Annotated in this window: 62 protein-coding genes and 1 tRNA gene (1 of these 63 running past the window's edge); 16 read left to right on the top strand and 47 right to left on the bottom strand. The window is 67.5% G+C overall.

The window, feature by feature from the left end; translation table 11 throughout:
• A protein-coding gene (locus A5780_RS01655; RefSeq protein ID WP_064907540.1) for a cation-translocating P-type ATPase crosses the window boundary here: on the bottom strand, positions 1-11 show its 5' portion. It extends 2,323 nt beyond the left edge of the window; 11 of the gene's 2,334 nt are visible here — the first part of the coding sequence; it begins with the start codon at positions 9-11; its stop codon lies beyond the left edge, outside the window.
• A gap of 187 nt (positions 12-198) precedes the next feature.
• Between A5780_RS01655 and A5780_RS01650 the strand changes: the two genes are divergently transcribed.
• Entirely contained in the window at positions 199-1,281 is a 1,083-nt protein-coding gene (locus A5780_RS01650) for a substrate-binding domain-containing protein (protein WP_231982789.1), read from the top strand.
• Here the strand turns inward: A5780_RS01650 and A5780_RS01645 are convergent.
• From A5780_RS01645 to A5780_RS01570, 17 genes are all read right to left on the bottom strand, one after another.
• Positions 1,221-2,663 (bottom strand): hypothetical protein, encoded by a 1,443-nt coding sequence (locus A5780_RS01645; RefSeq protein WP_146098651.1) that lies wholly within the window; start codon positions 2,661-2,663, stop codon positions 1,221-1,223. The genes A5780_RS01650 and A5780_RS01645 overlap by 61 nt on opposite strands.
• A gap of 316 nt (positions 2,664-2,979) precedes the next feature.
• Positions 2,980-3,135: a hypothetical protein gene (locus A5780_RS39705; protein ID WP_156055636.1), complete on the bottom strand. Its 156-nt coding sequence runs from the start codon at positions 3,133-3,135 to the stop codon at positions 2,980-2,982.
• 210 nt (positions 3,136-3,345) lie between these two features.
• Positions 3,346-3,723 carry a DUF5313 family protein gene (locus A5780_RS01640; RefSeq protein ID WP_063017571.1) on the bottom strand — a complete coding sequence of 126 codons (378 nt, stop codon included), beginning with the start codon at positions 3,721-3,723 and terminating at the stop codon, positions 3,346-3,348.
• Entirely contained in the window at positions 3,716-4,192 is a 477-nt protein-coding gene (locus tag A5780_RS01635) for a MarR family winged helix-turn-helix transcriptional regulator (protein WP_030515606.1), read from the bottom strand. The genes A5780_RS01640 and A5780_RS01635 overlap by 8 nt, the downstream gene beginning before the upstream one ends.
• 328 nt (positions 4,193-4,520) lie before the next feature.
• Positions 4,521-5,528: an oxygenase MpaB family protein gene (locus A5780_RS01630; RefSeq protein ID WP_082976226.1), complete on the bottom strand. Its 1,008-nt coding sequence runs from the start codon at positions 5,526-5,528 to the stop codon at positions 4,521-4,523.
• A gap of 355 nt (positions 5,529-5,883) precedes the next feature.
• Positions 5,884-7,140 (bottom strand): TetR/AcrR family transcriptional regulator, encoded by a 1,257-nt coding sequence (locus A5780_RS01625; RefSeq protein WP_064907552.1) that lies wholly within the window; start codon positions 7,138-7,140, stop codon positions 5,884-5,886.
• A gap of 32 nt (positions 7,141-7,172) precedes the next feature.
• Entirely contained in the window at positions 7,173-7,883 is a 711-nt protein-coding gene (locus tag A5780_RS01620; RefSeq protein WP_064907538.1) for a hypothetical protein, read from the bottom strand.
• A 12-nt stretch (positions 7,884-7,895) separates the two neighbouring features.
• Complete coding sequence (locus A5780_RS01615) at positions 7,896-9,089, bottom strand: MCE family protein (protein WP_064907537.1); 1,194 nt, start codon at positions 9,087-9,089, stop codon at positions 7,896-7,898.
• Positions 9,086-10,264: an MCE family protein gene (locus tag A5780_RS01610; RefSeq protein ID WP_082976225.1), complete on the bottom strand. Its 1,179-nt coding sequence runs from the start codon at positions 10,262-10,264 to the stop codon at positions 9,086-9,088. Before A5780_RS01610 ends, A5780_RS01615 begins: the two co-directional genes overlap by 4 nt.
• Complete coding sequence (locus A5780_RS01605; protein ID WP_064907536.1) at positions 10,261-11,364, bottom strand: MCE family protein; 1,104 nt, start codon at positions 11,362-11,364, stop codon at positions 10,261-10,263. The genes A5780_RS01610 and A5780_RS01605 overlap by 4 nt, the downstream gene beginning before the upstream one ends.
• Positions 11,364-12,398 (bottom strand): MCE family protein, encoded by a 1,035-nt coding sequence (locus tag A5780_RS01600; RefSeq protein WP_030515599.1) that lies wholly within the window; start codon positions 12,396-12,398, stop codon positions 11,364-11,366. The genes A5780_RS01605 and A5780_RS01600 overlap by 1 nt, the downstream gene beginning before the upstream one ends.
• Entirely contained in the window at positions 12,395-13,417 is a 1,023-nt protein-coding gene (locus tag A5780_RS01595; RefSeq protein WP_030515598.1) for an MlaD family protein, read from the bottom strand. Before A5780_RS01595 ends, A5780_RS01600 begins: the two co-directional genes overlap by 4 nt.
• Positions 13,414-14,865: an MlaD family protein gene (locus tag A5780_RS01590; protein WP_064907550.1), complete on the bottom strand. Its 1,452-nt coding sequence runs from the start codon at positions 14,863-14,865 to the stop codon at positions 13,414-13,416. The genes A5780_RS01595 and A5780_RS01590 overlap by 4 nt, the downstream gene beginning before the upstream one ends.
• A gap of 9 nt (positions 14,866-14,874) precedes the next feature.
• Entirely contained in the window at positions 14,875-15,738 is an 864-nt protein-coding gene (locus A5780_RS01585) for an ABC transporter permease (protein WP_030515596.1), read from the bottom strand.
• Position 15,739: 1 nt separating this feature from the next.
• Positions 15,740-16,558 (bottom strand): ABC transporter permease, encoded by an 819-nt coding sequence (locus A5780_RS01580; RefSeq protein WP_036524691.1) that lies wholly within the window; start codon positions 16,556-16,558, stop codon positions 15,740-15,742.
• A 303-nt stretch (positions 16,559-16,861) separates the two neighbouring features.
• Entirely contained in the window at positions 16,862-17,053 is a 192-nt protein-coding gene (locus A5780_RS01575; RefSeq protein ID WP_063017565.1) for a hypothetical protein, read from the bottom strand.
• A gap of 2 nt (positions 17,054-17,055) precedes the next feature.
• Positions 17,056-17,280 carry a hypothetical protein gene (locus tag A5780_RS01570; RefSeq protein ID WP_030515593.1) on the bottom strand — a complete coding sequence of 75 codons (225 nt, stop codon included), beginning with the start codon at positions 17,278-17,280 and terminating at the stop codon, positions 17,056-17,058.
• A gap of 470 nt (positions 17,281-17,750) precedes the next feature.
• On the opposite strand from A5780_RS01570, the gene A5780_RS01565 reads away from it, so the two are divergent.
• Positions 17,751-17,999 (top strand): hypothetical protein, encoded by a 249-nt coding sequence (locus A5780_RS01565; protein WP_030515592.1) that lies wholly within the window; start codon positions 17,751-17,753, stop codon positions 17,997-17,999.
• Positions 18,000-18,034: 35 nt separating this feature from the next.
• Here A5780_RS01565 and A5780_RS01560 read toward each other — a convergent pair whose 3' ends face one another.
• The 6 genes from A5780_RS01560 to A5780_RS01535 are packed head-to-tail and all read right to left on the bottom strand — an operon-like array spanning position 18,035 to position 22,475.
• The gene (locus tag A5780_RS01560; protein WP_063017561.1) at positions 18,035-18,274 is read right to left on the bottom strand and encodes a ferredoxin; all 240 of its coding nucleotides are present in this window, start codon (positions 18,272-18,274) and stop codon (positions 18,035-18,037) included.
• Between the two features lie 3 nt (positions 18,275-18,277).
• A complete protein-coding gene (locus A5780_RS01555; RefSeq protein WP_064907535.1) occupies positions 18,278-19,360 on the bottom strand; it encodes an NADH-ubiquinone oxidoreductase-F iron-sulfur binding region domain-containing protein in 1,083 nt (360 codons plus the stop codon).
• Entirely contained in the window at positions 19,357-19,923 is a 567-nt protein-coding gene (locus A5780_RS01550) for a ferric reductase-like transmembrane domain-containing protein (RefSeq protein ID WP_064907534.1), read from the bottom strand. The genes A5780_RS01555 and A5780_RS01550 overlap by 4 nt, the downstream gene beginning before the upstream one ends.
• Positions 19,920-20,900 (bottom strand): FAD:protein FMN transferase, encoded by a 981-nt coding sequence (locus A5780_RS01545; RefSeq protein WP_064907533.1) that lies wholly within the window; start codon positions 20,898-20,900, stop codon positions 19,920-19,922. Before A5780_RS01545 ends, A5780_RS01550 begins: the two co-directional genes overlap by 4 nt.
• On the bottom strand, positions 20,897-21,199 hold the full coding sequence (locus A5780_RS01540) for a hypothetical protein (RefSeq protein WP_063017555.1): 303 nt from the start codon (positions 21,197-21,199) through the stop codon (positions 20,897-20,899). Before A5780_RS01540 ends, A5780_RS01545 begins: the two co-directional genes overlap by 4 nt.
• 52 nt (positions 21,200-21,251) lie before the next feature.
• Positions 21,252-22,475, bottom strand: a complete 1,224-nt coding sequence (locus A5780_RS01535) for an oxygenase MpaB family protein (RefSeq protein ID WP_064907532.1) — start codon at positions 22,473-22,475, stop codon at positions 21,252-21,254.
• 141 nt (positions 22,476-22,616) lie between these two features.
• Here A5780_RS01535 and A5780_RS01530 point away from each other — a divergent pair, with 141 nt between their 5' ends.
• On the top strand, positions 22,617-23,315 hold the full coding sequence (locus A5780_RS01530; RefSeq protein WP_197521641.1) for a TetR/AcrR family transcriptional regulator: 699 nt from the start codon (positions 22,617-22,619) through the stop codon (positions 23,313-23,315).
• A gap of 465 nt (positions 23,316-23,780) precedes the next feature.
• On the opposite strand, the gene A5780_RS01525 is transcribed toward A5780_RS01530, so the two are convergent.
• Positions 23,781-23,853 (bottom strand) — tRNA-Ala (locus tag A5780_RS01525).
• Positions 23,854-23,978: 125 nt separating this feature from the next.
• Here A5780_RS01525 and A5780_RS01520 point away from each other — a divergent pair.
• Positions 23,979-25,412, top strand: a complete 1,434-nt coding sequence (locus A5780_RS01520; RefSeq protein ID WP_082976224.1) for a DUF222 domain-containing protein — start codon at positions 23,979-23,981, stop codon at positions 25,410-25,412.
• A 58-nt stretch (positions 25,413-25,470) separates the two neighbouring features.
• Entirely contained in the window at positions 25,471-25,704 is a 234-nt protein-coding gene (locus A5780_RS01515; protein WP_063017548.1) for a hypothetical protein, read from the top strand.
• A gap of 88 nt (positions 25,705-25,792) precedes the next feature.
• On the opposite strand, the gene A5780_RS01510 is transcribed toward A5780_RS01515, so the two are convergent.
• Both A5780_RS01510 and A5780_RS01505 read right to left on the bottom strand, forming a co-directional pair.
• Positions 25,793-26,530, bottom strand: a complete 738-nt coding sequence (locus A5780_RS01510; RefSeq protein WP_307617971.1) for a thioredoxin domain-containing protein — start codon at positions 26,528-26,530, stop codon at positions 25,793-25,795.
• 75 nt (positions 26,531-26,605) lie between these two features.
• Positions 26,606-27,202, bottom strand: a complete 597-nt coding sequence (locus tag A5780_RS01505; protein WP_063017546.1) for a TetR/AcrR family transcriptional regulator — start codon at positions 27,200-27,202, stop codon at positions 26,606-26,608.
• Positions 27,203-27,296: 94 nt separating this feature from the next.
• Here A5780_RS01505 and A5780_RS01500 point away from each other — a divergent pair, with 94 nt between their 5' ends.
• Both A5780_RS01500 and A5780_RS01495 read left to right on the top strand, forming a co-directional pair.
• Entirely contained in the window at positions 27,297-28,124 is an 828-nt protein-coding gene (locus A5780_RS01500; protein WP_231982787.1) for an SDR family oxidoreductase, read from the top strand.
• 80 nt (positions 28,125-28,204) lie between these two features.
• A complete protein-coding gene (locus tag A5780_RS01495; RefSeq protein WP_064907548.1) occupies positions 28,205-29,230 on the top strand; it encodes a hypothetical protein in 1,026 nt (341 codons plus the stop codon).
• A gap of 107 nt (positions 29,231-29,337) precedes the next feature.
• On the opposite strand, the gene A5780_RS01490 is transcribed toward A5780_RS01495, so the two are convergent.
• The 6 genes from A5780_RS01490 to A5780_RS01465 all read right to left on the bottom strand — a co-directional run bounded on the left by A5780_RS01490 (position 29,338) and on the right by A5780_RS01465 (position 37,394).
• Entirely contained in the window at positions 29,338-30,039 is a 702-nt protein-coding gene (locus tag A5780_RS01490; protein ID WP_064907529.1) for a hypothetical protein, read from the bottom strand.
• A gap of 168 nt (positions 30,040-30,207) precedes the next feature.
• Positions 30,208-31,389: a S9 family peptidase gene (locus tag A5780_RS01485; RefSeq protein WP_064907528.1), complete on the bottom strand. Its 1,182-nt coding sequence runs from the start codon at positions 31,387-31,389 to the stop codon at positions 30,208-30,210.
• A 124-nt stretch (positions 31,390-31,513) separates the two neighbouring features.
• Complete coding sequence (locus tag A5780_RS01480) at positions 31,514-32,728, bottom strand: MFS transporter (protein WP_174555038.1); 1,215 nt, start codon at positions 32,726-32,728, stop codon at positions 31,514-31,516.
• Positions 32,729-32,742: 14 nt separating this feature from the next.
• Positions 32,743-34,398: a phosphoglucomutase (alpha-D-glucose-1,6-bisphosphate-dependent) gene (pgm, locus tag A5780_RS01475; RefSeq protein ID WP_064904428.1), complete on the bottom strand. Its 1,656-nt coding sequence runs from the start codon at positions 34,396-34,398 to the stop codon at positions 32,743-32,745.
• A gap of 47 nt (positions 34,399-34,445) precedes the next feature.
• On the bottom strand, positions 34,446-34,847 hold the full coding sequence (locus A5780_RS01470) for a DUF190 domain-containing protein (RefSeq protein ID WP_081879496.1): 402 nt from the start codon (positions 34,845-34,847) through the stop codon (positions 34,446-34,448).
• A gap of 1,029 nt (positions 34,848-35,876) precedes the next feature.
• Positions 35,877-37,394 carry an MFS transporter gene (locus tag A5780_RS01465; protein WP_030515554.1) on the bottom strand — a complete coding sequence of 506 codons (1,518 nt, stop codon included), beginning with the start codon at positions 37,392-37,394 and terminating at the stop codon, positions 35,877-35,879.
• 128 nt (positions 37,395-37,522) lie between these two features.
• On the opposite strand from A5780_RS01465, the gene A5780_RS01460 reads away from it, so the two are divergent.
• Entirely contained in the window at positions 37,523-38,197 is a 675-nt protein-coding gene (locus A5780_RS01460) for a TetR/AcrR family transcriptional regulator (protein ID WP_064907527.1), read from the top strand.
• Positions 38,198-38,347: 150 nt separating this feature from the next.
• Positions 38,348-39,646, top strand: coding sequence for a D-arabinono-1,4-lactone oxidase (locus A5780_RS01455; RefSeq protein WP_064907526.1), 1,299 nt, complete (start codon positions 38,348-38,350; stop codon positions 39,644-39,646).
• A gap of 7 nt (positions 39,647-39,653) precedes the next feature.
• Here the strand turns inward: A5780_RS01455 and A5780_RS01450 are convergent, their stop codons facing one another.
• The 10 genes from A5780_RS01450 to A5780_RS01405 form a co-directional block, all read right to left on the bottom strand.
• Positions 39,654-40,235 (bottom strand): hypothetical protein, encoded by a 582-nt coding sequence (locus A5780_RS01450; RefSeq protein ID WP_063018334.1) that lies wholly within the window; start codon positions 40,233-40,235, stop codon positions 39,654-39,656.
• A gap of 138 nt (positions 40,236-40,373) precedes the next feature.
• Entirely contained in the window at positions 40,374-40,946 is a 573-nt protein-coding gene (locus A5780_RS01445) for a DUF6286 domain-containing protein (protein WP_063018300.1), read from the bottom strand.
• Complete coding sequence (locus A5780_RS01440; RefSeq protein ID WP_064904413.1) at positions 40,943-41,293, bottom strand: hypothetical protein; 351 nt, start codon at positions 41,291-41,293, stop codon at positions 40,943-40,945. Before A5780_RS01440 ends, A5780_RS01445 begins: the two co-directional genes overlap by 4 nt.
• A complete protein-coding gene (locus tag A5780_RS01435; RefSeq protein ID WP_030515548.1) occupies positions 41,290-41,478 on the bottom strand; it encodes a hypothetical protein in 189 nt (62 codons plus the stop codon). Before A5780_RS01435 ends, A5780_RS01440 begins: the two co-directional genes overlap by 4 nt.
• Before the next feature lies 1 nt (position 41,479).
• Entirely contained in the window at positions 41,480-41,995 is a 516-nt protein-coding gene (locus A5780_RS01430; RefSeq protein ID WP_063018336.1) for an Asp23/Gls24 family envelope stress response protein, read from the bottom strand.
• Between the two features lie 98 nt (positions 41,996-42,093).
• Complete coding sequence (locus tag A5780_RS01425; RefSeq protein ID WP_231982784.1) at positions 42,094-42,414, bottom strand: hypothetical protein; 321 nt, start codon at positions 42,412-42,414, stop codon at positions 42,094-42,096.
• On the bottom strand, positions 42,411-42,791 hold the full coding sequence (locus A5780_RS01420; RefSeq protein ID WP_063018306.1) for an Asp23/Gls24 family envelope stress response protein: 381 nt from the start codon (positions 42,789-42,791) through the stop codon (positions 42,411-42,413). The genes A5780_RS01425 and A5780_RS01420 overlap by 4 nt, the downstream gene beginning before the upstream one ends.
• A complete protein-coding gene (locus A5780_RS01415) occupies positions 42,788-43,372 on the bottom strand; it encodes an anti-sigma factor (protein WP_064907525.1) in 585 nt (194 codons plus the stop codon). Before A5780_RS01415 ends, A5780_RS01420 begins: the two co-directional genes overlap by 4 nt.
• On the bottom strand, positions 43,363-43,929 hold the full coding sequence (locus A5780_RS01410; RefSeq protein WP_082857409.1) for an RNA polymerase sigma factor: 567 nt from the start codon (positions 43,927-43,929) through the stop codon (positions 43,363-43,365). The genes A5780_RS01415 and A5780_RS01410 overlap by 10 nt, the downstream gene beginning before the upstream one ends.
• A gap of 160 nt (positions 43,930-44,089) precedes the next feature.
• Positions 44,090-44,911 carry a helix-turn-helix domain-containing protein gene (locus A5780_RS01405; RefSeq protein WP_064907546.1) on the bottom strand — a complete coding sequence of 274 codons (822 nt, stop codon included), beginning with the start codon at positions 44,909-44,911 and terminating at the stop codon, positions 44,090-44,092.
• A gap of 102 nt (positions 44,912-45,013) precedes the next feature.
• Here A5780_RS01405 and A5780_RS01400 point away from each other — a divergent pair, with 102 nt between their 5' ends.
• Entirely contained in the window at positions 45,014-45,553 is a 540-nt protein-coding gene (locus A5780_RS01400) for a YceI family protein (protein ID WP_063030099.1), read from the top strand.
• A 112-nt stretch (positions 45,554-45,665) separates the two neighbouring features.
• Here A5780_RS01400 and A5780_RS01395 read toward each other — a convergent pair whose 3' ends face one another.
• Positions 45,666-46,544, bottom strand: coding sequence for a LuxR C-terminal-related transcriptional regulator (locus A5780_RS01395; RefSeq protein ID WP_064904411.1), 879 nt, complete (start codon positions 46,542-46,544; stop codon positions 45,666-45,668).
• A gap of 70 nt (positions 46,545-46,614) precedes the next feature.
• On the opposite strand from A5780_RS01395, the gene A5780_RS01390 reads away from it, so the two are divergent.
• From A5780_RS01390 to A5780_RS01380, 3 genes are all read left to right on the top strand, one after another.
• Positions 46,615-48,276: an AMP-binding protein gene (locus A5780_RS01390; RefSeq protein WP_064907524.1), complete on the top strand. Its 1,662-nt coding sequence runs from the start codon at positions 46,615-46,617 to the stop codon at positions 48,274-48,276.
• Positions 48,276-49,979: an AMP-binding protein gene (locus tag A5780_RS01385; RefSeq protein ID WP_064907523.1), complete on the top strand. Its 1,704-nt coding sequence runs from the start codon at positions 48,276-48,278 to the stop codon at positions 49,977-49,979. Before A5780_RS01390 ends, A5780_RS01385 begins: the two co-directional genes overlap by 1 nt.
• Positions 49,980-50,241: 262 nt before the next feature.
• Complete coding sequence (locus A5780_RS01380) at positions 50,242-50,433, top strand: hypothetical protein (protein WP_030515537.1); 192 nt, start codon at positions 50,242-50,244, stop codon at positions 50,431-50,433.
• 146 nt (positions 50,434-50,579) lie between these two features.
• On the opposite strand, the gene A5780_RS01375 is transcribed toward A5780_RS01380, so the two are convergent.
• Positions 50,580-51,587: an AraC family transcriptional regulator ligand-binding domain-containing protein gene (locus A5780_RS01375; RefSeq protein ID WP_030515536.1), complete on the bottom strand. Its 1,008-nt coding sequence runs from the start codon at positions 51,585-51,587 to the stop codon at positions 50,580-50,582.
• A gap of 220 nt (positions 51,588-51,807) precedes the next feature.
• Here A5780_RS01375 and A5780_RS01370 point away from each other — a divergent pair, with 220 nt between their 5' ends.
• Positions 51,808-52,200: a VOC family protein gene (locus tag A5780_RS01370; protein ID WP_082976228.1), complete on the top strand. Its 393-nt coding sequence runs from the start codon at positions 51,808-51,810 to the stop codon at positions 52,198-52,200.
• On the opposite strand, the gene A5780_RS01365 is transcribed toward A5780_RS01370, so the two are convergent.
• The gene (locus A5780_RS01365; protein ID WP_064907545.1) at positions 52,182-52,922 is read right to left on the bottom strand and encodes a helix-turn-helix domain-containing protein; all 741 of its coding nucleotides are present in this window, start codon (positions 52,920-52,922) and stop codon (positions 52,182-52,184) included. The genes A5780_RS01370 and A5780_RS01365 overlap by 19 nt on opposite strands.
• A 145-nt stretch (positions 52,923-53,067) precedes the next feature.
• Here A5780_RS01365 and mscL point away from each other — a divergent pair, with 145 nt between their 5' ends.
• Positions 53,068-53,529, top strand: a complete 462-nt coding sequence (gene mscL / locus A5780_RS01360; RefSeq protein ID WP_063018320.1) for a large conductance mechanosensitive channel protein MscL — start codon at positions 53,068-53,070, stop codon at positions 53,527-53,529.
• Between the two features lie 20 nt (positions 53,530-53,549).
• Here mscL and A5780_RS01355 read toward each other — a convergent pair whose 3' ends face one another.
• Positions 53,550-54,122 carry a TetR/AcrR family transcriptional regulator gene (locus tag A5780_RS01355; RefSeq protein ID WP_064907521.1) on the bottom strand — a complete coding sequence of 191 codons (573 nt, stop codon included), beginning with the start codon at positions 54,120-54,122 and terminating at the stop codon, positions 53,550-53,552.
• Between the two features lie 129 nt (positions 54,123-54,251).
• On the opposite strand from A5780_RS01355, the gene A5780_RS01350 reads away from it, so the two are divergent.
• A complete protein-coding gene (locus tag A5780_RS01350; RefSeq protein WP_064907520.1) occupies positions 54,252-55,268 on the top strand; it encodes a hypothetical protein in 1,017 nt (338 codons plus the stop codon).
• Positions 55,269-55,493: the final 225 nt, after the last annotated feature.

Below are 55,493 nucleotides of genomic sequence, written 5' to 3'. Positions count from 1 at the left end.
TTGCCGTCCATGTGCACGACTCCTCTCGACAGGCCGAGCGATTACCACGACCATATACCCACAGGGGGTATATGCCAAACGAGGCCCCTTCACCAGCCCTGGAAGGTCGCCGCTCGCCACCCACACGGGCCGTCGTTAACATGGTCGGCTCGGGGGGCGACTATTCGGCGATGGATGTTTCGGGCGGCGGAGGTTCCGGTGAGGATTTCGAACTCCCGCGGCGGGCGCGACACCGTCGATATCGCGCTGGTGGTGCCCGGTAGCGGACCGGCGGGCCTGTTCGGCCCCTCCTGTGAGGCGTGCGCCGCGCTGGCGGTGGAGGACATCAATCGCGCGGGCGGAATTCTCGAGCGGCCGGTGCGATTGCACACGGTCGATTCGGGCGCACCGCTGCCACTGCTGGCCGAACGAATCGATCGCATGATCGGCACCGGCGCCGTCGACGGCGTGGTGGGCTGGCACCTGTCCAATGCCCGCCGGGTGCTGACGCCCCGCACGGCGGGGCGGGTCCCGTACGTCTACACCACGTTCTACGAGGGCGGCGAGAATTCCGACGGCGTGTACATGGTGGGCGAGACGCCCGATCATCAGCTCTTTCCCGCGCTGCGCTGGCTGCGCGCGGAGCAGGGCATCCGCCGCTGGTGCATCGTCGGCAACGATTACGTGTGGCCGCGCGAAACCGCCCGGGTCACCCGCGAGGCGGCGGCATTCGGCGACATCGACATCGTCGGCGAGGCATTCGTCCCGCTCGGCAGCCGCGCCTTCGGTCCGGCCCTCGACCTGATTCGCCACTCCTCGGCGCAGGGGGTGCTGCTGTTGCTGGTCGGCGCCGACTGTGCGGCGTTCAATCGGGCCTTCGCCCGCGCGGGTCTCGACGAGCACCGGTTGCGGCTGAGCATGATGATCGGCGAGGACGTCCTGTTCGCGGGTGGCCCGGACAGCACCCGCGGATTATTCACCGCCTCAGGCTATTTCGAGAGTGTGGTCTCGCCCGAGGCGATGGATTTCGGCAGCCGCTACACGGCTCGGTACGGCACCTTCGCACCCGCGCTGAACAATATCGGCGAATCCTGTTACGAGGGCCTGCTGCTGTTCGCCTCGCTGGCGGAGGCGGCGCGCAGCCTCGACGTGCGCGCCATCGAACGCCATGCCGCCCGGGTTCGCTACGGCGGCCCGCGCGGTGAGGTGAAGGTGCGCGGCGCGCACACCACCCAGCCGGTCTACCTCGCCGATGCCGACGGCGTCGACTTCGCGGTGGTGAGCGAATTGCGCCGCGCCTGAGCCGGATTCGGCTTCTCCGCGCTGTCGGCGGCGTGCCGGCCGAAGGGATCGCCCGGCCGCAGCCGCCCGATGAGCAGCGCGATGGCGGCGCACCCGATGCCGATTCCGGCCGCGACGAGTCCCGGCACCGCGGTGACCGCGGCCTCCGCACTGCGGAACCAGGTATGCGAATATTCGATCCGGCCGAGGTCGCGACCCTGCAGAGCCACCCCCGCGGACGGCACGAACAGGATGACGATGCCGACGACCGCACTGGTCGCTCGCGGGCCGATGGCACATCCCAGCGCATATCCGGCGACCACCGCCAGTGCGATACAGCTCGGCACTGTTACCGCCGCGGTCGGGACGTCCACCAGCGACGAGCTCACCGCAGCGGCGATGGACAGCGCGACGGATCCGGCGACAGCCTGCAACGGCAGGCGAATGCGCCATCCGGCGTAGAGGCCGGCGCCCGCGGCCGCGACCACCAGCACGGTCGACCAGGCCGGCCGCGGAACGGTGAGCAGGGCCGACCCCGCGGAAGCGAAGGCCACCATCACCACCACCAGCATTCCGTCGCGTCCGGGAAGCAGCAGCGCCGCCACCGCGGTCGCGAGCAGCAGGAGCGCCCCGCCCACCAGAATCGATACCAGCGCGCCGCCGCGGGCCATCCAGACGGAGGTCCCCAGCGTCGCCGAGACGATCACGACCGCCGACACCACCGGTTTCAGCGGTACCACCGCACTGTCGTCGGGTTCCGGTCGCTGTTCTTGGCGAAAGAGCAGGGCCGTGCCGAGCATCAGGACGAGTGCGACGACAATCATCCAGACCGGAGGCGCCCCGCGCATGATGCCCTCCCCCGCGACGGTGGAGGCGAAATCCGGCGCCTGGGTGAGGTCGGCGAACAGAATCGAAGCCAGCGCACCGAACAGATACCCCCCGGCAGGGGCTCGCCGATGCCACACCGCCGCGGCCAGACAGCCCAGGATCACTCCGGCGAGCATGGAGTCGACGTAGTTGAGCGTCGACAGGGTCCGGGTCTCCAGCTTCACCAGCAGGGTGTGGTTCACCAGCATCGCCGAGGTCGCACAGAAGACCGCGCACCAGGCCAGGCGGCTGCTGCCGATCGCCGCCGACACCGAGACCGCGATGACGGCGATCAGCGCGCCGGCGGTGAGGGCCAGCGGCATATTGAAGATCAGCAGGTCGACCTGCAGCGCCGATCCCGGCGACAGCCAGGATTGGCTGATCGGCATCATCATGGCCAGCCCGGCGATCGCGGCGCTGACGCATGCGGCCGAGGTTTCCACGGCCACTCGCAGCCATTGCGCGTCGGTGATTCCGGCCGACAACCGATGTACGTGCCCCCGGATATCCGGGGAACCGAAAGTCACAGCACTCATGCCGGACTCCGTCCCCAGCAGGTAGCGCCTGGTTGTGACTTCCCCGCCGATTCGTTAGCCGAATGATTGCGGGACCGACATTACCGGAGCACGAAAGCCCTCTTTCGGCATCTGATCACCGTCCAAGAGCGAAAATCGGCAATTCGATGATGATTTGCTAACGGTTCGGTAGCGGCGGATATAGGTTTCGTATCAATTCCCGCCGCGACCGCGTGTCCGCGCCCGTTCACCGCGATCGCCGCCGGTACGCACGGGCGCGCCCGTTGCCGGATCGTGTCCGTGATCCCGGACTGATCGACTACGGGCGCCGTGTGGATTACCGGGCTATATCGTCGGCGGGCGCCTCCCCGCCCTCGGGTCCGGCCGAGGAACTCGCACTGCGAAACAGCGGACGATGCGCCACCCCGCCGGCAGGTGCCGGCGTCTCGATGGGTACCGGACTGTGGCTGAACAGATTCGGCTGCTCACTCATATCGGATGTCCTTCAGACTCTCACCATCGACGGCCCGTCCGGCCAGCGAATCGGCCGCACCGCTCGCGCGCACAGCGCACTGTGCGATTACCGACAGGACTTACAGTACACCCCCGATAACCGACCGCGGGCGCGACGAGCCGAGACCGGTCGTTCGCGTCGTGGCACGGAATCGGTTCGGCGGGCACACATTCCGCGACCGCGTGGGCGTCAGCCGCGGCCGTGCCGCAGTTCGTACTGCTCGCGTTCGGCCGCCGCACGCTCCCGTTCGGCGATGTCGGCCAGTTCGGGATCGAGCCCGTGCTTGAGCAGGCGGTGCCGCCGATACACGTACATCAGCGCGATGGTGAAGTAGACCAGCGGGACGTACAGCAGCGCCGCCATCGACAATCCGATCCACAGCGGGCCCGGGACCAGCAGGAACAGGCACAGTACGGGGATGATCGGCACCAGGAATCGCAGCAGGTAGCGGCGGGCGGCGCCCGGGCCGGTCAGATCGCGAAGGACCCACTGCTGCATCGAGGGCGGCAGGGTGGCGCCGCAGATATAGCGCACGCGCTGAACCGGATTCGGCTTCTGCTCACTCATGGGTAGCTCCCTGGATATCGGCGAGCGCGGCTCGCCGGGCGGCCTCGTTGACGCGGGTCAGTACCTCGCGCAGTTCCTCCAGATCGGCCAGGCTCACGCCCAGCCGCCGCACGACCGCCGGGGGGATCAACTCGGCCTGGCGGCGCAGCGCCCACCCGGCTTCGGTCAGATCGATCAGCAGTGTGCGTTCGTCGCGCGGATCACGATGGCGGGTGATGAGGCCTGCCGACTCGAGCCTCTTGAGCAGCGGAGACAGCGTGGCGGAATCGAGTTGGATCGCCTCGGCGATGGCCTTCACCGACATCGGAGCCTCGCCCCACAGCGCCAGCATCACCAGATACTGCGGATGGGTGAGCCCCAAGGGCTCCAGCAGCGGGCGATACACCGTCAGCACCGATCGGTTCGCGACGGCCAGGGCGAAACATACCTGCCGGTCCAGCCGCAGCGGATCGTCGACGTCGGTCGTCATGCCCACCTCCTCGTGTCGAGGCCAGATTAGCGTGCTAATAGTTAGTGCACAAACTATTAGTGCGCCATCACACACTCGGCGACGCGAGCGAGACGCCTAACTCACGTGAGGTGATGTACTGTTCGCGACGATCGGCCGAGCTCGTGGTGCCCGTGGGTGTGATCGACCGGTCCGTCCATCCGGGCTCGTTCCGTCGTGGTCCCCAGTTCCCGTCCGCATGGAGCGAGCCCGGATTTTCACAAGCGGAGGCGGAGAGGGCGGAGCCGAGTGGCCGGTCCGCCGCACCCGTCACGGTCGGCAATCACCGTGCCGCACCGGTGGATTCAGATCAGACGAGGACCTTCTGTTTGCGGATCCGACGCTGCACATCTCGCATCATCATCTTCGTCCCGGAGAACCGAATGAACTTGGGGATGAAGCGGTTCACAAATCCCACGAACAGGAACAGATGCTCGAATCGGCGCTGGTCGGCCGCGCTCCACTCCACGCCCATCTGTTCGCGGAAATGCGGAGGCAGGAAGCCGGCGGTCAGGAAGCGCAGCAGCCCGCCGAAGAGCAGTCGCATGTACCAGTGGATCATCCGAAGATGCAGCAGGTCACCGATATACGCTCGGAAGGCGTCGTCGACGATCACCTGACGGCAGGCCTCGACCCAGTACTCGTCGAATTCGGCGCGCGTCTTCGGCCACATGTCGGGATGCACCTGCAGCGTGGTGCCGAAGGTGTCCGCGCCCTGATAGAACGCCTCGAGCTCCTCCGGTGACATCTTGCCGTTGATCAGCTGATGGGAGTCCTCGAAGCCGATGTAGATGCAGGCCGCGACATACAGCTGCAGATTGCGGTCGAAGGCGTTGTACTTCACCTTCGAGCCGGGTTTCGACCGCACCTGCCGGTGCGCGACATTCACCGCCTCACGGAACTCCTCCTTCTCCTCGGGCGTGCCGAGAATCGCCACCGCCAGATACGAGGCCGTGGTGCGCAGTCGCTTCCACGGATGCACCATGAGCGCACCGGATTCCACGGTGCTCTCCATGACACCGGCCGCCACCGCGGGATGCGCGAACTGCATCGCGACGTTGGCCGCGGCGCCCGCGAACACCCAGAAATCCAGGGCGTCGGGCAGTTGCGCGGGGCGCTTGCGCGGTGAGCGATAGAAGTCCGGGATGTGAATGCGCGTCTGCTCCAGGGTCAGCGGCGGCGTCTGCGCGACGTCGGGCCGCACAGCTCGCTCGTCCTCCGCCCGGCCTCGCCCGACCGGCACGGATTCCTCCGGAACGTAGGAATCACTGTGCGGGTCGGTGTAATTCGGCTCCCAAGGCTGCGTTGCCGTTGTCATGCGAGTCCTCTCTCGGAACGTTTCGCCGGCGCGACCGGAGATGCGCCGGGCCCCGCGCTGCGGGGCGCGGGCGGTGCCGCCGGGATCGGCGGCACCATGCGACACGGGAGACCGAGGGGCCCGCCCGGCAGACCGGCTCGCCTCGGAGCCGACGCGACAACCACCGATGCGCGGTTACCGGCGCTCTCGCGGATTTCTCCCTCTGCCCCGGCGACACCCCCTCGTACACTCCTCAGGGTCGGCCCGGCCTCCACTATGTTACCCGTAATTCTCTCTCGATCAACGGGCCCATAACGAAATATCCCGTACTTGAAGCCGCATTCCGTCATCTAAGTTGTCACATATTCAAGAACCGCTACGCCTGTCGCGCAAGCCGTCCGAACAACGTCATCTCCATCAATCCGATCACCTGGGCTCGAGGGCAGATCTGCTGGTCGTTGCCGAACAGCCGCCCCAGACCGACGACGAGGCCGAATCCGGCATGGACCAGGATGCGGGCCTGCGCCCGCGCCAGCTCGGGCCGCGCATCGACCAGCAGTTCCACCCATTCGGCGACCACCAGCCGCTGGATATTGCGCAGCACCGTGCGCTCGTAGGCGCCGACATTGCCGAATTCGGCGTAGTAGACGAACGTCAGCTCGCGCTCGGCGAACGATCCCTCGACATAGAGGTCGATCAACCTCGCCAGCGCCTCCTCGGAGGTCTGTGACGCCTCCACCGCGGGTGCGATCGCGGCGGCCATCCGGTCGGCCACCCGCCGGAATGCCGCCGCCAGCAAGGCATCCTTACTGCGGTAGTACCGGTACACCGCCGAGGCCGCCGACAGTTCGGCCGCCGCCGCGATCTCCTCCACGCTCACATTCGGATAGCCGCGCTCGTGGAACAGCTCGACCGCCTTGTCGAGCAGCACCCGATGTTTGAACGATTGCGGAATCTCGTTCGCTCGCATAGGTTCCGGTGCGTCGGCGGCCACCGGCAGGTCGGCGCGGATCAACGACCACGCGGCCTCGCTCAGCAGCACCGCGAGCGATTTCGCCGGCAGATGCGCGTGGTGGTCGCCGATACTGCTCACCACACTGAAGATCGCGACGGCACGCACCAGGCCCGCGCGGCGGGACAACTCCGGGCGCAGTTCGCCGATCAGCGCCCGCAGCGCGGAGATCGCGGTCTCGAACCGTTCGTCGAAGGTCCGGCGATCGTCGCGATCGAGGTAGCGCGCCTCCCACCGGGCCAGCGCGGCCGTGGGGCGATTGGCGATGGTATCGGCCACGATGGCATCGATGACGAGTCCGAGTCGCGTTTCGGCGCTGTGGCTCTGCGCCTCCGCGGGCAGCGTCACCGCGGTCACCGCGGCTGTGGACAAGCGCAGCAGCTCCTCGCGGAACAGCGCGTACTTACTCGGATAGTGCCGGTACAGCGCGGCCGAGGAAATCCCCAGCCGGGCGGCGATGTCCTCCATGCTCACGCCGTGATAACCCAGCGATCCGAAGGCCGCCGCCGAGGCGGAGGCGATCTGCGCCCGGCGGTTCTTGGGCCGGCGGCGGATCACACGCTCGGGGTTGTGCGTGGCCGGCGCCGTCGCCTTCGCACGCCCGTCCTGTGCGCGACTCACATTGTCCGCCAATTCTTTTCGCCGGGGAACCGCTACGACTGCGGCGGTAGCGGAGTCAGCGGCGTACTGATCTTGTCGACCAGCCAGCGATCGCCCTGCTTCTGCAGTCGCATGACCGTCGACAACTGGCCCGGTTCCGGTTTGCCCTGGGTGCCCAGGCTGGTGATGGTCTGGCCGATCACCACGATCGCCTCCGCGGAATTCTTGTCCCCGGAACGGATGGCGCACTGCACATCCGTCGACTTGGCGACGACCTCACCCTTGGCCAGGACGTCGCTGAGGTCCTTGCTGTTGGACTCGAACTGCTTCTTCCATTCACCGGAGGCGCCGGCCAGCACATCGCGGACGTACTGGTCGAGGTGCTTGGAATCGTAGGTCGAGACCACCGGGCCGTAGGCGCAGGCGGCCTGGCGGGCCTGCACCTGCGCCTCCAGCACCTCCTCGTGATCCTTGTTCTGCAGGTAGAAGTAGATACTGCTGCCGATCGCGGCGCCCAGGACCAGCGCCGCCGCCCGCAGGCCGATCCGCACACCGCGTCCCCCGGCGGCCGGACGCAGTCGCGACAGCGGCGAAATCTCGGCTGCGGCCTTCGTTTCGGTGGGGCTCGACTCGGTGGTATCGGATGTCCCCGCCGCATCCGATCCGGCCGTATCGGACTCCGAGGCCGCCGCGGTCTCCGGTTCGTCGACGGTGTCGATCGTGGGTTCGCGCTCCTCGGCGCCTCCGCTTTCCTTGTCGCTCATCGCGTTCGCTTCCTAGTTGTCGGGTATGGGGCCGGGCGGGACGGGCCGCGACAGTTCGTTGCCGGTGACGCCCGGCGGCGGCCCGGACCCGTTGTCGGGGATGTTCGGCCGCGGCCCGTTGGCCGAACCACGCACCTGCAGTGCGGGATCGGCGGTGAGGCAGTAGTTGTACAACCGCACCCGGGTGTCGGTCATGACCTTGGCCGGGGACACCGGAATCGTGTCGTAGTCGCAGGTGGGACGCGGCCAGAAGTCGGCGAGCGTGTGATAGGCGCCGTCGTGGGCGGGCACCCCGAGCGCTTGAATACCTTGGCGCAGTGCGGGAAACAGCGCCTCGATCGCCGGCTGCCGCAGCTTCGCCGCCTTGGTGATGGCGACGAAATTGGTGACCAGATCGGTCAGCGGATCCTGATTCTTCGCCACCACGTCGCCGAGTGTCGCGAGCTCGCCGGGCCCCTGGTCGAGGAATTTCCGGATCTCGTTGTCGGCGGCGGTGGCCTGCTGGAACAGTGCGCTGCCCGCCGCGGTCAGCGTGCTCAGATCGGGCTGCGCGTGCGAGGTGGTCTCCGCGATCACCTGCAGGTTCTCGAGCAGCTGCTGGGTCTGCGGCAGCAGATCGGACAGCCCCGCCATCGCACGACTGATCCCGGAGATCATGTTGCGCAATCGATCCGGGCCGCCGCCCAGCGCCTTGTCCAGCTCGTCGACGACCACGGTGAGCCGGTCCGGATTCATCCCGCCGATGAATCCGCTGAGATCGGTGAGCAGATTCTGCACCGGAATCGGCACGCTGGTGCGTGCGCGCTCCACGACGGCGCCGTCGGACAGATACGGCCCGGTGTCGGCGTCGGGCCGGAAGTCCAGATACTGCTCACCCGCCGCGGACAATCGGCCGACGTGCACCGCGCCCCCGACGGGAATCTTCGCGCTGTCGTCGATTTCGGCGATCGCGTCGATTCCGTCGCCGGAAACCCGCACATCGGCGACCTTGCCGACCCGGGTGCCGCGGAAGGTCACGTCGTTGCCCGGAAGAATGCCACCCGAGGTGGCGAGTTGCACGGTGACGGTGAAGGTATGCGGAAAAGGATTGAACCGCAGCACATATCGGGCCAGATATCCGGAGCCGATCACCAGCACCACGATCAGGCTGAGGTTGGCCAGGGCGATGCGCCGGCGCACCACCCAATTCCACAGCGGCGTATTCATCGCTCACCACCCTGCTGGGAAGGTTCGGCCGGCGTGCCGGGCGCTTCCGGCGGCGCCGCACCCGGCACCGGTTGCGGCGGACTGATGACCCGGCCGAACACTTTCTCGAATACCTGCGCCAAACTGCCGGCGAACGCCGGAACGTCACCGATTTCGGGCCACCGGCTGCCGTGCGGATCGCTGAGCGCACCGATGCTCAGATACGAAACCACCGGCATGACGGCCAATCCCGAACCCCGCAGGCTGGCCATGAGCGGCGGATAGATGTCGTTGAGCCCGTCGAGCGCCTCGGTGAGATTGCCGCCCATTTCCGTGAAGCCCGACATCAATTTCTGGACGCTGTCGAACAGGCTCAGGAACTGCGGGCTGGTGGTGTCGGTGAAATCGCCCAGCGCCGCCATGGTGGTCGATACCTTGGTGGTGAGATCCACGATGCGCTGATTGTTCTCGTTCACCAGTCCGAGCAGTTGCGGGAAGGTATCGGCGGCCGCGCCGAGTTCCTTTTTGCGCCTGGCCAATTCCCCGGACAGCGTATTCAATCCCTGCAGGGTGGCGTCGATATCGCCGGTGCGCTGGTTGAGCGCGGCGATCACGCTGGTCATCTCGCTCAGCAGATGCGCCAATTGCGGTCCCCGCCCGGCGAACATCGAATTCATCTGCGTGGTGATCTGTGCGGCCTGGTTGATACCGCCGCCGTTGACCAGCATGGCCACCGACATCATCAACTGCTCGACGGAGGCCGCGGTGCCGGTGTGGTCGGTGCCGATGGTGTCTCCGTCGCGCAGCGGCGGGCCCGCCTCCTGCGCGGCCGGCAGGGTCATGGCAACCGACATGTCGCCGAGCGGCGTGGCCTGACGCAATTCCACCGTGGTCCCGCGTGGCAGCACGATGTCGGAGCGGATCTGCATCCGCACGTCGGCGATGAAATTCGTGGTCTCGATACCGGTGACGGTGCCGATATCGGTGCCGCCGATCCGCACGTGGGCGTGATCGGGCAGATTCAGCACATCGGTGAACGCGGCATGAACGGTATAGCCCGGACCGTCGATACCCGGCTTGGGCATCGGCACATTCTCGAGGGTCGGGCCGCATCCGCTGATACCGAGTGTGGTGGCGGTCGCGACGGCGGTGAAAACGATGCCGCGGCGAGATGTTCTGCGCTGTGATCGTGTCATTTTCCGCTGATCCCCAGAAGTGCTGCGGTGAGTCCGAAATCGGGCCCCATATCGGCGATCCTCCCGGTCCGGCAGCCGTCCAGGCGCATCATCACCCGCTCACAGAAGGTCGAGAGCGCTTCACCGTCGAGCACCGATTTATCGAGCAGGCCGTGCAGGCGCAGCGCCTGATGTTCGTAACTGGTGGCGTTGGCGAGGTTTTCGAACATCAGCGGCGCGACATCCACGATTTCGGTGAGATTGCGGGCATTGGCACGCATCTGATCGCTGATCGCGACGAACCGGCTCAGTGCTCCGGCGAGCTGATCCTTGTTCTGCCCCACCACCGTGGCGGTATTGGCGACGAAATCGTTGAGCTGGGTGAGCACCGCCTGCAAGCCGGGCGCCTGATCGCCCATCAACTTCAGCAGTTCGGTGAGCCGGCCGCTGAAATCCCGCACGGTCTGATCGTTCTGGGCGATGACCTGAGTGATGTCGTTGAGTTTGACGATCGTGTTGGAGATCTGGTCCTTGTTGGCGAAGGTCGTCTCGAACGCACCCGAGAGCGCGTCCAGCGTCGCGCGCAGTTTGTCGCCGTTGCCGTCGAGCAACGGGAACAACACCCGGCTGGCCATCGGCCCGGTGTCGCTGTCACCCTTCAGAGACGCACCCAGCTGGTCGAAGGTCTGCATGATGCGGTCGAGCTCCACCGGTGTCCTGGTGCGCGGCAAGGGAATATGCGCGCCGTCGGCCATGGTGGGCCCGGTTCCGTCGTAGGCCGGCGCCAGTTCGACGTGGCGGTTGGTGATCAGCTGCGGATTCACCAGTGCGGCCATGGCGTCGGCGGGCAGCTTCACGCTCTTGTCGACCTTCATGACCACCTGCACGTAGGTGCCCTTGGCCTCCACCGATTCGACCGTGCCGACCGGCACACCCAGCACATCGACCTCGTTGCCGGCGTAGAGCCCTGCCACATTGTCGAAGTCGGCGCTGATGCGCATGTTGTCGCCGAGCGCCTCGTCGGCGGCGGTGCCGAGCGAACCCGGCAGCAGCGAACAGCCCGAGCCGGCGGAGGCGACCAGGCACACCGCGGCCAGTTGGGCCAGCGCGCGCAGTTTCATCACTTACACCCCTGAACGACCTGTGCGAAACAGATCCAGTTGTCGGGGAACAGCCCCCACGGCACATACACATCGCCGTACGGTCCGTTGCCCAATACGTTGTTGAACTGCCGCAAGGTCACCGGCATGATCTCGTAGAGCCGGTCGAGGTTGGCCTTGTTCTTCTCCAGCCCCTCGGACATGGTGTTCAGATCCCGGATCATCGGGCCGAACTGGTTGTTGTTCTCCAACCCCATGTCCTGCAACAACTTCGACAGTGAGGCGACATTGTCGAGCAGGCTCTTCAGCAGCTGCTGGCGCTTCTGCACCGCCTGGCCGATGGCCTCGCCGCGGGTCAGCAGCATCAGCACGCTGTTCTGATTGTCGGCGACCAGCTGTGAGACCTGATCCATCCCCTTCAGCAGGGTGTCGACCTCGTCGCGGCGGTCGTTGATCACCTTGGCCAGCGAGCCGATGCTGTCGAGCGCCTGCACCGCCAGCTGCGGCGAATCGCCCATCTGCTGATTCATGGTGTCGAGGGCCTGGCGCAACTTCTGCGGGTCGATCCGCTCGATCCGTTCGAACGATGCCTTGTACTGCGGGTCCTGGATCACCTTGCTCAGGTTGTAGGGCACGCTGGTGTGGTCGAGCTTGATCCGGTTGTCCGGCAGTCCTTTTCCATTGCCGGGAACGAGATCGACATGCAACCGCCCCAGGATGGTCGACATCTTGATCGCCGCGCGCGCGTCCGGGCCCAGTCGCAGATCGCGGCGCACCTTCAGGTCCGCGACCACCTTGGCGCCGTCGAGCCGCACCGCCCGCACCGCGCCCACCTCGATCCCCGAGACGTCTACGGTCGCACCGGCGCGCAGCCCCGCGGCCTGTGCGAATTCGGCGTGAATCGTCTTGTCCCCCAACCGCGCCTGGGTCAGCGCGCTGGAGCCGAGCAGCAGGATCAGCACGGTCGCCGAGGCGATCAGGCCGAGCCGCAGATACCGGTTGCGCAGGAAACCGAACACTTTCGGCAACCTCGGTCGCGAGAACCTCGCCATCATCGGCACACCTCCGAATGCGCGTTGCCACCGATCTGGGAGAACAGGCCCGGCGGCAGCAGCACGCCCCACAGCGAGACGTCGAGACCGCAGAAGTAGGCGTTGCCGTAGGCGCCGTAGCTGGAGAACTGGGCCACGCGGTTCAGCACGTTCGGCAGTTGCACCGCCGCCCGGTCCAGCGCCGCGCCGTTGAGCAGCAGCAGCGCCACGCCGGTGGTGGCCTTGTTCTGTGCGGCCGCGATACCGGGTTTGACCTGGGCGACCAACCCGACCAGCGCATCGGTCGAGGTGGCGACCTGGTCGACCGACGACTTCAACGCCTCACCCTGGGCGTAGAGCCCGTCCATCAGCGAACGGGTCTGGGTGATCAGGGTTTCCAGCTCGTTGCTGCGATGCGCGAGGCCCGCCATCACACTGCTGAGGTTGGAGACCACATCGCCGAGGATCTTGTCGCGCTGGCCGAAGGTTCCGGCCAGCTGCGCGGCCTGGGTGATCAAGGTGCTCAGCGAGACCTGGTTGCCTTGCAGCGCCTGAATCAGCGTCTCGGACAGCGAATTCACCTGATCCGGCTGCAGCACCGAGAACAGTGGTTCGAAGCCGGACAGCAAGGCCGACACATCGAACGACGGCTCGGTGTGCTCGAGCGGAATGCGCCCGCCCGCCGGCAACTGCCGGCCCGCGTCCTTACCCGGCGCCAGCGCGACGTAGCGCTGACCGATCAGATTCTGGTACCGCACCATGGCCTTGGTCGTGGTGGTCAGATGTTGATTGCTCCGGATGCTGAACTCCACCCCGGCCTTGTAGTCGCCGACGAAGTCGATCTTGTCCACCCGGCCGACCCGCACTCCGGCCATCCGCACGTCGTCCCCGACGCGCAGTCCGAGCACATCGGAGAAGACCGCCGAATATCGAGTGGTCGAGCCCGGCACCGTGCGTTGCAGCGTGCCGTAGATGGTGGAGGTCAGCGCGATCGCGATCACCGCGAAGATTCCGAAACCGATCAGTGCCTTCGTCGATTTCATTGCGTCACACCGCCTTCCGGCATCTCGCCGACGGTCAGATAGCCACCGGCGAGCACCGGCCCCAGCAGCAGGAGCTGCGCCAGATTCGGCGGACCCCCCACCACCGCGGCGACCGCGGCGGGTCCACGCAGCGCGGCGGGACGGGTGGCCGCCGGATCAGCGGGCGTGGCGTGGTAGGCGGCCGGTGCGGTGATGCCGGGGATCAGCGGCAGACTCGGCAGACCGGGCAGCGCCGGAACTCCGGGCAGAACCGGCAGACCGGGGATCAGCGGCTGCTGCGCGGGCGCGGTCGGTACCACGGCCGCCGGCGTCGGCCGAGGCCCGGCCGCGTCGAGCCAGCGGGGCAGTTGCTGCGGTGGATAGTTCTGGGGCGGCGCCACATTCGGCACCGTCGCCCCACCGCAGCGCGGGCCGTACTCGTCACCATAGTGCGGGCAGTCCTGCGCGGTGTACTGCTGGAACGGTGTGAGCGAGGCGTCCATCGCCCACACCATCTGGTGTTTGGGGCCCCAGTGGAACGTGGTCTTCAAACGCTGCAACGCCGTATTGAGGTTGGCGGCGGTGAACGGAATGGCCTCGGGATCCTTGGCCAGACCGCCGAACAGATCGTCCAGACCGGCGACGAGGAATTTTCCCGAATCCGGATTGCGCGCGAACAGGTGGTTGACCGAATCGACGGCGCCGCCCGCATTCGTCAGCAGCGCAACGAGATTCGAGCGCCGCTCGGTGAGAGTGCGAGCCGTCGTCACCGAATCCGACAGCACTCCCACCAGTTCCGGTGCCGACTGGCTCAGCGCGGTGGCAGCCCGGCCCAGATCACCCAGCAGGTCGCCGATATCGGGAATGTCGTGCACCTGGGTGAGCCAGGTGTCGAGCCGCTCCACGGTCGAACCCGGCACCCGCGCCGAGGGTTCCAGCGCCGCGGACAGCGTCGCCAGCACCCGGCCGAGCTTCTCCGGCTGGATATTGCTCAGCACATTGCGCAGCACGTTGAGCGTGGTCTGCAATTGGATGGTCGCGGTGCCGGTGTCCTGGGAAATGGTCGAGCCGGAATGCAGTTTCGCGGTGTCGGGCCCGTTGTCGACCAATTCGATCGCGGTCACGCCGAACAGGTTGTTGGGGATGACACGGGCGGTGACGTTGGCCGGAATCGCATCGGCGACATGCGGTTTCAACGCGATATCGGCGCGCTGCCGCTCCCCTTTCGCCACCACCTCCACCGAATCGACGGTGCCGACGACCATGCCGCGGAATTTCACGTCGGCATGTTTGGGCAGGCCGTCTCCGGTACTGGTCAGCACGGCGTGGACGGGCACCTTCTCGGTGAAGCGACCGGTGTAGCGCAACGCCAGCAGATACAGCAGCGCGGCCACCACGAGCAGCATCGCGATACCGGCCAGCGTGAGCTGGCGAGCGGTCGCACCGCGGCCACTGGGATCGAGAATCACGAACGACACCTATCCTGAGATCCGGAATCCGGGGTCGATGCCCCAAATCGCCAGGGTGAGAAAGAGATTCGCGAAAACCATCACGACGATCACCATCTTGATCGCCCGCCCGGCCGCGACCCCGACGCCCTCCGGGCCGCCGCTGGCGACATAGCCGTAGTAGCACTGGATGAAGGTCGCGAGCAGCGTGAAGATCACGACCTTCAGCAGCGAATAGAAGACGTCCGGCCCGATCAGGAACTGGAAGAAGTAGTGGTCGTAGGTCCCCGCGGTAGTGCCGCCGAGGAACAGCACCGTCAGTTTAGTGGTCAGGTAGGCGGCGGCCAGACCCACGCTGTAGAGCGGCACGATCGTCACCGTCGCGGCAATCATCCGAGTGCTGACCAGGTACGGCAGCGGCCGGATCGCGCACGATTCCAGCGCGTCGATCTCCTCGGAGATCCGCATCGAGCCCAGCTGCGCGGTGAACCGGCAACCGGATTGGATCGCGAAGGCCAGGGTCGCCAGGATGGGCGCCAACTCCCGGGTGGTCGCGAATCCGGCGATGGCGCCGGTCAGCGGGCTCATGGTCAGGAGGTTCAACGCCGTGAAGGACTCCATTCCGACGATGATGCCGCCGAACGAGCACAGGATGAACACCACGCCGATGGTGCCGCCACCCACGATCAGCGACCCGTTACCCCAGCTCACATCCGCGGTCAGCCGGGCAAGTTCCTTCCGATAGTGCTTGACCACGAACGGAATCGCGGCCACCGCCTGGAAGAAGGTGATGGTCTGATGCCCGAGACGCTGGTTCGCGTGCACCGGTGCGAGCGCGGCGTTTCCGACGGCCCGCAGCGGCCGGGCTACGGGCGGGGTGTAGGAGCTGGCCATCTCACGCGACCTTCGTCGGGAGCAAGGTATTCGACAGCTGAGTCAGAATGATGTTGGTGGCGAACAACATCAACGCGGAGCTGACCACCGCGGAGTTCACCGAATTCGCGACTCCGGCCGGGCCGCCGCTGGTGTGCAGGCCCACATCGCAGGCGATGATCGCCGTCAGCGCGCCGAAGATCGCGGCCTTGGTCAAGGCGATCAACAGGTCGCTGGCCACCGCGAACGACGCGAACGATCCGATGAAGGATCCGGGGGTACCGGACTGCGCGTACACATTGAACATGTACGCCGTCGCGAATCCGACGAAAACGATGAAGCCGCACAGCAATACGCTCACCAGCACCGCCGCGGCCAGGCGGGGGGCGACCAGCCGGCGCACCGGATCGACACCCATCACCCGCATGGCGTCGATCTCCTCGCGGATCGTCCGGGAGCCGAGATCGGCGCAGATCGCCGAACCCACCGCACCGGCGATCATCAGCGCGGAGACCAGCGGCGCGCCCTGCCGGATGATTCCCAGTGCGGCAACGGAACCGATGAACGTCGTCGCGCCGACCTGGTTCACCAGGGCACCGACCTCGATGGACACCACGACGGCGATGGGAATGGCCACGAACACGGTCGGCGCGGCCGAGACGTTGGCCATGAAGGCGCACTGTTTGATGAATTCCTGGTACGGAAACCGGCGCTTGATCATCGCGACGAAGAGCTGAACGAATGCCTCCCGCCCCAGCGCGACCTGCCGGCCGAGGGTCTCCAGCGAGCGTTGCGGATGCCGGCGCCAGAGGCCGCCGGCCGCATCGACAAGTCGCTGCAGCTCACCCTCGTCGGCGGTCCGCCAGGGCGGAACCGGCGGGTCCGGCCGATCGGAGGCTCGGGTCGACGTCACAGCGGTCGTTCCTTTCTCACGCTCACCGCTTGTCGCAGACAGCGGCAACCAGGCCGCCCGGCGTTGAGCGTGTGAAGTGTTACACACCGTTTCGGTGCGACACAAGATAGTAAGTTATCGACTGTTCTCGAATTGGAGAACCCGACAGGATGCGACGGAAGTACGGTCAAGACCCTGGAACCGACGCGGCAAGTTACGGAATATTCCGAGCTTGTGCAGCCGTCACCCGGATCATCCCGGGAGGTTCTCCAAGTAGTGCTGCAGCAGCACGAGCAACGCCCCCAGGAGTGCGATCCCGGCGCCCACGGCACACAGCACCGCGACCCACAGGCCGAATCGGAGAACGGGATTGACCTTGATTCGCCCACCGAGGATCTTGACTCCGATCACCACGATGTCGATGAGCCACACCAGCGCCATCATGACTAGGTCATGCAGACGTTCGAGAAGGTGAGCACGGGCCAGCACACGATCGATCCCAGGAACGAGATGATCACGTCGATGCCGTGCATCTGCTTCAGGTGCGAGGTGTGCGTCAGGGTCCAGATGACCCCGATGATGCCGTACGGCACAGCGAGGATGATGAGTGTCCCGAGGAATTCGGACACCTTCATCTCGTAGCTCAGAAGCCGATCGAGTCGCTTCAGCATTGCGACACAGGTCCTTTCACCCATCGGCCGGACATCCGGTGCCCGCACCTCCCGCACGCACCGGATGCGGGCACCCTTGCCCGTCGGCCGCGGCGCCCGGTCATCCGCGGGGCCGCGAGAGCGTATGTTACTCCATATTCACAGTTTTGGAAGACGTAGCCCAGCACCTGTCGAACGACGGATATTCGGTGCTCATACGGACTATGGTTTGCTCTGGGACTTGTCACAATGCACGCAGAAGTTATGATGAATTCATGCCAAATGCAGCGCTCACGACTTAGCATGGAACGGTGTCGTCGACCGTGGAACGGTCCCCATGCGGCGTGACCAGGACGGACTCGGCACGACCGTTGCATGAGCCCGGCGGTACCGCAGGGGGATCGCCGGTCTCGGCAGCGGATCCACCGGGACACGGCCGGCTCGATTGTCGGTCACCGGCACCGCCGCGTCCGCCGAATCGAAGGATCACCGTGCACAGCGAAATCCCCCAGCCGAGCGGCGTATCCGGACGGCGCAGCATCGCCGCTGTCCGATCGCGCGAAATTCTCAACTACTTCGGCAAATGCCAAGCCTGCGGCTACCCGGCGCAGGCCGTCCTGCGGACGACGCTCTACAGCGACGGCACCATCACCGACGCGGTCATCGCGACCTGCGCCTCGCCGTGCGGGTGGTCCGGCACGGCAGCGCCCACGGTGATGACGGTGCGCACCGAACTATGACGTCGACCGCTCTGAGCGCCAATGCATTTCGCTCGTCAGCATGCCGGCGGTGCCACCCACCGCAGGGCCGCGGCCGGGCAGAGTTTGATCGCCTCGGTGGCGAGCGCGGGGTCCGGTTCGGCGGCGCCGAGCACGGGGTAGCCCCAGTCGTCCAGGACGATCTGCTCCGGCAGGATGTGGGCGCAGATACCGTGGCCGGTGCACGCGATCCGATCGATCGCCAGCGCGCCGGAGGTGGGTCGTGCGATGCCGAGGGCCCGAGCTGTGAGGGACACGATTCATCCTTGTCGTGCGGTCGGAAAACGTTTGCTACCAATACTTTCGACGAGTAACGAGCTACCGAAGACGTCCAAGGCGGAGGCCAGGAACCGGGCCACTCCGTCGGGAAAGCGGCACGCACCTCGCCCCGGAACACGGGGGAGCCTACGGAGGAGCCGCTCGGCGGTGTCGGCCGGAGCTCGCCGGTCCAGCAGGTCGATCAGATCGTCACGCAGGGCGGGCAATCCGAACATGCACGGGCCGCACTGGCCGGCCGATTCACCCGCCGCATAGGTCAGCGCGGACAGCACCACCTGCCATGGATCGCTGCCCGCGGCGACGACACGAAATACGCCGGCGCCGGTTCCGATTCCGAACGGCGCCAGAGCATTTCGCGACCACAGCGTATGACGCGCCTCGGCGGGCAGGAACCCACCGCTCAAACCGTTCACCCACAGGGCCTGCGGGCCGACGGTGAGACCGCCCGCCCGATCGAGAATTTCGGACAGGGGCAGGCCCGCCTCCGCGCCGTGCACACCCGGATTGCGGACGCCGTCGGCAACTGTCACCAGCCGCGGGCCGGGCTCGTCGGGCGTTCCGTAGGAGCGGAACCAGCCCGGACCGTACTCGGCGATCTGCTGAATCCGCCATACGGTTTCGACGTTGAGCACCAGGGTCGGCGCCAGCCGCCGCCCCCGCGGGTCCCGGCCGCCGACGGTGATGGGTTCGAACCGCATCACCGGTCGCGCCGGACCACCGTGCGCCAGCCGGACCAGCGCCGACTCCTCCGACGACACGTATCGCCGTGGTACCGCGAGCGTGTCCACGCCGGCCGCGTCCAGGAGGGCGAGCGTCTCGGAGCCGCGATGCGCGGCCACCCGCACCCGCTGCGCCGTAATTCGCCGGGCGCCGTCGAGCACTTCGGGGAGATGGTGCGCGACGACCCATGCGTCCTTGGACGAATCCATCTCTCCGTCACAGGCATTGACGATCAACTCGGCCCGGTGGCGGGCCGCGAGTTCGAGTTTGGCGGCGGTGGGAAAGTTCGCGCCGCCGCGGCCGCGCAACCCCGCAGCCCTCAGCAGGTCCGCCGGCCCGGTCATGTCCACTCCTGAGAAGCGATGTCGGAGCGGCGATGCCGCTGTGCGTCGGGAACGGCCCACCGCCAGACGGCACCGACCGCCAGCGCCGCACCGCAGCCCACGGTGACGGCGAGCAGCGCCGGATCCGCGGCCGAGGACATCGTCACTCCGTGTACCACCGCCAGCGGCGCCATCGCGTACGCGAGCAGGTGCACCGCACGCCACATCCGAGTCGGCAACCGGTGGCGCAGCAGCGATGTCGCGACGACCGCCAGGACGATGTCCACGGCGAGGGTTCCCAGCGCGACCCACTGCCGCTCGTAACCGGCCGTGAACGGCACCACCGTCGACAGCCATCCGAGATCGACATACGTATCGACCGCCGCGGTGCCGATATGCGCGGCCAGGAAGACGATCAGGCCCAGGGCGAGCGTGCGATGCAGTCCCATCGCCACGGCCGATACGGCGAGCCGGGGCCGCAACCGCGCGGCCGTGAACATCCCGAGCAACGCCACGACAGTCAGCAGTACAAGAGTGACCACGCCGGCGGCGCGCGAGACGTACCACAGCCACGGACTGGTCATGACACGTGCCGCTTCCGCGCCGCGGTCGGGGCGGGCCAGCCCGGAGTCGTCACCACCTCGTGGTCGACCGTCATCAGGCTGGCGGGCACGCCGCGATCGGTCAGCCAGCGCGGCGCCTGATCGTCGAGAACGATCGCGGCCGTCGACGCCGCATTGGCCTGCACCGCATCGGGTCCCGCGCAGGTGACCTGCGCCCACCGCGTCCGGGCGGAGCGTCCGGTGCGCGGATCGATGATGTGATGGCGGCGTACGCCGCCGCGCATCCACGTGCGCAGCCGCGTCGACGACGTCGCGAACGCCTGCCCGGTCGAGGTGACGACCTGCACCACGACGTCGTTCCAATCCTTCACCCCGATGGACCACCCGTACTGCGGGACGGCGCCCGCGACGGCGATGTCACCGCCCAGATTCACCAGATATCCACCCGGTCCGGTCGCGGCCAGCTCGGCGGCGATCGTGTCCGCCGCCCACGCCTTCGCACTCGCGCCCAGATCCAGTGCGGTTCCCGCCGGCAACGTCACCTCCCACCGCTGCTCGTCGAAGATCATGTGCCGCAACGGAACCGAGCTCGGATCACATGCGGCCGGGCCCACGTCACCGCGGGCGCGCACCACATCCAGATCGTCGTCGTAGCCACAGGCGATCAGCGCGGCCCCCAGGGAGGCCGAGACCAACCCCGAGGTCAGGCGCTGGGTACGCATCGCCGCCCGCAGGCACGACCCGAGGGTCGGGCCGACCGGAATGCGCAGCTGCTCCGACCGGCCCCGGCGGGCCGCGTCGGCGCTGCGCGAATTGATCACGGCGAGTTCGGAATCCGCGCGAAAGCGCGAGGCGGCACGATCGAGTTCGTCCAGTCGCGCGCGGACCAGGCCGACCGCGCGCGCCAGCTCCCGGGCATCGGTGCAAACCACCACGACCGATGTTCCGATCGCCGGAAACGTCTCCGAGGCCGCCACCGCGCCTCGCCCGGTGCTCATGACCCGGCGGTGTGCTCGTGCGGATCGCTGTCGGAATGCTGCACCGGCGGCGTGGGCGTCCACTCCCCCGGCCGGCCGCTTTCCGGTTGCGGCGCAGGAGAAGTCGGCGCCGAGACCGGATCGGCCGTCCGCACGTCCACGGGCACCCGTTCCACGGTTCCCGCGGGTTTCGCCGCATGGCCGATGGTGCCGCCCTGCACCGCCAGTTCCACGGCGAGTCCACCGACGGCGACCGTCGCGGCGACGAATATTCCGGTTGCGCCGCGCCGGATACGTGAGAGATTCGGATTGGTTGTCATTTCTGTTCCACCTTCGCCTCCGGTATCGCTTGTCGCCCGCGAAGTCGGCGAATCACCTGTTGGTCTGCGGGATCTCGATGCTGAGCGGCATCCGCAGTTCGGCCATGTACCACAGCACGAACTGGCGCAGGAATTCGTCGAACAGCCAGGTCGCGTCCGCGGTCGGCGGGATCACGCCCGTCACGCCCTCGCGCACGGCGACGAACGGGCCCCAACTGAACTTCAGCAGCGGATCCCACACCGGTTCCCGCGCGATCCGCAGATCGTCGGCGATCTTGTCGCCCAGGATGAATCGGGTGAACGCGCCCAGAATCGGCTTGCTGAGCAGCGTCAGATCGAGGTCGAAGCCCAGGTCCATGAGGTTGTGCGCGAGCTCGATCCCCTCCGGCGTCGCTTCGATGATCGGGTCCAGTTGCTGCTTGGCCTGAGCATCGGCCTGCTCCCACGTCGCGGGAATGTATTCGTCGCGAATGCCGAGGAAGTGGCCGGCCAGCTGCCAGGTATGCAGGTAGCCCTCCGATTCGACCTGCGGAATCTGCAGATTCCAGGCCCGGAAGGTCCGCATGATGGTCGTGGCGAGGCTGTGCCAGGTGACCATCTTGTCGTCCTGGCTGATCGGGATATGTTCGGTCGGCCAATGCGGCGACTGCGGCAGCAGATGCCGGACCGCGGCATGAATGATACGAGTCTTGACGCAGGTCACGATCATTTCGCCGCCCGGCTGGTAGGCGTTGACCGTGCCGATGTCGTAGCCGAATTTCGCGGTCTTGGCGATGCGGTCCTTCAGATGCGAGCCGCCCCGCGAGTAGTACACCGCGCGCGCCTCGTGCGGAATGACGTTCGCCATCATGCCGCTGGCGAAGGCGTAGAGCACGCCCAGATAGGTTCCCCGCTTCTTGTTGAATTCGAAGCCGGCCGCCATCTTGGCCTCGTCCGCCCACGACGGCAGCTGCCGCGCGTACTCCATGAAGTCGCGCATATTCTTCGGCAAGCCCTCGGGAATGGGCTGCTCGTTGCGCACCCAGGTGCGGAGCAGATTGTTGATCCGCGGGATGTCCTCGTGGTCCATGACGTCGGCGATCACCGGATCGGCCTCCGGATCCCACATCGTCAGCGGGTCCGCCCCGCCGCCGCTGCCGACCACGGAACCGCTCGGCGACCACGTCCACGGATCCGCGCGCGCCGTTCGCGCGCCGAGTGCGAGCGCCCCCGCCGCACCGAGTAATCCACCGCCTGCTCGCAGGGCGTCGCGCCTGCTGAGACCCAGTCCGTCCATGCTATTGTCCCTCTTCATTGAGAAGCAGATACAGAGATACAAACTCTGTATCTGAGTATCTTGATGAGACCACACCGTGGCCGCGATCACAAGAAGTTGTCAGGATTTTCGAAACGAAGCGCGTGAGAGGACACCGTGAAGTTGGGATCACCGCCCTCGAAGGGTTCAGGAAACGGCACGTCACCACTCGAACGCGCCTATACGGATGCGGTCGACCAGGTCGGCGAGGGCGACGACATCCGCGCGCGCATCCTCGACGCGGCGGTCGAACAGTTCGGCGCCCTCGGCGTTCGCCGCTCGACGATGGATGACGTGGCCCGGCGGGCGAACGTTTCCCGCATCACCGTCTACCGTCGTTTCGCGACGAAGGACGCCCTGGTCGAGCAGGTGATCGTGCGCGAATATCGGCGCTGGTTCGACCGCTTCCTGGTCGACATCCGGCACGCGCGCACCGCCGCCGACCGGGTCGTCCTCGGTTTCGTCAGTTCATTGCGGGCGATCCGCGAGAACCCGATCATCGGTGGCCTGCTCGCCGCCGAACCCGACATGCTGCTCGGATCCATGATCGGCGATCAGGGCCACACCGTCGCCATGGTGCGCCGGTTCGTGGCCGACCAGCTCCGCCGCGAGCAGCGCGCCGGCCACGTGGCGCGGGAGGTCGACGTCGATCTGGTGGCCGAGTTGATGGTCCGGATCTCCGCCTCCTATCTCGCGCTTCCCAGCCAGGTCATCGATCTCGACGACGACGAGCAGGTGGCGGCCCTGGCCCGGCACTTTCTCGTGCCGATGCTCGAGCCGCCGCGCGACTCCGGCGCGGATGCGCCCGCTACTGGGCGCTGATCCCCGCAGACCCGAGATCGAGCTGATTGAGCAGATTCTGAATCAGGACATAGGGGTTCATCGTCGAAGCCTCCGTCTCCACGGTGAGCGGGCGGCTGCCGCGAGCAGTGCGGGCCCAACGGTCGGGCCCACCTCTTGGCAGCTCAGAATATTGATTAACATACATAACTAAGCCCAGGGCTGTCTACAGTTTCGACGAAGAATGGCGAGCAACTTAGTGGCGGCACAGAAGCCATGGGCGGGGAGTCGAGAACCGGTCCGGCACAGCAGGTGAGCGACCGCCATCGCGCGCCCCGGAGCCGGCCGAGCAACCAATGCGCGACCACGGAATCGGGGGCGACGTCAACGGCACATAGAGAGAGGGGCTCGCAGGGCGAGAACGGAACCGACCGATGCCCCGGAGGATTCAGCACCCGGAAACGACTGTGGGCCAGGATGGAAATTCCATCCTGGCCCACAGATGAGTGGAGCTAAGGGGACTCGAACCCCTGACCCCCACACTGCCAGTGTGGTGCGCTACCAGCTGCGCCATAGCCCCAGGTTTTCGCACCTCGGGGGTGTTCCCCGCGTGCTTGAAAGAAGTTACACCACCTGGACTCGGCGTACCAAATCGCCTGCGTACAGGGGTGGTGGAACACACGTTCGAACGATAGACTCGAACACATGTTCGATGGCAGAGAGCTTCAGGCGATGAGCGACGAGGGGCTGGTCGATGCGCTGCGACGGGCACATGGGGCGGCGGCATTCGCACAGGCGGCGGAGGTGCGGGCGGTGCGCGAGTTGTATCGGCGGCATCGCGCCGGCAACGCCGCGCCCGGACCGGGCGGGGTGCGGGCGGGAGAGTTCGCCGCCGCGGAGGTCTCGACGGCGGTACAGATATCCGAGCAGGTCGCGGCCGCACTGATCGATATCGGGCTGGCGCTGGACACCTTGCCGCATACCCGGGAGGCGTTCGGATCGGGCCGCATCGATCTGTCGCGGGTGCAGGTGATCGTCGACAACGTCCGCGGACTGTCCAGCGATCTACTCGCCGATGTGGAAGTTCCGCTGGTCGAGGCCGCGGCACGAACCACACCGGCCCGGCTGCGGCAGACCGCACGTCGCTGGTTGAGCCGGGTGGACGGCCCCGGCGAGCAGCGCCGGCGGGAACAGCGCGAGGACTGCCGCGATATCCGCCTGACCGCGGTCCAGGACGGCGCGGCGGTCGTGGCGGGGCTGCTGCCCGCGGACGGGGCCCAAACGGTCGCGATGCGACTGCGGGACATGGCATACGAGGTCTGCTCCGAGGACCCGCGCACCATGCCGCAACGCCGCGCGGACGCACTCGTCGCCCTCGCCGAGGGCGCGGAGCGACTCGATTGCGCCTGCGGACGGGGAAAGCGCTGCACCGCAACAGGTTCCGAATCATCCGCATCGAATGTCCCACGCAGGTCCGGGCGAGCCCGGACTCGCCGCCCGCTGATCCAGGTCGGTGTCAGCGCCGAAGCCCTGAGCGGGGAGAGCGAGGAGCCCGCCTATCTGGCGGGCTACGGGCCGATCGACGCGGAACTTGCTCGGCGGATCGCCGAACGGGGTGAATCGGTCACCATCGCCGAATCCGCCCTCCGAATCGACGGACTGTGCGCATTCCCGGGCTGCGTAATGCCCGCGGTGGCAACCGATATGCCCGTGCCGGAGGGGAGCACGGGCATTACCGATGTGGATCGGTCCGGCGATACCGTCCACGGCTCGAGACATCGGCGTGGCGCCCCCGGACGGTTCACGTTGTGTCCCCATCATTCCCGCTTGGCGCTGCTCACCGTGCAGCACAAGACTCGCTGGGAGGTGCGGCGGCTCGATGCGGACCGGCTGCGGTGGACGAGCCCGACCGGGGATGTGCACACCACGGTCGACGAGATAGGCCGTTATCTGTTTCCGCACCGGGATTCCGAAACGCCCGTCGTCGGTTCCGGCCCGGTCACCACATCCGTTGCAGCAGCGCCTGTTTCGACACTCGACCCGGGCTACCCGATCGGAGAACACGCTCTGGTGCATCGACGACTCGCGGAGGGCACTCCGGAGGACTGTCTCCTGTCCGGTGAAAGTTACCGCCGCTGAACAACTTTCGTTCCACTACTACTGCCCACCCCAGTGATCGGAGGACACCGCGAACACCATGACTTGCCAGGATCGTCCACCCGCGCCGACCGTTATCGACGCCGGTGTGGAACGGGAACGGATCGCCGCGCTCGAGAAGTTGCGGCTCCGGCTGGAATCCGAACTCGACCGGACGGCCGCGGGCGCCGGATATGCCGCCATGGCGGGACAATTGCGTGACACCGTGAACGCGATCGCGGACGCCCGCAATCGCATCTACGAGGTGCTGCTCGGCGACGACGAAATCTGTTGAACGCCGGCTCTACGACTCCGGCCCGGGCGGTTGGGGATACCGTCCGGGCCGGGACCTCGACCAGCGCGACGTCGCCGCGCGACTGCGATCAGCTCACGAGCTTGGTGACCCAATCCGAATTTTCCACATCGACATTCTTACCGCCGTCGAGCACGGTGGGTGTCTGCACCTGACCGACCGCATCCTTCAACGCCGCCAGCGACGACTGGGCGTGGTTGCGCGCGGAATCCACCCGGTCGCCCTTGGCGATACAGGACTGCACCTCCGCTGACGCACCGGAATCCTTGGCGATCGCGGCCAATTCATCGTTGGTCAGATTGCCGCCGTCCTCACTGGGCTGCTTCGTGGTGAACAGCGCCATGTGGAACTTCGAAAACACCGGTCCGTCACCGGCATCGGCCACACATTCGCTCGCGGCCACCGCGCGGGTCGAATAGTCCTTACTGCTGGACTTGGGATCCAGGAAGTTCACGAACCGATAGCGCACCGCGAGCTTTCCCTGGTCGATCGCTTTGGCGATCTGCTGTCCGTAGTAATGCTCGAGCGCCCCGCAGGACGGGCACATCGGATCCTCGAACATATCGATGGTCTTCGCGGCCGAAGTCTTACCGAGCACGATCGCGCCGTCGGAATCCAGTAGTGCCTGGACCGCCGGATCGTGCGCGGCGCCGTAACCGTCCTCCTGCACCGTCAGACCATGGTCGCTGTTCCAGCGCACGACGAGCACCACGATCACCGCGACCACGACCAGAGCCACCGCACCCAGTGCGTAGGTGGTGCGGTTCGACATCGGTCGCGGGGTGTATTTCGAATCCGAGGAATTCACGGCGTCCACTCTGCCAAAACCGGTCCGTCGCCGGAATCCGGCCGTCAGATTTCCCGGCAACCGGATTTCACCCGCCTACGCCCGCGGTTCCTCCGCCTCGCTCGCGGGCACGCCGACCAGCCCGTAGAGGACCAATTCCTCGAGCGACCGGGCGAAACCCTCCGTATCGTCGATATCCCGGATACACATGGCGAACAAGGCGGCACCGGCGATCATGTCCAGCACCGTGTCGGAGTCGATTCCGCCACGCACGGCCCCGGAATCGAGATACCGCGCGAGTTCGCGCCGGGTCGGCGTATCCAGTCGTGCCGAAAGTTTCTGGTACAGACCGGAATCCGCTCGCATCTCGGTCATCAACCCGGGCATCGCCTCGCGCGCGGGCCGGGCCCCGAAGAGGTGAATCGTGCCCCGGATAACCGTGCGGATCTCCTCGATCAGATCGCTCGCCTCGTCCTCGCCGCCCACATCCGGAAAGACCGCTCGCGCGATCAGATGCGCCTTCGACGGCCAGCGCCGGTAGATGGCGGGCCGGCTCACCCCGGCCCGGGTGGCGATCGCATCGATCGAGACGGCGGCATAGCCGCGTTCCACCAGCAGCTCGCGTGCGGCCTCGAGGACCGCTCGATCCACCTCCGGATCGCGATGCGGACCGAGTCGATGGCGAGCGTTCACGACACAACCGTCCTTGTCAGCGCGAGCATCAGTCGTTACAGTCTGTCACATCTGAGTCGTTACATTCTGTAACTGCTGAATCCGAGGAGAAGTCGTGTCCACTACCGACCAGCCGATCGTCACCGCGGATACCTACCGGCCACTCCCCCTACTCGAGGGCAAGGTCGTCGTGCTGTCGGGTGTCGGCCCGGGCCTGGGCCGCGCGCTGGGCGCCGAGGCCGCCCGCATGGGCGCGGATCTGGTGCTGGTCAGCCGCACCGAACGCCGGCTGGAGAAGATGGCCGAGGTGGTGCGGTCCCGCGGCCGCAAGGCACTGGTGGTGCCCACCGACATCACCGACGAGGAGCAGCGGCGGGCGCTGGTGGACCGCGCCCTCGCCGAATTCGGCCGGGTGGACTGCCTGATCAACAACGCCTTCGCGATCCCGCCGATGGAACCGATCACCGGCATCGAACTGGACGCCTTGCGGACCGCGAACGAGACCAATGTCTTCGCGCCACTGCGGCTTTCGACGCTGTTCGCCGATGCGCTGGCCGCGACACGCGGCTCGATAATCATGCTCAATTCCTGTGTGAGCTTCGATTCCGAGCCGATCTACGCCGGCTACAAGCTGTCGAAAGGCACACTCGCTCATTTGGCCTCGTCGCTGGCGACCGAATTGGGCCCGCGCGGTATCCGGGTCAACAGTGTCGCGCCCTCCTACATCTACGAGGACGTGAACAAGGCCTACTTCGACTGGCTCGCCGCCCAGGACGGCGTCACCCACGAGGAGATCTACCGGCGCAAGGCCGAGCCGACCGACCTCAAACGCCTCGCCTCCCCCGAAGAGGTGGCCCGCGCCGCCCTGTTCCTGGCCACCGACCTCGCCTCCGCCGTGACGGGCCAGATTCTCACCGTCGACTGCGGCGAATACCATAACTGAAATACTCACGGCTGCAAGGAGTTCCGGTGACCGACGCGAAGAAGCGAATCGTCCTCTGGGGTACCGGTGTGGTGGGCTCCATGGTGCTCGCCGAGATCATCCGCCATCCGCTCTTCGAACTCGTAGGCGTCGGCGTCAGCAACGCGGACAAGGTCGGGCGCGACGCCGGACTGCTGTGCGGGGGTGGTGAAACCGGCATCCGGGCCACGGATTCGGTGGAGGAACTGATCGCACTGCGCCCGGATGCGGTGGTGCATTACGGGCCGACCGCACAGTTCGCCGACGAGAACATCCGGGTCATCGGGTCGTTCCTGCGGGCGGGAATCGACGTGTGCTCCACCGCGATGACACCGTGGGTGTGGCCGGATATGGCGCAGACCCCCGCCGCCTGGCGCGATCCGATCACCGAGGCCTGCGCGGCGGGCGGCGCGTCCTGCTTCACCACCGGTATCGATCCCGGCTTCGCCAACGACCTGTTCCCGATGACTCTGCTGGGCCTGTGTGGCGAGGTGGAGTCGGTACGCGCCTCGGAGCTACTCGACTACACCGCCTACGCAGGCGATTACGAGGTCGAGATGGGCATCGGGCGGCCGCCGGAATTCCAGGCCATGCTGGAGATCCCCGATCTGCTGATCATGGCCTGGGGCGCCACCGTGCCGATGATCGCGACCGCCGTGGGCATCGAACTCGACGCCGTCACCACCACCTGGGAGAAATGGGTGACACCCGTGGATCGCCCGTCCGCGAAGGGCGTCGTCGCGGCCGGCAACGTCGCCGCCATCCGGTTCACCATCAACGGCGTCTACCACGGCCGCGAGGTCATCACCCTCGAACACGTCAACCGCATCGGCACCGACGCGGCTCCCGACTGGCCCGCCGGCACGAAGGACGATGTGTATCGGGTCGATATCGTCGGCTCGCCGTCCATTTCTCAGGAGACGTCCTTCCGGTTCACCGACGGATCCGGGCGCACGCCCGCCGTGGCGGGATGTCTCGCCACCGGAATGCGTGCCCTGAATGCCGTCCCCGCGGTCAACGCCCTGCCACCCGGCTGGGTGACGCCGCTCGACCTTCCTCTCGTTCCGGGAGTCGGCACCATCCGCTGACCTGCCGAAAGATGCTCTCCCTCAGCATCTTTCACAGCACAGCGCCGAACTCGCACCGGATGCCGCGTGGCCGCCGGCGCGAGTTCGGCGCCGATACAACACAATTCTCACTTCGCCGGCTGGCCCTTCGGGACGAACGGCTCGTTGACGGTGGTGAAGTACTGGACGACCGAGGCGACGGCCACCGGGGCCGCGACCAGCAAGGCGCCGGCGAAGGCACCGACTCCCGCCCCCACGGCGATACCGGCCAAGCAGCCCGCCAGGGGGCCCGCGCCGAACAACGCCGCCAGAATCCCGGTGACGACGGCCCCGACCAGCGCTCCGCCCACACATCCGGCGATACCACCGATCGCGGTGCCGACCGCAGCGCCACCTGCTGCGGCGGTCGTAATCTGCAGTGCCGCACGGGAAAACGCCGCCTGCTCCCGCTCGTAGCGGGTGCGCCACGGCGCCTCGTCCTCGAAGGGCAGCGCGACCGGGGCCAGAGTGGCGGTGTGGTCACGAATCGACGCCTCCACCGGATAGTCGACGTCGTCGACGCGAATCGTCAGCGGGATTCCGGCCAGCACCACACCGGAGGCGGATCTGATCCGGAAGATCCCGTCCGAGACGTCCATCGAGCCGGAATCGGTGGTGATCTCCGCTGCGCCACCGGTATTCACGGCCCGGTAGTGCACAGCGTCGTCGGGCACCGTACCGCTCGGCGCCGCGGCATCCGACGGGACAGGACCGGCCGTGGCGTATGCGGACGAAGCGGTGACGGTCGCGATGGCGAGCGTGGTGGCGGCTATCCAGCGTTGAGCCCTCATCGGTTCTCCTCTCGAAACTCACCGTGGCACTGCGGAATTGCCGAACGAGGCCGACGGTGATGCGCAAACAACATGCATATGGAACATGTCACAGTGCATGGAGTCGCGGTCTCGGGCTCTCATTCAGCGGGACCCGGTCGATGCGAGCTATCTGCGGCACAGCGAGATTCAGCGCCCGCAGGTGGCGGGCGTCGACTCGCCCGCCATCACCCGCGCCACGAAATCCTGGGCGTCGGCCAGAGACGCGGACACACTGCCGCGATGATCCTGGCCGGCGTAGACCCGGTAATCGACGTGCACTCCCCTGCCGCACAAGCTTTTCACCAGCGCGTCGGTCCCCGGTTGCGCGACGGCGGCATCGGCCGTGCCCTGCGCGATCAATGTCGGGACGGTCGGCGTCACGCGGCTGGGGTCCTGCGCGTCCAGATAGCGGGTCAGCGGTCCGACGTCCGCGTTCGGCGCGAAGACCTGGGCCGGCGGCACCGGTGGCACCGCGCGGATCTGGGCGAGGCATCCGGTCCGCGCGGCCGTGAGCAGCGGCGCGGCCTGTGGCGTCACCAATGCGTCCGGATCGATGGCCGGTTCGGCGGCATGGGCCCCCAGCAGAATCACCGGCAGGAAAGCCTCGGCGGCTTCGGCGCCGGGGCGATTCGATCGCAGGTAGTCGACGGTGCCGCTGAGCCCCACCCCGCCGGGCGCGATCGACACCGCACCCTTCAGCTCCAACTCGGGCGCCCGCTCGGCCCCGGCCTGCGCGGTGAACAAGGCCGCCTGTCCGCCCTGGCTGTGCCCGGCGACCACCCAGCGTTTCCCGATCGAGGCATCCAGCGCCCGGGCCGCGCGCACGATGTCGACGACCGTATCAGCCTCGCTCGTGCCGTTGATGTACGGATGCCCGCCGGGTGTACCGAGCCCCTCGTAGTCGGTCTGGACCACCGCGTAGCCCTTGGCGATCCAGGCGTCGAGGACCCGGTTCACCGGCCCCAGGTAATCGTGGTCCGGGCCGTCCGCGGTGTCGGCGGAAGGGGCACAGGTGTCGGCGTAACCGGTGGTGCCGTGCGCCCAGCTGAGCACCGGCCAGCCGTCCTTCGGCGGCGCTCCCGCGGGCACCGCGACGGTGCCCGACACCACGATCGGCTGCCCGTGCGCATCGTCGGAGACATAGGTGATCAGGCGAGTGCTCGCCGCGCCGGACAGAGCGGCGCCATTCGTCAGCGGCCGCGCGGTCAGCAACTGCCCCGCGCGCAGGGCGGCAGGGGCGGCTGGATCGGTATCGGACGCCCCGGAGCAGGCGGCGGCCAGCAATCCCACTGCCAGGGCACCGACGCCGATCCGAGCCGATTTACCCATGCGACGAGCCGGCACAATGATCTCCGATCTATGGATCCAGTAGGTCGGCCACAGGGTAGGGCGGTCGCGGCGATCGAAAGCCGATGCTCCCGCCAGGTAGGACCGCGCGGCCGAGTGGCGGAAATCAGTCGACGGTCGCGGTGACCGGATGCCGCCGCAGCGGCTCTCGCACCACCGTCCATCCGGCCGCGGCCACCACCAGCAGCGCACCGGTCACCGCGAGCGCGAATCCGAACGATGCCCGCTGTGCCAGCCACCCGATCGCGATCGGGCCCACCACGGTGCCCAGATCGGCGGCCATCTGAAATCCGGCCAGCACCGGGCCGCCGCGCGCCCGCGGGCCGATCACATCGGCGACGGCGGCCTGCTGCGCGGGTGTGTACATTCCCGAGCCCAGACCGGCCACGAACGAGGCCCCCAGCAGCCACACCAGATTCGGCGCGAGCCCCAGCGCGATCGTGCCCGTCGCGCACACGAGGGTGCCGGCGATCAGGAAGGGTCTGCGCCCCCACCGATCCGACATCCGGCCGGAGGCGAACAGCACCGCGGCGTTTCCCGCGGCGAAAACCGTCAACGCCACGCCGGCGACTCCCGGCGATTCGCCGAGTACCTCCACCACCAGCAGCGGAACCAGCGCCATCCGCACGCCGAACACCGCCGCGCCGTTGGCGAAATTGGACCACAGCACCGCGCGGTACACCGGATCCGCCAGTGCGCGGCCGAAACTCACCACCGGCATGGGCTCCGCGCCCACCGGTTCGGCCAGCTGCGATCCGCGCAGCTTCCAGAACACCACCGCACTCGCCGCCAGCAGGGCCACCGCGTAGATCGCGAACGGGGCGCGCAATCCCAGCCCGCTCAGCGCACCGCCGAGCAGCGGACCGGCCAGCGAGCCGATCAGGAAACTGGTGGACCACAACCCCGAGACCCGTCCGCGTTCGCCGGGCGGCGACAACCGGATGACCAGCCCCAGCGAGGACACCGTGAACATGGTGGATCCGATTCCACCCAGCGAACGCAGCACGATCAGCTGCCAATAGGTCTGCGCCAGCGCGCACGCGCCCGTGGACAGGGCCACGATCAGCAGACCTGTCAGATACAGCGCGCGCTCACCGAATCGCTGGACCAGCCGCCCGCTCACCGGCGCGAACAGCAGGCGCATCAGCGCGAAACTGCTCACGATCGCCGAGGCGGCCGCGACGCCGACGCCGAAGCTGCGCGCGAACTGCGGCAATGCCGGTGCGACCAGCCCGAATCCGAGGGCGATGATGAATGCCGCGCCGATCAGCACCCAGGTCTCGGCGGGCAGCCGGGAACCGGCACCGTAACTATCGCTCACCACATTTCCGCGAATCAGTCGACCGCGGGCTCCTCGATGCCGAGTGCGCGTCCGACCACTTCCTCCGCCGCCGCCTGCACCCGAGTCAGATGTTCGGGCCCCTCGAAGGATTCGGCGTAGATCTTGTACTTGTCCTCGGTGCCCGACGGGCGCGCCGCGAACCACGCGTTCTCGGTGGTCACCTTCACCCCGCCCAGCGCCGCGCCGTTGCCGCGGGCGCGGGTCTGCACCGACAGCACCGATTCCCCCGCGATTTCGGTGGTGGCGATGTCGTCCGGCGTCAGCGCGGCCAGCCGCCGCTTCTGCTCGGCATTTGCGACGGCATCGATGCGAGCGTAAGCCGGTGTGCCGTAACGCTTTTCGAGTTCGGCATAGCGCGCCGACGGACTCTGGCCCGTGACCGCGGTGATCTCGGCGGCCAGCAGTGCCAGCAGGATGCCGTCCTTGTCCGTGGTCCACACCGTACCGTCGTGGCGCAGGAACGAGGCTCCGGCGCTCTCCTCGCCACCGAAAGCCAGGGAACCACTGAACAATCCGGGGACGAACCATTTGAAGCCGACCGGCACCTCGTGGGTCTGCCGGCCCAGCACGCCCACCACCCGATCGATCATCGAGGAGGTCACCGCGGTCTTGCCGATCTTGGTCAGCGCGTCCCACCCCATCCGGTTCGCGACCAGATATTCGATCGCCACCGCCAGGAAGTGGTTCGGATTCATCAATCCCGCATCGGGTGTCACGATGCCGTGCCGGTCGGCGTCGGCGTCGTTGCCGGTGGAGATGTCGTAGTCGTCGCGGATCGCCACCAGCGAGGCCATCGCATAGCGCGAGGACGGATCCATCCGGATCTTGCCGTCGCTGTCGAGGGTCATGAACCGCCAGGTCGGGTCGACGAACGGATTGACCACCTCGAGTTCGAGGTCGTAGCGCTGGCCGATCTCCTCCCAGTAGTCGACGCTGGCCCCGCCCATCGGATCCGCGCCCAGCCGGATACCGGCGCCGCGCACGGCGTCCAGATTCAACACGTTCGGCAGATCGGCGATGTACTGATCGAGGTAGTCGTAGCGCTGCACACCGGTGGCCAGCGCGTGCTGCAGCGTGGTGCGTTTGATCCCGGCCAGCCCGCCGCGCAGCAGTTCGTTGGCGCGGTCGGCGATGGCGTCGGTCGCGACGGTGTCGGCCGGGCCGCCGTGCGGCGGGTTGTATTTGAAACCGCCGTCGCGGGGCGGATTGTGCGAAGGCGTGACCACGATGCCGTCGGCCTGATGGCGGGTGCCGCCCCGATTGTGGCGCAGCACAGCGTGACTGAGCGCCGGAGTGGGCGTGTAGCGCCCGCGACTGTCGATCACGGCGGTCACGTCGTTGGCGGCCAGCACCTCCAGCGCGGTGGTCCACGCCGGTTCCGAGAGCGCGTGGGTGTCGCGAGCCAGATATACCGGGCCGGTGATACCGCGGGTGGCGCGATACTCGACGATCGCCTGTGTGATGGCGAGGATATGCGCCTCGTTGAACGCACAATCGAGGCTCGAACCGCGGTGTCCGGAGGTACCGAATGCCACCTGCTGCGCGGGTTCGGCAGGATCGGGGATGCGGCTGTAGTACGCCGTCACCAGATGCGGCAGATCCTCGAGATCGCCGGCCCGCGCCGGTCGGCCGGCTCGATCGTGGGCCATGCTCGGGCCTCCCTTCCTCGGCACCTGCGCCCGGCTCGTCATCACAATCACGGCGACACCCCGCCCGACTGCCACACCTGGACCGCGGACAAGGTCACGGTCCCGGATTCGAAGAGTTCGGCGTTGGCTACCACGAAATCGCGCAGCAGCTGCGAATCGTCGATGATCATCACCATCACGGGCAGGTTCTCGGCGAGATCCAGCATGCGGGTGGTGTGGATGCGCGAGGAGACGCCGTAGCCCTCCATACCGCGCCAGACACTGGCCCCGGCCAGGCCGCTGTCGCGAGCCCGCCGCACGATCTCGTGATAGCGGGGCCGATGCTTGTAGTGGTCGTCCTCACCCAGCAGCACCGTCAAGCGGGCCGCGGACCGCCAGCGTGGATCCGGCTGCCACGCATCGGCTTCGGTGACGATCTGCATCGCGGACTCGTCCGGTGCTTCACTCATCGCCAACCCCCTGTCGTCGTGCCGTACCAGTTGTCCGTTCTGCCGCGCCGCGCGCTGTCACCACCGTCCGCCCGTCCATCCGAGCGGCGGACCCGCCACACCCGATCCGTGCAGTCTAGAACGTCGTCCGATCGGGCGGAGCAGCGGTCGCATATGCCACAGAGAGCTGTCCAGACTAACGGATTCGCTTGCGACGAGCAAAAACTCGTGCGCAGGACGCTCGCCCCCTCCGGCGTGTCCATCACCGTGGCGCCGGTCCGCGAACCCACCTGGTGCACCTCCCTGCCCGACCGAATGTGTGGAGCCATGCTAACTGTCAGCGACCGAGCCGCGGCCCGCATCCGGGTCGCGCGGGCTCGCCGCACCGGCTGTGCGCCCGCGACCGGCCGAGGTCCGGGGCGACGGATTCGCCCTGCCCTGTTCGGCTCGTGCCCGCCGGACGGCGGGCCGCACAGGGCTCGATGCCACTCACCCCGAACCGCTTCACCAGCACCGCCCTGTCGCTAGCCATCGGTTTGCTCACGGCGCCACGGAGAGTAACAACCGAATTCGCACCGGTCTCTGCCCGGATGGACGCCGGCGCATCGCGGCCCCGTCCACGGCGGCAGCCGCCGAACGGCGTTCGGGCGCGTCCCTCTCGTATCGGCACCTGCCGATCCTGGGACTCAGGGCACGAGGTGCGGCTCGTCGACGCGCCGCCAATCGGCCTACTTCGGTCGCGCCCACCACCACCGGCGGCCGGGGGGAGCGTGCGAACAGCACGCGGCGGCGGATACGAACCACGCGAGAACCACGACATCGCGGTATTCCGTGCCGGTGCCGCCTTCGCGTTCGGCGAACCGTTCACCGGGTTTCGCACCTGACGCCTCGCCCGCGCCCCCGCACTGCCACCCGCACCACCATCGGAACCCGCACCACAGCCGGCATCGGCATCGACCGATACATGACGGCGCCCCGGACTCCACGAGTCCGGGGCACCGTCCCTATTCGATTGTCCCGCAGCGTTCTACGCGGCCGCAGGTGCCGAACTCAGTGCGCCAGCACCGGCTCGCCCTCGGCCGGGGCCGGTGCGGTGCTGGGCATCAGCACCGCCGCGAGGACCGCGCCGACCACGAAAATCGCTGTCGCCCACCAGAAGCTGGTGGTGTAGCTCTTGATCAGCGATTCGGCGACCGCGAGCTGGCTGGGCTGGCGGCCCGACAGGTAGTTCGCCGCCGCCGAGGACGCGATGGTACTCAGCAACGCGGTGCCGATCGAACCACCGACCTGCTGGCTGGTGTTCACCATCGCCGATGCCACACCGGCATCCTCGTGGTGCACGCCGGCGGTCGAGCCCTGGAAGGCGGTCGACATGGCGCCACCGAGACCCAGGCCCAGCAGAATCAGCGCCGGGAGGATGTGCGAGGCGTAGCCGGTGTCCAGTCCGATGCGGGTCAGCCACGCCATCCCGGCGGCCGCGACCAGGAAGCCCGCGGCGACGGTGATCTTCGGTCCGATCTTGGGCAGCAGCAGCGAGGGCACGGTGGTCGAGGAGGCGATCATCGCCGCGATCATCGGCAGGAACGCGACGCCGGTCATGATCGGCGAGTACTTCAGCGTCAGCTGCATGTAGTAGGTCAGGAACAGGAAGATCGCGAACATCCCGATACCCATGACGAAGACCGTCATGTAGGAACCGGCCCGGGTGCGGTCGAGCAGGATCCGCAGCGGCAGCAGCGGATGCTCGACCCGGGTCTGGAGCCACGCGAACACACCCAGCAGCACCGTGCCGCCGATGAGGAAGGCCAGGGTGAGCCCGTTGGACCAGCCGTGCGATTCCGCGTGCGAGAAGCCGTAGACGATGCCGAACAGGGCGGCACTGACCGTGACCGTGCCCGGGATGTCGAGCTTGGGCCGGTGCTCGGCGGTGTGCTTGGCCAGCAGCAGCACGGCGCCGACCAGCGCGACGGCGGCGAAGATCAGGTTGACGTACATCACCCAGCGCCACGAGGCCCATTCGGTGAGCGCGCCACCTAGCAGCAGGCCGAGCGCACCACCGGTACCGGCGACGGCGCCGAAGATGCCGAAGGCCTTGGCCCGCTCCGACGGTTCGGTGAAGGTCACCGTCAGCAGCGACAGCGCGGCGGGCGCGAGCAGTGCGCCGAACACGCCCTGGGCGACGCGAGCCACGACGAGCATTTCGAATCCGTTGGCGGCGCCACCGACCGCGGAGGCGACCGCGAAGCCGACCAATCCGATGATGAAGGTCGTACGCCTGCCGAACAGGTCGCTCAGCCGGCCACCCAGCAGCAGCAGGCTGCCGAAGGCGAGGGCATAACCGGTGACCACCCACTGGCGGTCGGCATTGGAGAAGCCGAGGTCCAACTGCGCCTCGGGAAGTGCGATATTCACCACGGTCGCGTCCAGCACGACCATCAGCTGGGCGACGCCGAGTACGGCGAGCACCCACCAGCGCATTGCGTGCGAGCCACGGCGGCCCGCGGAGCCGGAGGACTGCCTCGACGGCAGGTCCGACCGGCTCTTTTCGAGATCGATCGCGGAAGTCATGGGTCCCCTTGTCCGACGACGGTTGTGGTGGAGTTGAAGTGGAGGAGTCGTCTCCGCTTACATGGAAAGCTATCACGATAACGGAGAGAGCGCCTCCGGTTAATCCCCGAACTTGGTAATATCGGGGTGTGAATCACGCCACGGCCGCTCCCGCTCCCCGGCGCCTGCGCGCCGATGCCGCCCGCAACCACGCGCGCATCCTCAGAGCGGCCAGAGAGCTGTTCGCCGATCGCGGCCTGGAGGTGACCCTCGACGATGTGGCCGAAGCCGCCGGTGTCGGCGTGGGGACGGTGTACCGGCGGTTCGCGAACAAGCAGGAGCTCATCGGCGAGGTCTTCGACCAGACCGTCAACGATATGGCCGAGGCGACCGAGGCCGCCTACGCCGATCCCGACACCTGGCACGGACTGACCCGGCTGTTCGAGTGGAGCTGCGAACACATGGCCAGCAACCGCGGCTTCGGCGAGGTGATGCTGGAGCTGCCCGACGCCATGGAGCGCTTCGTCTCGGTCCGCGAGCGAATCAAGCCGATGGTCACCCGCCTGTTCGACAAGGCCGTCGCCGAGGGCGTGCTGCGACCCGGCATCGCCGCCTCGGACTTCTTCGCGATGATCAACATGGTCGAGGCGATCGCCAGCTTCGCCAAGCCGGTGAACCCCGACGTGTGGCGGCGTTACATGAGCATCGTCCTGGACGGTGTGCGCGGCGACTGCATTCCGCGGCAGCCCCTGACGGTTCCACCCCTGAACGACGACGACATCGACAACGCGAAGGAAGCCGTATTCGCCTGCCGCAGAAAGTAATTCCTGTCCGGCACCGTGCACCCGCCAACGTTACCGAGCGAACCGTCCGCAACGTAAGTACTCCCGGCGCACTCGTGGCCGTGTGATCGGACACGTTCGAGCTCGAACGAGGGCTGGCGCACAGTTGGGCCATGTTCTAAAGTTGGACGCATGACCAATTCGTGGGTGAACTGGGCCGGCGATCAACGGTGCGCGCCGGCCACGTACGCCGCTCCGCGCACACGCGACGACGTCGCCGAACTGCTGGCCCGGGCCGAGCGCGCGGGCCATACCGTGCGCGTGGCCGGAGCCGGGCATTCGTTCACCGACACCGTGCTCACCGACGGCACTCTGCTGCAGCTTTCGGGACTGAACCGGATTCTGCAGGTCGACCGCGTCACCGGCCTGGTCCGGGCGGAGGCGGGCGCGACCCTGAACGCGCTGAGCACCGCCCTGCACCCGCTCGGTCTCGCCTTCCCCAACCTCGGCGACATCGATGTGCAGTCGATCGCCGGGGCGACCGCGACCGCGACCCACGGCACCGGCGCGGCGCTGCAGAACATCTCCGCCGCACTCCACTCGGTGGAACTGATGCTCGCCGACGGCAGTGTGGTCGAACTCGACGAGCGCGGCGACCCCGACGGCTGGCGCGCGGCACGAGTGAATCTCGGCGCCCTCGGTGTGGTGACCGCAGTGACGCTGCAACTGGTGCCTTCGTTCGTCCTGGAGGGCATCGAGCGGCCCGTACCGGTCGAGGAGGTGCTGACCGAACTCGACGAATTCGTCGACGGCAACGAGCATTTCGAGTTCTACATGTTCGCGCACAGCCCGCTGGCGATGACCAAGCGCAACAATCGCGTCCCGCTGGCCGAACAACCGCGCGCCAAGGCCGTGGACTGGTTCGCCGACATCCTCATGTCCAACCACACCTTCGATGCGCTGTGCCGCCTCGCGCGCCGGCAGCCGAATCTGATTCCGTGGATCCACCGGGGCGCCGCCTACGCCGGAAGCTACCGCCGCCAGATCGACCGCTCCTATCGAGTGTTCGCCTCCCCCAGGCTGTTTCGCTTCACCGAGATGGAATACGCCATCCCGCGCGAATATGCTGCCGACGCCATTCGCGAAATCAAAGCCGTTGGGCAGCAGTTCGATTCGCCGATGCCGACCGAGGTCCGGTTCGTGGCGCCCGACGACGCGTTCCTGTCCCCCGCGGGGGGCCGCGACACCTGCTACATCGCCGTACACCAGTACCGAGGTATGGACTACGAACCGTATTTCCGTGCCTGCGAAGCGATTTTCGATCGCTACCACGGCCGTCCGCACTGGGGTAAGCGACACTTCCAGACCGCGGAAACACTGCGCGGGCGCTATCCGCACTGGGATCGGTTCCAGGACGTGCGACGGCGGCTGGACCCGAAGGGGCGCTTCGCCAACGCCTATGTCGAGCGGGTTCTCGGGCCCCTCGTCTGAACGGCCGCTACCTCGCCCGCGCGGTGCGGCCGCGATCGGCGAGCCGCAATTCCAGCGACACCGGTACGGTATCCACCTCCAGCGCCTGCTCCAGCCGGCTCACCGCCTCGGAGAGAATGCGCCGGCGCAGCGCGGTCAGATCCGCATCGGGTTCCGCTGTGACCACCAGATGCAGGTGCGGTGCGCGGCCCGGCCCCGACAGCCTGGCCTGCGCCGAGCGCACCTCCGGGTAGGACTCGATATCGGTCGCCACCGGGGCGGCGGCGACATTCGAATCCATCAGCGTCTCACCGGTATTGCCGACCGTGCCGATATGCCAGCGCATCCGCGCCGGCAGCCGGGCGAACTGCGCCGCCAGCCACCGCAACGCCGCCAAGCCCACGACGACCGCGCCCGCTACCACCGCCACGAACACCCACTGCGACGGCTCGGCGGTCCCGGGCACCAGCGGCGCATCCCGATCGACCCAGTGCAGCACGCCCGCGTACGCGAGGATGGCATAGACGCCGGCGAGGATCAGCGCCAGCCCGATGAGCGCGAGCAACGCCCGATTGAGCCGCGCCGGACGATTGGCCGAACTCGAACTCACCACACCTCCCGTAATCTGCGGGACACCCGCACCCGGTCGGTGTCGCGAGCCGCTGCGCGATTGTCGCTCACAACACCTCCTGTGACTTGCGGGACACCCGCACCCGGTCGGCGTCGCGAGCCGCTGCGCGATTGTCGCTCACAACACCTCCTTGCGGACATGCACTCGCTTGTCCACCCGCTCCGGCTGCTGGGCCGCGCGCAGGCGGGTGCTGACCGGCGGGGCGGATTTCGGGCCGATGCGGGCGAGCCGGTCGCCGACCGTCGCGTTGACCGTCTGCTCCAGATCGGCGTGGTCCGGGTGGGCGGCGCGGCCGCTGACTCGAATGTTCTTGCGGCTCCGGCGAACTCGCGCCGCTTCGAGTCCCGCGACCGAACTCGCCGCATCGTTGAGGGCGCCGTCGAGACTGCGCCGGGTGATGCCCGCGTCCATCCCCTCCTCGGCGTCCAGCGCCTCCACGACGCGGCGCCCGGGCAGCAACGCCGCGAGCACCAGCACCGCACCGAGCACCGCGAGCCCGATGCCGACACCGAGGACCCAATAGCTGTGCCAGGTCGTCTCGTGCAGGTGCACCGCGATGCTGTGGTAGGACACCAATTCCTTCGTGTTGCCGAGGTTTTGGATCAGCGACACCGCCACGAGGACCGCGATCACCAGCAACGCCACCGCGACCAGCACGGCCGGGGTGATGCGCCGGGGCCTGCGGTTCATCGCAGGCCCCCGGCGGGTTCGATCGTGTTGACCAGTTCGGAGACTTCGATGTCCACCCGCGGAACCACGAGCCCGGACAGTTCGTGGGTGCGCTGCATCAGGTGCTCGCGGCACGCCTCGGTGACCACCGCGACCGGCATCGGATAATCGACCGGCAGTCGTACCCGCAGCACGGCGGTATCGGCCGTCACCCGCGCGGACACCTCGGGGCCGGCGGCGACACCGTCGACCTCACGCGCCGCCCGGGCCGCCAAGCGCCGGACCGCGCGCTCGGAGACGGTGGTGCGTCCCCGGAACTCGGCCGCGGAGAGACGCGGTGCCGCCGCCGTCTCCGCGGCGGCGCTCATTTCCGGCCCCGATCCTGCGCCGAGCGGATCAGACCGGACAGGTCGACATGGCCGTCGAGCCAGCGGCCGATCACCAGTCCCAGCGCGCCGAAGATCAGCACCACCGCGAAGGCCCCGAATCCGCCGAACGCCGCGGCGAATCCGAGGGACAGACCGAAGATCAGGCAGATCGTGGTGGCGTTCATATCACTGCACCCGTTCGCGGACCGGCGGCTGATCTTCGTCCTCTTCGATGAAGACGTCGTTGACGTTGATGTTCACCTCGACCACCTCGAGACCGGTCATCTGCTCGATCGCGGTGATGACATTGCGGCGCACCGCGCGCGCCAGTTCGGCGATGGAGACGCCGTATTCGACGACGATCTCCAGATCCACCGCCGCCTGTGTCTCCCCGACCTCGACCGAAACCCCTTGTCCCACACTGGCCGACGCACCGGGGATGCGATCGCGGAAGGCACCGAACGCGCGTGCCGCGCCACCACCGAGGTCGTGCACCCCGCGCACCTCGCGGGTCGCCAATCCGGCGATCTTCTGGACGACAACATCGGCGATGCTGGTGGTGCCCTGTTCGCTGACCAGCGCGCTGCTGGTCCGGGCGGGGGCTTTGGCAGCCGCTCCGCCCTGGCTCGGACCGGCGCCGGTGTCCCTACCCGTCTCGGCCCTGGCGTTCTCCGCGCCCTTACCGGCTGTCGTGCTGGTCATGATTACCTCCAGTTCAGTTCCCTTGCGGTACAGCGGATAACGAACCTGCACTGATACGACCCCGCCGACGGCGAAATGTCACGGGCGAGACCGATGATCTAGGTAACCGCGGCGTCGAAGACGTCCGCGTCCAAATCGGTGACCACGATGCGCAGCCGCGCACCGGCCCACCGGGTGGCGGCCAGCAGCTCACCCACGGCCGCCGCGAGTTTGTCCAGCAGTGGTGGCAGCGGCAGCGCCGAGGCCGTCACCCGGATCTCGACGATCTCCGGGCTCACGTCCACCGCCGAGCGCGGCCCCAGCCGCGGCACCCAATCGGCGAGGGCGACGCCCGGCGGCACGGCCGGATGCAGTCCCGCCACCGATTCGATCGCGGTGACGATCTCGCCGGCCAGTTCGTCCTCGCTCACGTCCGTCACGACGCATCCGGTTGAATGTCCAGAATCGCCACCGACACCGCGTCGACGACCATCCCGGTTTGTTGCGCGACCATCCGGACCACCTCCTGCTGTACCGCCTGCCCGACCTCGCCGACGTGACATCCGCCCGTCACCGACAGGTCGACCTGCACCTTCAGCCAGCCACCGCTGTGACGGACGCGCACGCCCGCGCCGGGTGCGATGTCCTGGCTGCTCCACCACTGCCGCCCCGTCCGGGCGAGGTGGCCGAGCAGACCGAGGACACCGGGCTCGAGCCGCGCCACCCCGGGAACCGAGGTCGCGGCCCGAGCCGCTACTGCAGCGATTACCGCATCGGAGGCGATATATTCCGCTTTCTCCGCGAATCCCGCGCTCACGACTCCTCCTGGTAGACATCCACCACGGTGATGTCGAGCCGCTCGAGCGCCAGACCGGCGCGGGCCGTGGCCGCCGCGCGGACCCGTTCGCGAACCTGCGGAACGACGCGTTCCACCGCGGTGTCGCCGTGCCGGACCGAGATCGAGAGCGAAACCGTGATCGCGTGGCCGCCGTCGGCATCGGGTCCGTGGTCGTCGATGCGGCAGCTGCGAGCGCGCACGCCCGCCACGGTGTCGGCGGCATAGCGCAGCACCGCAGCGATCGCCTGCTCGCTGACCTCGACCGAGCCCGGATGGGGAGTCGCCAGGCTCACCATCCGGCCGCGCCGGACTTCCGCCCGCACCGCGGACATGATCCGGTCGAACATCGCGGGCGGCGGTGGGTCCGGCTCGTCGACGAGTTCACGGGTGGCGGCACGCAGCGTGAGCAGGCTCTCGCGCGCGGCCGCGCAGTGCGGGCAGTCCGATTCGTGTTCGTCGGCCAGGCCCGCCTCCACGGCATCGAGGCGGTCCCAGACCTGTTCGACGCTGCGTCCGCAGGGCAGCGTGTAGTCGCTTTCGGTCAACTCCGTCAGCGCCACGGCTTCATCACCTCCGCCAATTGCGCCCGGGCTCGGGCGATCCGCCCCCGAACCGCGGTGGTGTTGGTGCCGACGATCTCGGCAATCTCCTCGTAGGAGCGGCCGTGCACCTCCCGCAACAGCCAGCAGGCGCGCTGTTCGGGTGTCAGCCGCTGTAGCGCCGCGGTGAGCGCGGCCATCTGGCTGTGCACCTGTGCCGCGTGTTCGGGCTGGGTCGCACGCTGTGGCGATTCGGTGGAATCGGGATCCACGTCGGTGCGGTCCGGCCGGGACCGGATGACGTTGAGGCAGCGATTGGTGGTCATCCGGTACAACCACCCCGAGAACGCGCTGTCGTCCTGCAGTTGAGCCAGGCGACGCCAGGCGGTCAGGAAAACCTCCTGGATGACGTCCTCCGCCTCGGACCGATCGGCCAGCATCCGTGCCGCCAACCGGAACATCGCTCCCTGATAGCGCAGCACCAGTTGCTCGTAAGCCCGGACATCGCCGTCACGTGCCCGCCCGGTCAGGGTGGCGTCGTCCAGCGCTGCCTCGGGTGCCGCTGCCGCCTCGGTCACACAGCACCTCCTCCGCTGCTCGAATCGATAGACACCGGCCGGCAGGAATCCTCACGTTGGATTATGCGTGATCGGTGTCTCACGAGTCGCGGACCGCGGATTCCGTGTCCCGATCGACAGCTGAGCCGACTCGGGCGCGCAAGAATCCTCCGAGCGCGAGTTATTCGTTCACCAGCCGCAGTGCCGGACTGCGCACGGCGCGCCGGTCGACCAGCCACACCTGCACGCTCTGATCGATTGCCGGACTGAGGCTTTGGATCTCGACCTCGACGTCGCCGCGCTGCGGATGCTCGATATGCAGCGCACCGGACCGGAATTCGGTGACCCGGTGTTCCCGCCAGCGGCAGGAGAATTCCGGAAATCGGTGCAATCCCTGGACCAGCGCGTCGAGTCCGGGATCGTCGGGCCAGTGCGTGCGCGCCGAGCGAAGCGTCGACACCATCATCTCCGCGGCGATCGGCCAGTCCCGCCACCGCTGCGGCGCCTCCGGGTGCGCGAAGAAGTAGGTGGCCAGATTGTGTTCGGCGACGTCGTCGAGCAGTCCCAGCGGTTCGGCGAAATCGCGCCATGCCGGATTCCAGGCGAGGATGTCGAGCCACCGGCCCGCCACGAAGGCGGGCGTGGGATGCATGGCATCCAGCACGGCCTGCACGGTGTCGGTGACCTGTTCCCGTGCCTGACCCGAGGATGGGCACTCGCGGGCGTGTTCCATGCCGACGGCGAGATTGCCGAAATGGTGGCGTTCGACCTCGTTGAGCCGCAGCGCCTCCGCCAGCGCCCCCAGCACCGCCATGGAAGGATTGGTGTCGCGACCCTGTTCGAGGCGGGCGAGATAATCGACACTCACCCCGGCCAGCGCGGCGACCTCCTCGCGCCGCAGTCCGGGGGTCCGCCGCCGGCGCCCGGCCGGTAAACCGACATCTTCGGGCTGCAACTGGGCCCGCCGCGCGATGAGAAACTCGCCGAATTCCGATCGTGCCACCACACCATCCTGTATCTGTCCGGGCCTTGTTATCCACGCCCTGCCAGTCCCAGGATAACCGCGGTGTGGCTAACCGGACCATGGTCCGAAAATCTGGTGGACATGACCACTTCCGAGCAGACCACTCTCGCTACCGGTTCCTGGGCCCTGGACCCCGCCCACTCCTCGGTGAACTTCACCGTCCGCCACCTGGGCATCTCCAAGGTCCGCGGCCGCTTCAACAACTTCGAGACCAGCTTCGTCGTGGACGCCTCCGGCGCGGCCACCATCGAGGCCACCATCTACCTCGACTCGTTCGACACCGGCAACTCCCAGCGTGACGAGCACGTCCGCAGCGCCGAGCTGCTCAACGTCACCGAGCGCCCCACCCTGCACTTCAAGGCCGTCGAGCCGGTGCGGGTCGCCGAGGAGTTCGAGGTCACCGGCGAGGTGACCCTCGGTGGCGTGACCAAGCCGGTCACCCTCGACGTGGAGTGGGGCGGCCTGCAGCAGTTCCAGGACGGCAGCCGCCACGCCGGATTCACCGCCACCGGCACCATCAAGCGCAGCGAATTCGACGTCGCGCCGGCCCTGCCCACCGCCATGCTCAGCGACAAGGTCGCCATCGAGCTCGACATCCAGCTGGTCGAGCCGCAGGCCTAGTCGACACCGACCACGGTCACACCGCCGCCGCGGCGAGCGGAACACAGCACCTGCCGGTCCGGATTTCCGGGCCGGCAGTCGCGTATCCGGGGCCGGATCACCGCCCGCGGCATCACGGCAGCAGCCCGCACCGCCGTGCCCGGACCACCGCCTCGTGCCTGGTGTGCGCGCCGAGTTTCGTCATCGCACTGCGCAGATAGCTCTTCACCGTTTCCGGGCGCAGCGAAAGCCGCTGTGCCGCTTCACCATTGGTGCAACCGAGGGCCACATACGACAGCACGTCCAGTTCGCGCGGAGACAGTGCGGGCGCGGAGTCCGCGGCCACGGTCTCCTCCGGCCCGCCCATCAACCGCACCAGGGTGTCCGATACCGCGCGCAACCGCTTGCGCGCCTCGGCATCGGTGAGTGTCTGCGCGATCCCGCGCACCTCGGCGTGCAGATCCCGAAGCTGTTCCGCGACAACGGCATCCGGCGCGAGGCCGGTGGTGGCCTCGGAGGTCCCGCGCGTCGCCTGCAGGCGCAGCCGCCGGTCCACCTCGTCGCGCACCGCCAGTTCCACGGCCAGGCGCCGGCTCGACCGCAACACCAGCTCGGCGATCCGATCGCCGATCGGCCCCGGTTCGCGACTGGCGACGTAGAGTACGGCCCGGGAACTCCCGTCCACCACGACCGGTACCCCGACCACCGCGCGCAGTCCCTCCATCGACACCGGACCGTCGTAGTGATGGGTGATGGTCGCCGCCGCCCGGTAGTCCGCGACCGATGTCGGACGCCGGCTGGCCACGGCCGCACCGCCCACCCCCGAGGTGGGGGATACCACCAGTCCGCGCATCGCGGCGGTGCGCGTGCCGAAGAACTCGCTCAGGATCAGCGCCCCGTCGCAGACCTCGCCGCCGAACACCACCGGCATCCCGGACAGGGCCGAGACCTGCCGCAACTCGGCCCGCAACGCATCGACGTCGCGCGGGCGGAGCAGATCGGCGGAGGCCATCGGCGCTACCCCTTTCCGGGGGTGGTGGAGAGCAAAGTGTGACGTGAATCCTATATGTGTGAGCGCGAGTATGGGCCGGGTCCGGCCGGTCAGTTATACGCACGGGGTATGGGATGCACCGCTACTGGGCGAGACGATCGGGGCCAATCTCGATCGCACGGTGGCCATCCACGGTGATCGAGACGCACTCGTCGACCGGGTGACCGGAGTGCGCTGGAGTTACCGCGAATTCGCCGCCGAGGTCGATGCCGTGGCACTCGGTCTGCTGGAGGCGGGGATCGGCAAGGGCGATCGGGTCGGCATCTGGTCGCCCAATCGTGCCGAGTGGACGCTGGTGCAGTTCGCCACCGCGAAGATCGGCGCGATCCTGGTCAACATCAATCCGGCCTACCGCAGCGAGGAAGTGCGCTACGTGATCACCCAGGCCGGGATCCGGATGCTGATCGCGGCGCGAGAGCACAAGAGCTCGAACTACGCCGAGATCATCGGCCGGGTGCGGCCCGAATGCCCGGATCTGGAGCAGGTGGTCCTGTTCGACAGCGCCGAATGGGAGGCGCTGGTCGCCGCCGGCCGCGCCGCCGATCCCGCGCGCCTCGCCGAGGCCGGAGCGCGACTGGCCGCCGACGATCCGATCAACATCCAATACACCTCGGGTACAACGGGTTTCCCCAAGGGCGCGACGCTGTCGCACCACAACATCCTCAACAACGGCTATTTCGTCGGCGAATTGTGCGGCTACACCGAGGCCGACCGGATCTGCATCCCGGTGCCGTTCTACCACTGCTTCGGCATGGTGATGGGCAATCTGGCGGCGACGAGTCACGGTGCGGCCATGGTGATTCCGGCGGCTTCCTTCGAGCCGCGGGCCACGCTCACCGCGGTCGCCGAGGAACGCTGCACCTCGCTGTACGGGGTGCCGACGATGTTCATCGCCGAACTGGCCGATCCGGACTTCGAATCCTTCGACCTGAGTTCGCTGCGCACCGGCATCATGGCCGGCTCACCGTGCCCGGTGGAGGTGATGAAGCAGGTGATCGAGCGGATGGGCATGGCGGAGGTGTCCATCTGCTACGGCATGACCGAGACCTCGCCGGTGAGCACTCAGACCCGCCGCGACGACACCATCACCCAGCGCACCGCCACGGTCGGCCGGGTGGGACCGCACCTCGAGATCAAGATCGTCGATCCCGACACCGGACTGACCGTTCCGCGAGGTGAGCCGGGCGAGCTGTGCACGCGCGGATATTCGGTGATGCTCGGCTACTGGAACGATCCGGACAAGACCGCCGAGGCGATCGACGCCGCCCGCTGGATGCACACCGGGGATCTGGCCACCATGGACGACGACGGCTACGTCGCGATCACCGGCCGGATCAAGGACATGGTGATTCGCGGCGGTGAGAACATCTACCCGCGCGAAATCGAGGAATTCCTCTACACCCACCCCGACATCCTGGACGCCCAGGTGGTCGGGATCCCGGATCCGAAATACGGCGAGGAATTGGTGGCCTGGATCCGGATGCGCGAGGGCGCAGCCACATTGGACGCGCAGACGCTGGCCCAGTTCTGCGGCGGTCGCCTGGCCTATTACAAGATTCCGCGCCACGTCCACGTCGTCGAGGAATTCCCGATGACCGTCACCGGCAAGGTGCGCAAGGTCGATATCCGCGCGACCTCGGTCCGCCTGTTCGGCGTGCCGGAGCAGGATCAGCAACAGACAGGAGAGCAGTGATGACGTCCAACACCGAGTTGTATCGCCAGGCGCGCGACCGGCTGGTCGAGCTGGCGACCGACTACGACACCGCGGTGCGGACGTTCCACTGGCCCCGGCTGACCGGCGAATTCAATTGGGCCGTCGACTGGTTCGACGTCATCGCGCGCGGCAACGACCGCACCGCGCTGTGGATCGTCGAGGAGGACGGCAGCGAACTGCGGGTGAGTTTCGACGAGATGGCGCAGCGCTCGGATCGGGTGGCGACCTGGCTCGCCGAACTCGGTGTGCGCCAGGGTGACCGGGTGATCCTGATGCTGGGCAACCAGGTCGAGCTCTGGGAGTCGATGCTCGCCGTCGCCAAACTCGGTGCGGTGGTCATGCCCACCACGGGTGCGCTCGGGCCGGCCGATCTGATCGACCGGATCTCCAGGGGCGCGGTGCGTTTCGTCATCACCAACGCCCGCGACACCGCGAAATTCGACGAGGTCCCCGGCGACTATCGGCGCATCGCGGTCGGCGGTCCGGTCGAGGGCTGGCACGACTACGCGGAGGCCGCCGAGGTGGAATCGGCGGGCCCCTTCCCCGCCGTGACGCAGGTGGGCGACGAACTGCTGGTCTATTTCACCTCCGGCACCACGAGTAAGCCGAAGATGGTGCAGCACAACCAGACCAGCTATCCGGTCGGACATCTGAGCACCATGTACTGGATCGGCGTCCGACCGGGCGACGTGCATCTCGCGATCAGCGCGCCGGGCTGGGCGAAACACGCCTGGAGCTGCTTCTTCGCGCCCTGGATCGCCGAGGCGACGATCTTCGTCTACAACTACGGCCGGTTCGACGCCGAGGCGCTGCTCGGTCAGCTCCGCCGCGCGGAGGTCAACACCTTCTGCGCGCCGCCGACGGTGTGGCGCATGCTGATTCAGGCCGACCTCGGCGAGCGCCCGGCCGGCCTGCGCGAAATCCTCGGCGCCGGTGAACCACTCAACCCCGACGTGATCGCACAGGTGGAAAACGCCTGGGGACTGACCATCCGGGACGGATTCGGGCAGACCGAGACGACGCTGCAGATCGCCAACACCCCCGGGCAACCGGTCAAGGCCGGCTCGATGGGCCGCCCCATGCCCGGGGTGCCGGTGGTGCTGGTCGACCCCGTCACCGGCGCGCCCGCCGAGGAGGGCGAGATCTGCCTGGATCTGAGTGCCCACCCGGTCAACCTGATGAACGGTTACCTCCAGGACCCGGAACGCAATGCGGCGGTGATGGAAGGCGGCTACTACCACACCGGTGATGTGGCGGCGCGCGACGACGACGGCTACATCACCTATATCGGCCGCACCGACGACGTGTTCAAATCCTCCGATTACAAGGTTTCCCCGTTCGAACTCGAGAGTGTGCTGATCGAGCATCCGGCGGTCGTGGAGGCCGCTGTGGTGCCGCAGCCCGACGACACTCGCCTGGCCGTACCCAAGGCGTATGTCACGCTGGCCGCGGGCTGGGAGCCGGACCGCGAAACCGCAAGGGCCATCCTGGAATACGCGCGCGATCACCTCGCACCGTATCTGCGGGTGCGGCGGATCGAGTTCACCGAACTGCCCAAGACGATCTCGGGCAAGATCCGCCGCGTCGAGTTGCGGCAGCGCGAGGAGGCCGCCCATGCCGCCGGCACCGGGATCGCACAGGAATTCCGCTACGAGGATGTCCTCGCGCAACCGACCGGTTAGTGGTTCGCCACTGCTTTGCCGATGAGTTGCTCGCCGCCGGACTCTTGCCGGCGGCGCTACACTTTCGATGAAAAGTTTGGTCGAAACCGCCTGCGGGTACAGAATTCTCACGCAGATTCCTCGCGGCCGTCAGAATGTGAAAATGGCACATTTGCCCGGATGTGGCGCGTTCGGCGCTGGCCCGATTGTGACAGCGTGACAAGACTGACAAAGTACGCGCAGCGCGTTCCGGATGTGTAGTTACGACCGATGGGAGAGCACCGTGTTGTACACCTTCGAAACCGCCACCCAGTACGTGATCGCCGAACTGGAGGCCAAGGGCACGGCGACCCGCGAGGACTTCGACGTACCGGCCATCGTCGCCACTTCCCACGCCATCGCCGAGAGCTGGGATTTCCAGGCGCTGGACCGGCATACGTTCTGGAGTATCGCGGCGAGCAATCTGCGGGCATAGCGCGGCCCGCGGTGCCGCTCGATCACCCACCCCGGCGTCGGTCGCTTCCCACGCACGCCGAGGCCGGTGATCGAGCGAAGCGCTCCGCGGCCACGCCTGCCCCGCGATCAGGGGCCGCATCCCGATCAGGGGCCGCATCCGGTGAATCAGGCCTGGCAGTCGGCCGATCCCGCAGTGCGCGTGTGCGCCACCATCGACCAGCGCCGCGCCGCACGCCGCATCGAGCCGGCGTCCGCATAACCGAGCAATGCCGCCTGCCGCTCCCGGCTCAGCGGGCCCGCGGCCTGGGCCCGGGCCAGGCGGGCTCGATCCAATTCGCGCCGCCACGTGGTCCCGGCCTCGGACAGCCGCCGCTGCAGGGTGCGTGGACTGATGGCGAGCCGCCGTGCCACCTGCTCGAGCGATACCTCACCGTCGGTGAAGGCATCGGCCAACGCCCGCGATACCCGCTCCGGCCAGGCCGAGGCCAGCGGCGGTGGTGGCGGCAACGCGGCGGCCAGCGGTTGCAACACCTCCGCGAGCACCGGATCGGCGGTGGTCAGCGGCAGATCCATATCGGCCGACCGAAAGGTCATCGAATCCACCGGGGCACCGAATTCCACCACCGCCGAACCGAATACCTCGGCGAACGTCTCCCGGCGACGCGGAGCCGGCTGTCGCAGGGATACCCGGACCGGGTCGAACGGCGCGGCCACCACGCGGCGGGCGCGGGTCAGCACGGCGACCAGTCCCCACAGCTGCACCAGTTCGCGCCCACGCCCGTCGCCCTCGATCATGTCCAGGTACAGCGTGGTCTCGGCCTCGTTCTCCACCACCAGATCGAAGCGATGATTGGTGGTGACCGCGGTGACGTACGGGCCACAGGTCGCCAGTCCGGCGCCCACGGTCGGCGCGCTGGCGAACAGATAGTCGTAGAGCCGCGTGGCGGCCAGCTGATATCTGCTGGCGACGTGCAGCGCTACATCGGGATCGTCGAGCCAATTCTCACCGATCTCCCATAACCGGGAAAAGACCCGCGCGGGCACATGAACGCCTTCGCCGGCCAGTGTCCATTCCGGTAGTTCGCATTCGCGCAGCAGTCGGTCACGATCGATCCCGGCGTCGGTCATCTGCGAGATCACGAAACGATGCAGCAATGTCTGGTCGGTACCCATATCCCTCCTGCCCTGATTCGCGTCCCCGAACACGTTGTGGGAAACGCTAATCACTCCGACCAGCGTTCCGACCGAAATTCACTCCGATTGTGGTGGTCAGCACGTTGCGGTAATAGATTGATCCTGGTCACCGGGCCTTCGATCCCGAATTGTGACAAACCCAGCCACGCCGTCCGATTCGTTCAAGACGACACCGGCCGCGGCGCTCTACGGTGACGCCATGGCACCTCAACTCAACGCAATCGGCGTGGTCGTCTCCGATCTGACGGCCGCACTCGACTTCTACCGGCGACTCGGTCTCGAATTCGGCGAGGTCGTCGGTGGTGGGCACGTGGAAGCTCCGCTACCCGGCGGATTCCGGCTGATGCTCGACTCGGAGGAGAACATCGCACAGGACGCCGGCGTCGCGCGGCAGTGGAACGCCGCGGCGGGCCGGATCGGACTGGCCGTCGAATGCGGTTCGGCGGCCGAGGTCGACGCGCTGTTCGACGAACTGGTCGCGGCCGGATACCAGGGGGAGGCAAAGCCCTTCGACGCCGTGTGGGGCCAGCGCTACGCCACCGTGCACGATCCCGACGGCAACGGCGTCGACCTCTACGCGCCGCTGAGCTGATACTCCTCGGCGCGCGCGGCGGCCCCTCGGATACGGCCGGGAGATCGCCCGGTCAGGGCCCGGATCTCCCGGTTCATATGGGCTTGATCCGCATATCCGGCCAGCGCCGCGGTCTCGGCGAAACCGATGCCGGTGCGGCTCAGATCCAGAGCCCGGCGCATTTGCAGCACGCGGGCCAGCATCTTCGGCCCGTATCCGAAGGCCGCGACCGAGAGCCGATGGAGTCGTCGCGCGCCCAGGCCCAGCGTGTCGGCCGTGGCCGCGACCGTCTCCCCCGCGTCCAGCCGGCGCACGATCTGCGCCACCACCGGGTCGGGCGGGGCGGTCACCGCCGCACAGCGCCGGGCCACCTCCTCGAGTCCGCGCAGCGGATCCGGCGCCGCCGCGACCACGTCGGCCATGGCGCGGGCCCGCCGCGACGACCACACCTCGTCGAGTTCGGCCCGGCGATCCAGCAGCTCCGGCGCACGAACGCCGAGCAGGGCCGGAGCCGTACCCGGCGCGAAGCGAATCCCGTACACGGTCTGCGCGGCGGCACCGCTGTGGTAGGCGCGGGTATCCGGCCCGGCCACCAGTAACCGGCCACCGAGCCACAGCAGATCCATACAGCCGTCCGGCAACACCGTGGCCGACTCCCCCGTTACCTGCCGCTGCCATACGATCGCGCCCGTGGACACCCGCGAATGGCGTTCTCGATAAAGCTCCGGCGAATTCTCGGCCACGCAGGAAAGAGTATCGTCCGGCACCGACGGATTCGGATCCGAACACGTGATCGAGCCCACATCGAGTTGCTGCTGGTTCGCTGCTCGCCGTTAGACTGCCGGTCCGAGACAGCGTTGATGTGTTCGGATCGATCGTGAGGCTGAGATGCTCAAAGGGTTCAAAGACTTCCTGATGCGCGGCAACGTCATCGAATTGGCGACCGCGGTGGTGATGGGTACGGCCTTCACCGCGATCGTCACCTCGGTGACGAAGGGAATCGTCGAGCCACTGCTGGCGGTCGTGGGAACCAACGGGCAGCTCGGATTGGGCGTGCAACTGGTCGCCGGAAAACCGGCCACATTCATCGCCGTCGGCCCGATCGTCAGTGCGGGAATCAATTTCCTCATGGTGGCGACGGTGTTGTATTTCGTGCTCATTCTTCCGATGAACACCTTGCAGAAACGGTTCAGCCGCAAGAAGAAGGCCGTCCCGACCCAAACCGAATTGCTGATCGAAATCCGCGATCTGCTCGCGGGCCGGAGCGAAACCGCCACCACCGATGCCGTCGTGGACACCGACGCGACCGAAGCTCAGCGGCGGGTCGCCGAGATGGTCCACGAGCGCTGAGTCGAAATATGTTGTAGTCGTTACTTTTTCGCACCGACGAAGTCGACGGTGGCGACCATCTGCCGGGCCAGCTGTTCGGGATCGGCGCCGCCGAGATCGGAATCGGTGAGCGCGCCCTCGCGCCACAGCGACGCGAAGCCGTGCACGAGCGACCAGGCGGCCAGCTCGGTCGCCGGTCGCGCGGATTCCGCGACACCCAATTGGGCCACCCCGAAACGCAATTCCTCGCCGGATACGGTGCGGGCCGCGATCAGCTCAGGATCGTCGACGCGCAGCAGGTCGTGGCGGAACATGACGTCGAAATGTCCGGGGTGGCGCCGTGCGAAGCGGATGTAGGCGACCGCCATCTCCCGGAAATCGTCACGAGAGCCGCGCAATTCCTCGGCCAGCAGCTCGAATCCGCGGATCGCGAGTGCGGTGAGCAGGCCCTGCCGATTGCCGAAATGGTGAGCGGGCGCGGCATGGGAGACGCCGGCGCGCTGCGCCAGCGCTCGCAGCGACACCGCGTCGACACCGTCGGCAGCGATCTGCTCGGCCGCCGCCGTCAGCAGCGTGGCTCGCAGATCTCCGTGGTGGTAGGAGGTCTTGGTCACCCGACGATCGTGGCGCAGGGAACGGGCCCGAGTCCACCAACACGCCCGAAAGCGACCGCACGGTGAACCGACAGCGTTCTACCAACCGGCCCTCGAGCTGCACACAGCTGCGCGCGGTTTCTGGAAGATATGAGCATTCCGTCCGGTCGTCCGCGCCGGTGCGCACTGGCTGTCGCGGCATTCGCTGTCGTACTCGCGATTTCCGGGATCGCGGTGGTTCGTATAGCGACCGGAACCGCCGCGGCACATCCCGGTTCCGCCGCCGTCGGCGTGGTGACGGCCACGGTCGGCGCCGTCGCGCCGGCGGCGGCCGGTGCGACCACCGCTGCGGCCCAGCCGATTTCGCCGAACACGCCGGCGCAGCAGATGCAGAATGCGATCCTCGCCGCCGAACCCGGCAGTCGGGTGGGGATCGACGTGGTCGACACCACCACCGGGACCACGCTCGCAGGACTGAACACCGATCAGCAGTTCTACACCGCGTCGGTGGTGAAACTGCTGATCGCCCTCGACGAGCTGAAAAGCGTGAACTGGCAGCCGGATTCGGATACCACCGCCCTGCTGTCGCAGATGTTGTCGGCCAGCGACGACGATATCGCCGACGCGCTCTGGGACACCGGCGGTGGCCCCGACATCGTCTCCCGTGTCGCGGCGGACATCGGTCTCGGCGCCACCGAGCCGCCGGACGATCCGGCCCAGTGGGGCGAAACACTCACCACGCCGGCGGATGTGGTGCGGATCTACCGCTACATCGGTTCCGAGATCCCGCAGCCGGCGCGCGATCTGATCCTCACCGCCCTGCATCGGGCGAGTGCCACCGCCGCCGACGGAACCGATCAATACTTCGGCATCCCCGACGCCCTCATCGGGACGGACTGGGCGATCAAACAGGGCTGGATGACGCTGGACGACTCCACGACGCTGAATACGACCGGTCTGGTGTCCGCCGATCCCGCCCAGCCCGGCCGATTCGTGGTCGTCGTACTCACCACCCAGCCCGCCGGAACCGCGTGGACCACCGGCGGCGCGGCCGTCACCGCAGCGGTCGCCACACTGCGGGAGACCCTGGCCCCGACCACGGCGGTTGCCGCCGCTTCCACCGAAACTGTAACATGTTCTAGTATTTGCCCGGCCAGCGATAGATAGCGAACTCGGCAGAACATCCAGGTTGCGCGACCAACCGGAACAACCCGGTGAGATTGCCGTGAGCTGGTATAACCAGGGAACGAACTGCGGATCGCCTCCAGCTCCCCAGCGAGCGCGGAGGCGAACCGCTATTTACTTGTGGGTGGTGCGGCGACTAGTCTGACGCCGATACCGATCAGAAAGGACCTCGTATGAAGCTCGAGAATGCGGTCGCCGTGGTCACCG

The sequence above is a fragment of the Nocardia sp. 852002-20019_SCH5090214 genome, assembly GCF_001665865.1.
In the GTDB taxonomy this organism is placed as follows: domain Bacteria; phylum Actinomycetota; class Actinomycetes; order Mycobacteriales; family Mycobacteriaceae; genus Nocardia; species Nocardia nova.
The sequence above is the reverse complement of the archived record's forward strand: the minus strand, read 5'-3'. Positions and strand labels throughout refer to the sequence as shown.

What these genes read in the sequence shown, in the direction of transcription:
- A5780_RS01615 (WP_064907537.1), bottom strand. Translation starts at nt 9,089, where the DNA reads ATGAATACGCCGCTGTGGAATTGGGTGGTGCGCCGGCGCATCGCCCTG.
- pgm (WP_064904428.1), bottom strand. Translation starts at nt 34,398, where the DNA reads ATGGCCCACGATCGAGCCGGCCGACCGGCGCGGGCCGGCGATCTCGAG.
- A5780_RS01600 (WP_030515599.1), bottom strand. Translation starts at nt 12,398, where the DNA reads ATGATGGCGAGGTTCTCGCGACCGAGGTTGCCGAAAGTGTTCGGTTTC.
- A5780_RS01545 (WP_064907533.1), bottom strand. Translation starts at nt 20,900, where the DNA reads ATGAGCACCGGGCGAGGCGCGGTGGCGGCCTCGGAGACGTTTCCGGCG.
- A5780_RS01490 (WP_064907529.1), bottom strand. Translation starts at nt 30,039, where the DNA reads ATGAGGGCTCAACGCTGGATAGCCGCCACCACGCTCGCCATCGCGACC.
- A5780_RS01395 (WP_064904411.1), bottom strand. Translation starts at nt 46,544, where the DNA reads ATGGCCTCCGCCGATCTGCTCCGCCCGCGCGACGTCGATGCGTTGCGG.
- A5780_RS01595 (WP_030515598.1), bottom strand. Translation starts at nt 13,417, where the DNA reads ATGAAATCGACGAAGGCACTGATCGGTTTCGGAATCTTCGCGGTGATC.
- A5780_RS01485 (WP_064907528.1), bottom strand. Translation starts at nt 31,389, where the DNA reads ATGGGTAAATCGGCTCGGATCGGCGTCGGTGCCCTGGCAGTGGGATTG.
- A5780_RS01350 (WP_064907520.1), top strand. Translation starts at nt 54,252, where the DNA reads ATGAGCATTCCGTCCGGTCGTCCGCGCCGGTGCGCACTGGCTGTCGCG.
- A5780_RS01585 (WP_030515596.1), bottom strand. Translation starts at nt 15,738, where the DNA reads ATGGCCAGCTCCTACACCCCGCCCGTAGCCCGGCCGCTGCGGGCCGTC.
- A5780_RS01390 (WP_064907524.1), top strand. Translation starts at nt 46,615, where the DNA reads ATGGGCCGGGTCCGGCCGGTCAGTTATACGCACGGGGTATGGGATGCA.
- A5780_RS01400 (WP_063030099.1), top strand. Translation starts at nt 45,014, where the DNA reads ATGACCACTTCCGAGCAGACCACTCTCGCTACCGGTTCCTGGGCCCTG.
- A5780_RS01550 (WP_064907534.1), bottom strand. Translation starts at nt 19,923, where the DNA reads ATGACCAGTCCGTGGCTGTGGTACGTCTCGCGCGCCGCCGGCGTGGTC.
- A5780_RS01570 (WP_030515593.1), bottom strand. Translation starts at nt 17,280, where the DNA reads ATGCTGAAGCGACTCGATCGGCTTCTGAGCTACGAGATGAAGGTGTCC.
- mscL (WP_063018320.1), top strand. Translation starts at nt 53,068, where the DNA reads ATGCTCAAAGGGTTCAAAGACTTCCTGATGCGCGGCAACGTCATCGAA.
- A5780_RS01635 (WP_030515606.1), bottom strand. Translation starts at nt 4,192, where the DNA reads ATGACGACCGACGTCGACGATCCGCTGCGGCTGGACCGGCAGGTATGT.
- A5780_RS01385 (WP_064907523.1), top strand. Translation starts at nt 48,276, where the DNA reads ATGACGTCCAACACCGAGTTGTATCGCCAGGCGCGCGACCGGCTGGTC.
- A5780_RS01445 (WP_063018300.1), bottom strand. Translation starts at nt 40,946, where the DNA reads ATGAACCGCAGGCCCCGGCGCATCACCCCGGCCGTGCTGGTCGCGGTG.
- A5780_RS01605 (WP_064907536.1), bottom strand. Translation starts at nt 11,364, where the DNA reads ATGAAACTGCGCGCGCTGGCCCAACTGGCCGCGGTGTGCCTGGTCGCC.
- A5780_RS01575 (WP_063017565.1), bottom strand. Translation starts at nt 17,053, where the DNA reads ATGATGGCGCTGGTGTGGCTCATCGACATCGTGGTGATCGGAGTCAAG.
- A5780_RS01520 (WP_082976224.1), top strand. Translation starts at nt 23,979, where the DNA reads ATGTTCGATGGCAGAGAGCTTCAGGCGATGAGCGACGAGGGGCTGGTC.
- A5780_RS01630 (WP_082976226.1), bottom strand. Translation starts at nt 5,528, where the DNA reads ATGACAACGGCAACGCAGCCTTGGGAGCCGAATTACACCGACCCGCAC.
- A5780_RS01375 (WP_030515536.1), bottom strand. Translation starts at nt 51,587, where the DNA reads ATGGGTACCGACCAGACATTGCTGCATCGTTTCGTGATCTCGCAGATG.
- A5780_RS01515 (WP_063017548.1), top strand. Translation starts at nt 25,471, where the DNA reads ATGACTTGCCAGGATCGTCCACCCGCGCCGACCGTTATCGACGCCGGT.
- A5780_RS01610 (WP_082976225.1), bottom strand. Translation starts at nt 10,264, where the DNA reads ATGACACGATCACAGCGCAGAACATCTCGCCGCGGCATCGTTTTCACC.
- A5780_RS01495 (WP_064907548.1), top strand. Translation starts at nt 28,205, where the DNA reads ATGGTGCTCGCCGAGATCATCCGCCATCCGCTCTTCGAACTCGTAGGC.
- A5780_RS01430 (WP_063018336.1), bottom strand. Translation starts at nt 41,995, where the DNA reads ATGACCAGCACGACAGCCGGTAAGGGCGCGGAGAACGCCAGGGCCGAG.
- A5780_RS01370 (WP_082976228.1), top strand. Translation starts at nt 51,808, where the DNA reads ATGGCACCTCAACTCAACGCAATCGGCGTGGTCGTCTCCGATCTGACG.
- A5780_RS01455 (WP_064907526.1), top strand. Translation starts at nt 38,348, where the DNA reads ATGACCAATTCGTGGGTGAACTGGGCCGGCGATCAACGGTGCGCGCCG.
- A5780_RS01645 (WP_146098651.1), bottom strand. Translation starts at nt 2,663, where the DNA reads ATGAGTGCTGTGACTTTCGGTTCCCCGGATATCCGGGGGCACGTACAT.
- A5780_RS01555 (WP_064907535.1), bottom strand. Translation starts at nt 19,360, where the DNA reads ATGACCGGGCCGGCGGACCTGCTGAGGGCTGCGGGGTTGCGCGGCCGC.
- A5780_RS01470 (WP_081879496.1), bottom strand. Translation starts at nt 34,847, where the DNA reads ATGAGTGAAGCACCGGACGAGTCCGCGATGCAGATCGTCACCGAAGCC.
- A5780_RS01540 (WP_063017555.1), bottom strand. Translation starts at nt 21,199, where the DNA reads ATGACAACCAATCCGAATCTCTCACGTATCCGGCGCGGCGCAACCGGA.
- A5780_RS01535 (WP_064907532.1), bottom strand. Translation starts at nt 22,475, where the DNA reads ATGGACGGACTGGGTCTCAGCAGGCGCGACGCCCTGCGAGCAGGCGGT.
- A5780_RS01620 (WP_064907538.1), bottom strand. Translation starts at nt 7,883, where the DNA reads ATGAGCGACAAGGAAAGCGGAGGCGCCGAGGAGCGCGAACCCACGATC.
- A5780_RS01435 (WP_030515548.1), bottom strand. Translation starts at nt 41,478, where the DNA reads ATGAACGCCACCACGATCTGCCTGATCTTCGGTCTGTCCCTCGGATTC.
- A5780_RS39705 (WP_156055636.1), bottom strand. Translation starts at nt 3,135, where the DNA reads ATGAGTGAGCAGCCGAATCTGTTCAGCCACAGTCCGGTACCCATCGAG.
- A5780_RS01465 (WP_030515554.1), bottom strand. Translation starts at nt 37,394, where the DNA reads ATGACTTCCGCGATCGATCTCGAAAAGAGCCGGTCGGACCTGCCGTCG.
- A5780_RS01640 (WP_063017571.1), bottom strand. Translation starts at nt 3,723, where the DNA reads ATGAGTGAGCAGAAGCCGAATCCGGTTCAGCGCGTGCGCTATATCTGC.
- A5780_RS01440 (WP_064904413.1), bottom strand. Translation starts at nt 41,293, where the DNA reads ATGAGCGCCGCCGCGGAGACGGCGGCGGCACCGCGTCTCTCCGCGGCC.